This window comes from Vibrio sp. FF266 (genome assembly GCF_041439695.1).
Classification (GTDB): Bacteria; Pseudomonadota; Gammaproteobacteria; order Enterobacterales; family Vibrionaceae; genus Vibrio; species Vibrio tasmaniensis_A.
Genome location: NZ_JBGOOO010000013.1, coordinates 1 through 57,671 on the forward strand (window position 1 = coordinate 1; position 57,671 = coordinate 57,671).

At 43.1% G+C, this 57,671-nt stretch carries 52 protein-coding genes (1 of these 52 running past the window's edge); 19 read left to right on the forward strand and 33 right to left on the reverse strand.

Going from position 1 to position 57,671, the window contains the following annotated elements:
• Positions 1 to 206 precede the first annotated feature (206 nt).
• The gene (locus ACED59_RS11765) at positions 207 to 1,082 is read left to right on the forward strand and encodes a DUF6602 domain-containing protein (protein ID WP_017097816.1); all 876 of its coding nucleotides are present in this window, start codon (positions 207 to 209) and stop codon (positions 1,080 to 1,082) included.
• A 432-nt stretch (positions 1,083 to 1,514) separates the two neighbouring features.
• Here ACED59_RS11765 and ACED59_RS11770 read toward each other — a convergent pair whose 3' ends face one another.
• Positions 1,515 to 2,669, reverse strand: coding sequence for an IS110-like element ISVisp2 family transposase (locus ACED59_RS11770; protein ID WP_371705095.1), 1,155 nt, complete (start codon positions 2,667 to 2,669; stop codon positions 1,515 to 1,517).
• A 148-nt stretch (positions 2,670 to 2,817) separates the two neighbouring features.
• On the opposite strand from ACED59_RS11770, the gene ACED59_RS11775 reads away from it, so the two are divergent.
• The 10 genes from ACED59_RS11775 to ACED59_RS11820 all read left to right on the forward strand — a co-directional run bounded on the left by ACED59_RS11775 (position 2,818) and on the right by ACED59_RS11820 (position 9,713).
• Positions 2,818 to 3,252, forward strand: a complete 435-nt coding sequence (locus ACED59_RS11775) for a GNAT family N-acetyltransferase (RefSeq protein ID WP_017097818.1) — start codon at positions 2,818 to 2,820, stop codon at positions 3,250 to 3,252.
• A 762-nt stretch (positions 3,253 to 4,014) separates the two neighbouring features.
• Positions 4,015 to 4,824, forward strand: a complete 810-nt coding sequence (locus ACED59_RS11780; RefSeq protein ID WP_017097819.1) for a class I SAM-dependent methyltransferase — start codon at positions 4,015 to 4,017, stop codon at positions 4,822 to 4,824.
• A gap of 103 nt (positions 4,825 to 4,927) precedes the next feature.
• Positions 4,928 to 5,266, forward strand: a complete 339-nt coding sequence (locus ACED59_RS11785) for a hypothetical protein (RefSeq protein WP_083994552.1) — start codon at positions 4,928 to 4,930, stop codon at positions 5,264 to 5,266.
• A 155-nt stretch (positions 5,267 to 5,421) separates the two neighbouring features.
• Positions 5,422 to 6,057 carry an HAD family hydrolase gene (locus ACED59_RS11790; RefSeq protein ID WP_371705096.1) on the forward strand — a complete coding sequence of 212 codons (636 nt, stop codon included), beginning with the start codon at positions 5,422 to 5,424 and terminating at the stop codon, positions 6,055 to 6,057.
• Between the two features lie 240 nt (positions 6,058 to 6,297).
• On the forward strand, positions 6,298 to 6,795 hold the full coding sequence (locus ACED59_RS11795) for a DUF2867 domain-containing protein (protein WP_029223930.1): 498 nt from the start codon (positions 6,298 to 6,300) through the stop codon (positions 6,793 to 6,795).
• A gap of 200 nt (positions 6,796 to 6,995) precedes the next feature.
• Positions 6,996 to 7,532 (forward strand): GNAT family N-acetyltransferase, encoded by a 537-nt coding sequence (locus ACED59_RS11800; RefSeq protein WP_029222935.1) that lies wholly within the window; start codon positions 6,996 to 6,998, stop codon positions 7,530 to 7,532.
• A 194-nt stretch (positions 7,533 to 7,726) separates the two neighbouring features.
• Positions 7,727 to 8,179 (forward strand): hypothetical protein, encoded by a 453-nt coding sequence (locus ACED59_RS11805; RefSeq protein WP_017097821.1) that lies wholly within the window; start codon positions 7,727 to 7,729, stop codon positions 8,177 to 8,179.
• Between the two features lie 110 nt (positions 8,180 to 8,289).
• Positions 8,290 to 8,622, forward strand: a complete 333-nt coding sequence (locus tag ACED59_RS11810) for a hypothetical protein (protein ID WP_009846781.1) — start codon at positions 8,290 to 8,292, stop codon at positions 8,620 to 8,622.
• Between the two features lie 60 nt (positions 8,623 to 8,682).
• Positions 8,683 to 8,964 carry a hypothetical protein gene (locus ACED59_RS11815; protein WP_009846780.1) on the forward strand — a complete coding sequence of 94 codons (282 nt, stop codon included), beginning with the start codon at positions 8,683 to 8,685 and terminating at the stop codon, positions 8,962 to 8,964.
• 452 nt (positions 8,965 to 9,416) lie between these two features.
• On the forward strand, positions 9,417 to 9,713 hold the full coding sequence (locus ACED59_RS11820) for a hypothetical protein (protein WP_017097823.1): 297 nt from the start codon (positions 9,417 to 9,419) through the stop codon (positions 9,711 to 9,713).
• A 148-nt stretch (positions 9,714 to 9,861) separates the two neighbouring features.
• On the opposite strand, the gene ACED59_RS11825 is transcribed toward ACED59_RS11820, so the two are convergent.
• From ACED59_RS11825 to ACED59_RS11840, 4 genes are all read right to left on the reverse strand, one after another.
• The gene (locus tag ACED59_RS11825; RefSeq protein ID WP_017097824.1) at positions 9,862 to 11,370 is read right to left on the reverse strand and encodes an efflux transporter outer membrane subunit; all 1,509 of its coding nucleotides are present in this window, start codon (positions 11,368 to 11,370) and stop codon (positions 9,862 to 9,864) included.
• Between the two features lie 2 nt (positions 11,371 to 11,372).
• Positions 11,373 to 14,492, reverse strand: a complete 3,120-nt coding sequence (locus ACED59_RS11830) for an efflux RND transporter permease subunit (protein ID WP_198928815.1) — start codon at positions 14,490 to 14,492, stop codon at positions 11,373 to 11,375.
• 10 nt (positions 14,493 to 14,502) lie between these two features.
• Positions 14,503 to 15,636, reverse strand: a complete 1,134-nt coding sequence (locus tag ACED59_RS11835) for an efflux RND transporter periplasmic adaptor subunit (RefSeq protein ID WP_371705097.1) — start codon at positions 15,634 to 15,636, stop codon at positions 14,503 to 14,505.
• A 100-nt stretch (positions 15,637 to 15,736) separates the two neighbouring features.
• On the reverse strand, positions 15,737 to 16,615 hold the full coding sequence (locus tag ACED59_RS11840) for a LysR family transcriptional regulator (RefSeq protein WP_017097827.1): 879 nt from the start codon (positions 16,613 to 16,615) through the stop codon (positions 15,737 to 15,739).
• A gap of 233 nt (positions 16,616 to 16,848) precedes the next feature.
• On the opposite strand from ACED59_RS11840, the gene ACED59_RS11845 reads away from it, so the two are divergent.
• Entirely contained in the window at positions 16,849 to 18,531 is a 1,683-nt protein-coding gene (locus ACED59_RS11845) for a methyl-accepting chemotaxis protein (protein ID WP_029223931.1), read from the forward strand.
• 146 nt (positions 18,532 to 18,677) lie between these two features.
• On the opposite strand, the gene ACED59_RS11850 is transcribed toward ACED59_RS11845, so the two are convergent.
• The 17 genes from ACED59_RS11850 to ACED59_RS11930 all read right to left on the reverse strand — a co-directional run bounded on the left by ACED59_RS11850 (position 18,678) and on the right by ACED59_RS11930 (position 38,539).
• The gene (locus ACED59_RS11850) at positions 18,678 to 19,337 is read right to left on the reverse strand and encodes a sugar transferase (protein ID WP_017097829.1); all 660 of its coding nucleotides are present in this window, start codon (positions 19,335 to 19,337) and stop codon (positions 18,678 to 18,680) included.
• Positions 19,338 to 19,346: 9 nt separating this feature from the next.
• A complete protein-coding gene (locus tag ACED59_RS11855) occupies positions 19,347 to 20,534 on the reverse strand; it encodes a glycosyltransferase family 2 protein (RefSeq protein ID WP_017097830.1) in 1,188 nt (395 codons plus the stop codon).
• Positions 20,531 to 21,631, reverse strand: coding sequence for a glycosyltransferase (locus ACED59_RS11860; RefSeq protein ID WP_017097831.1), 1,101 nt, complete (start codon positions 21,629 to 21,631; stop codon positions 20,531 to 20,533). Before ACED59_RS11860 ends, ACED59_RS11855 begins: the two co-directional genes overlap by 4 nt.
• A 371-nt stretch (positions 21,632 to 22,002) precedes the next feature.
• The gene (locus ACED59_RS11865; protein ID WP_017097832.1) at positions 22,003 to 23,427 is read right to left on the reverse strand and encodes a chain-length determining protein; all 1,425 of its coding nucleotides are present in this window, start codon (positions 23,425 to 23,427) and stop codon (positions 22,003 to 22,005) included.
• On the reverse strand, positions 23,424 to 24,542 hold the full coding sequence (locus ACED59_RS11870; protein ID WP_017097833.1) for a glycosyltransferase: 1,119 nt from the start codon (positions 24,540 to 24,542) through the stop codon (positions 23,424 to 23,426). Before ACED59_RS11870 ends, ACED59_RS11865 begins: the two co-directional genes overlap by 4 nt.
• The gene (locus ACED59_RS11875; protein WP_012603969.1) at positions 24,535 to 25,320 is read right to left on the reverse strand and encodes a DapH/DapD/GlmU-related protein; all 786 of its coding nucleotides are present in this window, start codon (positions 25,318 to 25,320) and stop codon (positions 24,535 to 24,537) included. The genes ACED59_RS11870 and ACED59_RS11875 overlap by 8 nt, the downstream gene beginning before the upstream one ends.
• Before the next feature lie 92 nt (positions 25,321 to 25,412).
• Positions 25,413 to 26,789 carry an O-antigen ligase family protein gene (locus tag ACED59_RS11880; RefSeq protein WP_012603968.1) on the reverse strand — a complete coding sequence of 459 codons (1,377 nt, stop codon included), beginning with the start codon at positions 26,787 to 26,789 and terminating at the stop codon, positions 25,413 to 25,415.
• Positions 26,790 to 27,048: 259 nt separating this feature from the next.
• Positions 27,049 to 28,155 carry a glycosyltransferase family 4 protein gene (locus tag ACED59_RS11885; protein ID WP_371705098.1) on the reverse strand — a complete coding sequence of 369 codons (1,107 nt, stop codon included), beginning with the start codon at positions 28,153 to 28,155 and terminating at the stop codon, positions 27,049 to 27,051.
• Positions 28,136 to 29,647: a sigma-54-dependent transcriptional regulator gene (locus ACED59_RS11890; RefSeq protein WP_371705100.1), complete on the reverse strand. Its 1,512-nt coding sequence runs from the start codon at positions 29,645 to 29,647 to the stop codon at positions 28,136 to 28,138. The genes ACED59_RS11885 and ACED59_RS11890 overlap by 20 nt, the downstream gene beginning before the upstream one ends.
• A gap of 221 nt (positions 29,648 to 29,868) precedes the next feature.
• A complete protein-coding gene (locus ACED59_RS11895; RefSeq protein WP_009846763.1) occupies positions 29,869 to 30,273 on the reverse strand; it encodes an Hpt domain-containing protein in 405 nt (134 codons plus the stop codon).
• Positions 30,274 to 30,679: 406 nt separating this feature from the next.
• Complete coding sequence (locus ACED59_RS11900; protein ID WP_017097835.1) at positions 30,680 to 31,912, reverse strand: glycine betaine/L-proline ABC transporter ATP-binding protein; 1,233 nt, start codon at positions 31,910 to 31,912, stop codon at positions 30,680 to 30,682.
• Positions 31,905 to 32,804, reverse strand: a complete 900-nt coding sequence (locus ACED59_RS11905) for a proline/glycine betaine ABC transporter permease (protein WP_004733798.1) — start codon at positions 32,802 to 32,804, stop codon at positions 31,905 to 31,907. The genes ACED59_RS11900 and ACED59_RS11905 overlap by 8 nt, the downstream gene beginning before the upstream one ends.
• A gap of 147 nt (positions 32,805 to 32,951) precedes the next feature.
• Complete coding sequence (locus tag ACED59_RS11910) at positions 32,952 to 33,944, reverse strand: ABC transporter substrate-binding protein (RefSeq protein ID WP_017097836.1); 993 nt, start codon at positions 33,942 to 33,944, stop codon at positions 32,952 to 32,954.
• Between the two features lie 581 nt (positions 33,945 to 34,525).
• Positions 34,526 to 35,215 (reverse strand): tyrosine-protein kinase family protein, encoded by a 690-nt coding sequence (locus ACED59_RS11915; RefSeq protein ID WP_017097837.1) that lies wholly within the window; start codon positions 35,213 to 35,215, stop codon positions 34,526 to 34,528.
• Entirely contained in the window at positions 35,215 to 37,314 is a 2,100-nt protein-coding gene (locus tag ACED59_RS11920; protein ID WP_017097838.1) for an SLBB domain-containing protein, read from the reverse strand. The genes ACED59_RS11915 and ACED59_RS11920 overlap by 1 nt, the downstream gene beginning before the upstream one ends.
• Positions 37,311 to 38,147 carry an OmpA family protein gene (locus ACED59_RS11925; RefSeq protein WP_017097839.1) on the reverse strand — a complete coding sequence of 279 codons (837 nt, stop codon included), beginning with the start codon at positions 38,145 to 38,147 and terminating at the stop codon, positions 37,311 to 37,313. The genes ACED59_RS11920 and ACED59_RS11925 overlap by 4 nt, the downstream gene beginning before the upstream one ends.
• Positions 38,148 to 38,209: 62 nt before the next feature.
• Entirely contained in the window at positions 38,210 to 38,539 is a 330-nt protein-coding gene (locus ACED59_RS11930) for an STAS domain-containing protein (protein WP_004733793.1), read from the reverse strand.
• Between the two features lie 311 nt (positions 38,540 to 38,850).
• Here ACED59_RS11930 and ACED59_RS11935 point away from each other — a divergent pair, with 311 nt between their 5' ends.
• Positions 38,851 to 39,693, forward strand: a complete 843-nt coding sequence (locus tag ACED59_RS11935; protein WP_009846756.1) for a DNA ligase — start codon at positions 38,851 to 38,853, stop codon at positions 39,691 to 39,693.
• A 159-nt stretch (positions 39,694 to 39,852) separates the two neighbouring features.
• On the opposite strand, the gene ACED59_RS11940 is transcribed toward ACED59_RS11935, so the two are convergent.
• On the reverse strand, positions 39,853 to 41,223 hold the full coding sequence (locus ACED59_RS11940; protein WP_012603959.1) for an MATE family efflux transporter: 1,371 nt from the start codon (positions 41,221 to 41,223) through the stop codon (positions 39,853 to 39,855).
• A gap of 426 nt (positions 41,224 to 41,649) precedes the next feature.
• On the opposite strand from ACED59_RS11940, the gene ACED59_RS11945 reads away from it, so the two are divergent.
• The gene (locus tag ACED59_RS11945; protein ID WP_009846754.1) at positions 41,650 to 42,261 is read left to right on the forward strand and encodes a riboflavin synthase; all 612 of its coding nucleotides are present in this window, start codon (positions 41,650 to 41,652) and stop codon (positions 42,259 to 42,261) included.
• Positions 42,262 to 42,436: 175 nt separating this feature from the next.
• On the opposite strand, the gene ACED59_RS11950 is transcribed toward ACED59_RS11945, so the two are convergent.
• Both ACED59_RS11950 and ACED59_RS11955 read right to left on the reverse strand, forming a co-directional pair.
• A complete protein-coding gene (locus tag ACED59_RS11950) occupies positions 42,437 to 42,640 on the reverse strand; it encodes a CPXCG motif-containing cysteine-rich protein (RefSeq protein WP_012603956.1) in 204 nt (67 codons plus the stop codon).
• Positions 42,641 to 42,754: 114 nt separating this feature from the next.
• Complete coding sequence (locus tag ACED59_RS11955; RefSeq protein WP_012603955.1) at positions 42,755 to 43,621, reverse strand: fructosamine kinase family protein; 867 nt, start codon at positions 43,619 to 43,621, stop codon at positions 42,755 to 42,757.
• A 454-nt stretch (positions 43,622 to 44,075) separates the two neighbouring features.
• Here ACED59_RS11955 and ACED59_RS11960 point away from each other — a divergent pair, with 454 nt between their 5' ends.
• Positions 44,076 to 44,420, forward strand: coding sequence for a DUF3802 family protein (locus tag ACED59_RS11960; protein ID WP_009846752.1), 345 nt, complete (start codon positions 44,076 to 44,078; stop codon positions 44,418 to 44,420).
• 91 nt (positions 44,421 to 44,511) lie between these two features.
• On the opposite strand, the gene ACED59_RS11965 is transcribed toward ACED59_RS11960, so the two are convergent.
• Positions 44,512 to 44,997 (reverse strand): C40 family peptidase, encoded by a 486-nt coding sequence (locus ACED59_RS11965; RefSeq protein ID WP_017097841.1) that lies wholly within the window; start codon positions 44,995 to 44,997, stop codon positions 44,512 to 44,514.
• Positions 44,998 to 45,101: 104 nt separating this feature from the next.
• On the opposite strand from ACED59_RS11965, the gene ACED59_RS11970 reads away from it, so the two are divergent.
• Positions 45,102 to 47,147, forward strand: a complete 2,046-nt coding sequence (locus tag ACED59_RS11970; protein ID WP_017097842.1) for a methyl-accepting chemotaxis protein — start codon at positions 45,102 to 45,104, stop codon at positions 47,145 to 47,147.
• 242 nt (positions 47,148 to 47,389) lie between these two features.
• Here the strand turns inward: ACED59_RS11970 and ACED59_RS11975 are convergent, their stop codons facing one another.
• Entirely contained in the window at positions 47,390 to 48,193 is an 804-nt protein-coding gene (locus ACED59_RS11975; RefSeq protein WP_371704781.1) for a sterol desaturase family protein, read from the reverse strand.
• 68 nt (positions 48,194 to 48,261) lie between these two features.
• On the opposite strand from ACED59_RS11975, the gene ACED59_RS11980 reads away from it, so the two are divergent.
• Entirely contained in the window at positions 48,262 to 49,008 is a 747-nt protein-coding gene (locus ACED59_RS11980) for a tRNA-uridine aminocarboxypropyltransferase (RefSeq protein WP_017097844.1), read from the forward strand.
• A gap of 163 nt (positions 49,009 to 49,171) precedes the next feature.
• Positions 49,172 to 50,080: an N-acetylglucosamine kinase gene (gene nagK, locus ACED59_RS11985; protein ID WP_012603950.1), complete on the forward strand. Its 909-nt coding sequence runs from the start codon at positions 49,172 to 49,174 to the stop codon at positions 50,078 to 50,080.
• A 166-nt stretch (positions 50,081 to 50,246) separates the two neighbouring features.
• Here the strand turns inward: nagK and ACED59_RS11990 are convergent, their stop codons facing one another.
• Entirely contained in the window at positions 50,247 to 50,513 is a 267-nt protein-coding gene (locus ACED59_RS11990) for a DUF2960 family protein (protein ID WP_004733780.1), read from the reverse strand.
• Between the two features lie 171 nt (positions 50,514 to 50,684).
• Here ACED59_RS11990 and ACED59_RS11995 point away from each other — a divergent pair, with 171 nt between their 5' ends.
• Complete coding sequence (locus ACED59_RS11995) at positions 50,685 to 52,835, forward strand: GGDEF domain-containing protein (RefSeq protein ID WP_017097845.1); 2,151 nt, start codon at positions 50,685 to 50,687, stop codon at positions 52,833 to 52,835.
• 122 nt (positions 52,836 to 52,957) lie between these two features.
• On the opposite strand, the gene ACED59_RS12000 is transcribed toward ACED59_RS11995, so the two are convergent.
• The 5 genes from ACED59_RS12000 to ACED59_RS12020 form a co-directional block, all read right to left on the reverse strand.
• On the reverse strand, positions 52,958 to 54,775 hold the full coding sequence (locus ACED59_RS12000; RefSeq protein ID WP_017097846.1) for a bifunctional molybdopterin-guanine dinucleotide biosynthesis adaptor protein MobB/molybdopterin molybdotransferase MoeA: 1,818 nt from the start codon (positions 54,773 to 54,775) through the stop codon (positions 52,958 to 52,960).
• Positions 54,775 to 55,359: a molybdenum cofactor guanylyltransferase MobA gene (mobA, locus tag ACED59_RS12005; protein WP_009846744.1), complete on the reverse strand. Its 585-nt coding sequence runs from the start codon at positions 55,357 to 55,359 to the stop codon at positions 54,775 to 54,777. Before mobA ends, ACED59_RS12000 begins: the two co-directional genes overlap by 1 nt.
• The gene (locus ACED59_RS12010) at positions 55,337 to 56,056 is read right to left on the reverse strand and encodes an energy-coupling factor ABC transporter ATP-binding protein (RefSeq protein WP_009846743.1); all 720 of its coding nucleotides are present in this window, start codon (positions 56,054 to 56,056) and stop codon (positions 55,337 to 55,339) included. The genes mobA and ACED59_RS12010 overlap by 23 nt, the downstream gene beginning before the upstream one ends.
• A gap of 10 nt (positions 56,057 to 56,066) precedes the next feature.
• Positions 56,067 to 56,765, reverse strand: a complete 699-nt coding sequence (locus tag ACED59_RS12015) for an ABC transporter permease (protein ID WP_009846742.1) — start codon at positions 56,763 to 56,765, stop codon at positions 56,067 to 56,069.
• Between the two features lie 277 nt (positions 56,766 to 57,042).
• Positions 57,043 to 57,671 carry the 3' portion of a substrate-binding domain-containing protein gene (locus tag ACED59_RS12020; protein ID WP_009846741.1) on the reverse strand. The gene runs 178 nt beyond the window's last position, so the window shows 629 of its 807 coding nt (coding positions 179-807); its start codon lies beyond the right edge, outside the window; it ends in the stop codon at positions 57,043 to 57,045.

Genomic DNA, 57,671 nt, shown 5'->3' on the forward strand with positions numbered 1-57,671 from the left:
CAAGAGTATGGCTTGCACTCGCTTTACTCTGCCGCGCAGCGGCTTCGTTCAACAAACAATTTAAGAGTGATTCCTCACGCTTGGCGTTTTTGGTTTTGGTGTAGTTTAGTGTTTACGGCGTCCAAGTGCAGTGCTGTGGTAGCGTGGCTCACACCTTAATTGGGCGTTAACTGTCATTGGCAACATATTGGAAAGTTGAAGAAAGTATGAAAACACTTCGTATTGGCGATATTTACGAAAAAGAAGCTCAAGACTTGCTGAACAGCAAAAGGTCAGTATCTATTGTTCATGCAACAGGAGATATAGACGCGAGTGGGGACGAACTTGAAATTCCAATCCGTAAGTTTCTCCGAAAGCGATTACCCGAAAAGTACTATGTTGGGCATGGGCATATTGTAGACAAGAACTTAAATATCAGTGCACAGTTTGACGTAATTATAGCTGATTCTAGTGCTACACCGATTTTATATGACACTGAAAATGGTACTGAGTACTTTCCATACGAATCTGTTTACGCTATCGGTGAAATAAAATCCACGTATAACAAAAACAGCAAGCAAATAGTTAATTTTTCCAACTCAATTGATACGCTAAAAAGCCAAATGGTTCGCGAGGCTGTCAATAAGCACTATATTGGACATGGAGTTCAATTAGGAGAAGAGTTTGGAATTTCAGGTGTCAAAGATATCAGAAATAACTTGTTTAACTTCATGGTTTTTGGAGGTTCAGGTAACTGCACGACTGCAGATGTGAGAGCACAGTTAGCCCAAAATAATCGTAATAGCAATCCAAACGTAATGTGCTTTCTGGATGGTGCCATCGTTACTCAGCTAGAAACTGACAATCAGGGTAACCCGATTAGCTCATATGTATTTGAACCTTGGGATGAGCAAATCATCAAAACTAAACTGGCTAGATTGAAATACACTCATGACAAAAAGTCAGGTATGGCTTTAGCTGTGTTGTTACTTAGTTTATCCAACCATCTATCTAAGACTCTCCTAAAATCGCCTAACATGACTGACTACTTAACAACGATGCTTGCGGAATCTAGTGCGGAGGGAGAGGTAGTCGGTATCTAATGACAGTTAACAAACTGTTTAAGAGTGATTCGCAACGCGTGGCATTTTCACTATGCGTTGCGTTTAGTGTTTAAGGTGGTATGCGGCGGCTTAGGTATTGCGTTGCTCACACCTTAACAGGGCGTTGATATGACCCCCACTGTCAATTAAAAACGTAGAAGTTTCTCTCCTGTATTATCAGAGCCTTTCTTGTTGCTTAGGGGATAGTGTTACCGCATAGATGAAGCAAGTAATGTCGTCGGTTCTCATGCTGATATACGTGGATTGCTCATCGTTTGATGAGTAGAGCCTACCTTACTTGTTCCGTCGTGGCACCTGTCTTCAGTCTATGCTCGTGGTTCAATATAGCCGAAGCTATATTGCCGTCCTAACGCCGTCGGTGTTTGTGCCACTCCCGATGCTTTATCCAATGCGATAACACTAATTCTGTCTTCATGCCGGTAATCGAGCGATTCGAGTTTTAGGATCCACATCGCTGATGACAACTTCACGAGTAATCGCCCAGATGTAAGCGATCATCTCTCTAGCGATGGCGACCACAACGACATTTCGGTGTTTACCTTTTTGTAGCAGTCGTTGGTAACGACGACATAACCTTTGCTGGGCCTGCCAAGCGATATCGACGATCTCTTTAGGCAGTCCTTCTTGCCTTAGTTGGAGCTCTACAGAGATGTTCGCTTTGTGCTTATAGGTATGTGCGCCTTCGACCAGCAACCGTCTGGCCCGACTGTTGCCACACTTTGTTAAGCTGCCACGACGAGTTTTACCGCCACTAGAGTTTTCAGTTGGAACGAGTCCGAGGTAAGCCATAAGCTTTCTTGGATGATCAAATCGTCGTAAGTCACCCAGTTCGGCTATTGTGCCGAGTGCTACGAGTAACCTGACGCCACGCATAGCTTGAATGGCTTTCACCACAGGATAGTATCGCCAGTTTTTGACTTGATGGAGTAGTTCATTATCGAGTCGTTGAAGCCGTTGCATTCGCTCATTGATGGTAATGATCATCTCTTGTAAAACGATTTGCTGACTATGATGAGGAAGAATGAGGTCGGTTAGCCACCGTAGATGTTTTTTAGACCAGTTATCATTCACCGTCGCTTGGATATTATTGCGAAGAAGAAAGCCTTTTAGTTGGAACTTCGCGTCTTTGAGATCTTTCATTGCGGTTTCTCTGGCTCGCGAGAGGTCTCGAATGGCTTCATCTTCTGCTTCCGGTACATAGATGGGTGTGAGCTCTTCGGCTTTTAACAGCTTGGCGAGCTTTGCAGCGTCTCGTTTGTCGGTTTTAACTCTATCGCCTGGCTTTTTAGGTATAAGTGATGGAGCGACGACATAGCAGCAGTGTCCAAGGCTTGTCATTAAGCGATAAGTCCAGTAACCACATGGCCCTGCTTGATAGACAAAGTGCAGAGTGGCTTTTGGATACTTGGATTGCAGCTGTTTGGCCAATTTAATCAACGCGGACTTATTAGATTTAATACGACCAAGGTGTTGTGGATTTGCCCCACGATGTTCTTGTAATACAGTGACTTGAATAAATGACTTATGCGTATCTAAGCCAATAAAAATTATGCTATCTTTATTCATGCTAGCCTCCAAATTTAGTTGTTTGACGCACTAATTATGGCTCTGGCTTTAAGCTAACCCACGATATTGGAGGCTAGCACCTTTCGTGGGGGTCATTATGTCTATGCGGTTTGGGAAAAATTGTACTTAATCTCAGGGAGGAGTTTGAGTGAAAGGCTTTAGAATTAGCACCAATAATGATGAACTTGATCTTAATGTCATTCATCAATTTGTTTCAACAAGCTATTGGGCTCAAGGTATCCCTAAGAGCACATTGGAAAAAGCTGTACTAAATTCATTCTGTTTTGGGGTGTTTGAAAGTTCAGGCTCTCAAGTCGGCTTTGCCCGCTTGATTACTGATAAGGCAACATTTGCGTACTTAGCCGATGTATTCATTCTTGAATCTCACCGAGGGATAGGGTTGAGTAAATGGCTAGTCAAAACAGTCGTTGAACATCCTGATCTGCAAGGCTTAAGACGAATGGTTCTAGCCACGAGAGATGCTCATGGCTTGTATTCACAGTACGGTTTTAAGCCTATTGAGAACCCAGAAATACTTATGCAAATCTGGCATCCGAACATTTATAACAAATCAACCGCATAATAAACTGTTTAAGGGTGATTCGCAACGCGTGGCATTTTTACTGTGTGTTGGTTTTAGTGATTAAGGTGTTTGCAGTAGCTTCGGTATTGCGTTATTCACGCTTTAACTTTTCGTTATAAGCTATTGCATTTGTTAAGTATTTCAAAGTATGCGTAAAAGGTTCTAAGTATTATTCTTTCTTTAGTTATGTAAAGCGGGTTACTTATAGGCTCATCATCTCGCAGTAAATCGGTTGCACTTATATCGAGTGTATTTTTTGTTCTAGGTCTTTTATCAACGAACATTGATGGGTTAGGTTTAGCGCCCATATTTGTTGTGTTGATATCCTTCTTTATGCTTATTATTCATGGTTTTCTGCACTTTAGCGGTCGTAAAAATAGCGATGTATTTAATGCTTATGAAGAGTCAGCTAAAACTAAGGCAGCAGCACTAGAGTCTGGGCTGAACAATAAAAATAAGTAATACGGTCAAGCTAGTTCGCTTATAACAAGCGATAGCAAATTTATATCCCAGTTAGCTATTTTCGCTACTCGCTTCAACGCATGAGTTGCATATTTGCTATTGTAGTCAGTAGCTTATAGCGAGTTACTGACTTCTGAAGTATAACTTTACCATCTGGATCTACGGCATGAAGACTAAAGCGGTTTTTAGTTAGGGCGATACCTTTAAGTATCGTTCTAATAACAAATTTAAGTCGACTGTGTAGTGGTTGCGTTGTCAGCTACTTAACGCAGCGCTAACTGGCAAAGGGGATGTTGACCAATGAAAGAATTGATAGCCCAATATACGGGAGCAAACGAAGATGAAAGGCTAACTCGGCAATATATCGCTCAGTTAGAGTTTGATACTACGATACATAAACTCACACCTTATTTACTTAAAGGGAAATCAGTATGTGAGTTAGGAGCAGCAACGGGGCGCTATTCCTTACATTTTGCGAAATTAGGTTGTGATGTTACAGCAGTAGAACTTGCGCCTGACCAAGTGAAGATTTTAAATACTAAAGCAAAATCTGAAGGTATTGAGTTAAAAGTGTTTGAGGGTAATGCTTGTGATGTGTCATTTATCGAAAGTAGTTCTCAAGACGTTTGTCTAATTCTTGGACCCTTGTACCACCTAAAAACTCTGCATGAAAGAGAACTTGCGGTTAATGAAGCACTAAGGATTTTAAAGCCAAATGGTGTACTAGCCATAGCCTATATTTCACGTTTCTTTGTCGCTGGTATGTTTGCCCAACAATTTCCAGAGCTAGTCACTCCGGAGGTGCTTTTAGAGTTAAATAAACATGGCACTGTATCAAACGCTAAAGCCGATAGTTTTTTTAAGGTCGGGTATTTCGCAACGCCTAGTGAAATTGAAAATCTTGTAAACAAAAACGGGTTTAATGTAATTGGACACGCAGCAACAGATGGATTTGGACGTTACATATCTAACGGTGTTAATAACTTTACGCCATCTCAATATCAGACATGGTTAGATTATCATTTGGCAAATTGCGACGAAGCAAGCCTTTTGGGATCAAGTAATCATGGTTTAGTGATCGCTAGAAAAGCCAGTTCACAAAGCAGTTAAGTCGGATTCATAAACGTGTGCCGATTTTGTTTCGCTTCATTATGGCACACGTTCACTCACCGTTTATTGGGACGTTAGCCGTTCTATTGGTATCAGAGGGAATATGTTTAAATTCGTAAGGTTGATAGTGCTATCAAATTTATTAGCACTGCTAATTGTGGTTACTTTCGAGTATTTCACAGGCTATTTGAAACTAGCATTTTCTAGTGATTATGCGTTCTATTCAATGCTAATTCTTCTTGCTCTGGGTTCACTTTTGTCTTTTTCCGGTCATAAGGTCGGATATAGTGACCCTAGTAACATGGCTGGCGTTTCTGCTAGTTCGTTAATTGAAAACGAGTCTGCTAAATCAACCATTGTGACAAAATTAGAGAGTACGTCTGTTGGGCACAGCTTATTGCTCGCTAGTTTGTTGCCACTACTTTATTGCCTACTATCGTAGCCATCACCTAATAGATTGTTTAACTGGATTCCAAAACGCTCAGCACTTTTGTAATGGTCGGCTTTTGTGGGTAAGGTAGTCATATTAGTTTGGTTGCATTTTTCACTAGTTAACAAGGCTTATACGTGCTTGAAAAATCTAACACGGAGAGTGAATTGAAAGATTACGAAGTTTATCTGTTCGATATGGACGGAACATTAGTAAATTCAGAGCCTTTAAAGGGCAAAGCGTTAGCATTAGCTTGTTTAGATTATGGCGCACACGTAGACCACAACATTTACAAAGATGTTATGGGGGAAAGTTGGCAGGTTGTAACGGGTCACTTTTTTGAAAATGCAAATATTGCTCCTGACTTAGAAGAGTTTAATTACCACTTTCGAGCTCATTACGAACAGATGCTCAATGATGATCTTGAGCTAAATGTTGGGGCTAAGGCTTATATAGAACAGTTAAAACTAGCAGGGAAAAAGTGTGGAGTTGTTAGTTCAGCAGCAACATGGATGGTTGATAATATTTTAACCTCGTTGCAGTTAGAGAATGCTTTTGACCTTGTTATCACACAGGAGCACGTAACTAAGCATAAACCGGATCCTGAAGCCTATACTTTAGCTCTTGGTAGATTAGCGGCTTCACCTGGCCAAACAATTGTGTTTGAAGATTCCACAGCGGGTATTCGTGCTGGTAAATCTAGTGGCTGTGACGTCATTGCTGTTAAGCATAGCTTTAATGGTAAAAATGATCTAAGCGGTGCAGTTAAAGTAATCAGTACATATGAGGAATTGCCCGTATAAAAAACGAGTATGGGATTAGTAATTAAGACCGGGTAACTGACTTCTCAGTATTGCCTTGCCATGTTGCTCTGCGGCATGAAGGCTAAAGTGTTTTTTAGTTAGAGTGATACCGCTGAAGTAAGAATCATCAGACATGTTACCTCCGGTGTAATCCCACTTAAGTGTGGCAGTTCCTCAGGAGGGGGAGCCCATATTATTCGCTATGGCGCATTGTCGACTTTTCATCATCAAGGAGAGTTTATGTCTATACCCAAGAAGTCACTATTGAGCAAGTATTCCAAAAATTCATATTTCTGTGATAGCTTTTCAAAAAAAATAAAATACAACAACCAAACTGCTATTGAAGTATTTCTTGAAATAGCAGCTCAAACACCGACTTGGATTGCATTTCTGATGTCTACGAGAAACTGGGTTGTATCGAAACTCGGTTTGAAAAATTTGGGTGGTCTACAAGATGTATCCCGAGATAAATTAGGTTCAGAATATGTTGTAGGCGAACGAGTCGGTATTTTTACACTGGTCAGTTCAACTGAGAATGAAGTTGTATTAGAAGACTGTGATAAACATCTTAATGTCCGAGTTTCTTTTCTTATTGAGCCTGAAGGAGAAACCGCAATTGTTCACGCAAATACCGTGGTTCATGTGAACAATGTGTTTGGCAAGACCTATATGTTCTTCGTTACGCCATTTCATAAAATAATAGTACCAAGCTCCCTGAAAGGGTTAGAACAGGCATAACAAATAGGGATTGAGTATGAATACGATACTTTAATTGGGCAGGTGAAAGCTATAAATCAAGAAATATAGCGAGTAATTTAAGCAGACAGTTAACACTTGGCCGTTGCAGTTCGGCTTTGCTTTAGTGATTTAGATGGTAGATTTGAGTGTGTTTCGTTACGTTATTGGGCGTTAGCTTACAACGATGAAAAGGAACTTCGATGTTTAAAATTGAGACAAAGCGGCTGATTATTAGGGATATGAATCCTAGCGATGAAAATGCTTTCGTGGCGATGTCTCAAGATGCTAAATATCAGCGTTTCTATGATGAAAGTGACTGTGACCCTATTAAATATAAAGAGTTAACCAACTTGTTTATAGCCCAGGCGTCTGAAGAACCAAGGAAATCATATCAACTCGCAGTTGAATATAAGAGCACAGGGCAGTTCATTGGTACTGTTTGTTTGCGTTTAGAAGACAATCAGCAAGCTTCAATGGGGTGTGCGTTTTCAAGATCGCATCAAGGTCATAAGTTAAGCAATGAAGCGGCTCTCGCTTTGGCTGATTTTGGTTTTTCAACATTGGGCGTACACCGCATTTATGCGGAGACAATCAGTAAGAATTTACCTGCCATTAAGCTCTGTAAGTCTTTAGGTATGCGTCAAGAAGCGCACTTTAGAGAGCATCGTTTTTTCAAAGGGCGGTGGTGGGATACCATAGTTTTAGCTGTCCTGCGATCCGAATGGGTCAAAGCATAGCCAAGTGGCTAATGTAGATTCGATGTGCTTTATAACAAGGCTTAAACCTGAACAAGGTTATTCTGCTTTGATACTTTGGTTAGGTAGTATCAAGGTAATGCTACTTGGTTTTGGGGAATCTACTTTCATTACTCGCCACGATTATTTAGAAAGGCCGCAGTAAGATAGCTGTTGGCTAGGTAATTGGTTGTTCGTTGTCTATAGGAGATATAACTGTGTTTTATAGTAAGGAATACAACAAGGGGTTGTTGCTCATCCTTGTTTCGATAAGTGCTTTCATTGTCATTATGTCTGATAATAACTCCGGAACATTCATCGCTCACGCCATCAACGGGTTAATTGCTTTGCTCTTTTTCTCCATGACAATTGAGGTCAAAGGCAATGCATTGAGCTGGTATTTCGGTTTTGGTTTTTGGCGTAAGAATGTAGAAGTGTCAGACATAACGGAGACATCGTTTTATCAAAGCAAGTGGTATCAAGGTATTGGCATCCGCATGTTGAGCGATGGTTGGTTATATAATGTATCGATAGGTTCAGCGCTGAAGTTAAACCTAAGCAATGGAAAGCATGTTTACATTGGTTGTAAGGATACAGACGGTTTAAATGCGGCCTTGAAAGCTGCTAACGAACAGATAACTCAAAAGTGATTTACGAGGCTTGGCACTTTTCGTTTAAAGTTTGACTAATGTTTAAGGTCGTATGGTTTTGGGGCAGTAGCGTTGCTCGGACCATAAACGTGAGGTTGACAGGGAGAGTTATGAATCAACAAGAAGCCTTTATAGGTTTTGCGGTTTATGGGCTTATCAGTAGCTCAATTGGCTTTTTTACGTTTTTTATTATCAAAGGTGCGAAGTACAAACAAACATTGTGGACTTTGCAGTCTGTTGTTTTTGGTATCTTCTCGATTGGTTTTATCTATAGCTCAGGTGGTAATGGGTCAGAATTATTGGTCTGGGTTCCGCTGGTTATCTTGACGTCTATTTACAATATCCACTCATTGAAATTTTGTGTTTCTTGTGGAAAAACTAACGTAAGAAAAAGAGGATTATCATCCATAAAATCATGTAGTGGATGTGGTAATGCTTTATAGTAAAACTACGATATACCAGACGTTTGTTCATTTTTAGTTTCAGCCTTAAAAGGAAGTTGTATGAATTTAGATAAAGCTAAAAAACGCATCGCAAAGCAGGTTAAAAAAGGCGACAACGGATACCCAAAAATCACGCTAGCGTATTACGGAACGACAAAAGATCTCGCAACGGAAGTTTCGGTTCAATTTATGTTGGGTGAGAGCGATGGTGTTCAAGAGGAGCGTTTCTCTTGCGAAACAGAAATTCGAGATAATGAGTTAATCCAGACAACGTTACTCAAGATAATCGAGCGAGCGAATGTTAACTCAGTGATTGAAGTTGAAGGCGTGACGGTTCTTTAGTTTGCTTTGAGTCTAAGCGTTTGTTTATTAATGTCGGTTTGGAACCTAATTCAGTCAGCGAACTTAGGTTATAACGAAATTGTCTATATACGTGCTTAAAGGAATAGGGAAATGCAAGAAAATGACACTGTATTACGATGTGGAAACTGTAATAAGAAAACGTCACACATCAGGTTAAGCGCGTCCGAAGTGAAGTTAAAACAGCAGGAGAAAAACACCCTCAAGTCACGAATTCTAAATATTGCATTCGGCGTGTTATTGGGTTCACATAAATCAAAATCAAAAATTAGCTACTTCAAGTGCTCGGTTTGTCATGCTGAGTATGATGATAGCGAAAGCGCTCCCCATGGTTGGGGCTAGTTGGCCTTGTTACTATGAACTCACTTCTCAACGTTTATCGTGAAGATTTGCAGATTATTGGTATGATGTTTCTATAGTCTTCGAGAGGTTTTATGATGTTGAAAATGACAAGTAGTGTACTTGCGGTGTGTTTATTCGGTCTTAGCGTGGGAGCTAACGCTTCGACACTCGAAGAGTGTGCCAAACTCCTTCCTGACGGTCACACTTATAAAGTAGAGATCATTTTAGACGTAGATAAGACTGATAAGGAGCCAACGGTTACTGGTAGTTTTGGGGTGACGGGTGGAGCCGATGCGCCTGAGACTTTCGATATTGGTGATTTTGTCGAGTGCGCAGGCCCTTTGATCAAAACCGTAGACACAGATAGCAACGATGAATCTAAGTCCTAGTCACTTGTTATCTTGTTGGTCAGCTCATTAGCCAGTTAACGAATTCATAAAAATACCGCCGTAATCAACGGCGGTATTTTTTATTACGTTTATTACATCATTCACCACAGAACAAAGAACATTCAGCAGAGAACATAGAGCAGAAAGACTAGTTAACGTGAGCTAATTCGACACTCTGCGTTTCGTTCGCCACTTTCCAATCTCCACCCAAGGCTTTATACACCGCAATCGTGGTGTTGGCGGTTTGAAGCTTGGCGGCTACTTGGCGATCTTGCATCGCTTTTTGTTGTCTTTGTGCGTCTAACACCGACAAGTAATCGACTAGCCCCGCTTTGTATAGCGACTTTGCCTTGCTCACCGCGTTATCAACGGCAAGGGTAGCTTCATCGATGCGCGTTTGGTTCTCTTGGCTACGGCCATAGGCAAACAAGCTTGAATCGACTTCTGCAAAGGCGCTGTCGACAGAGTGTTGGTAGTTAAGCGCTGCAGAACGGAACCTTGCTTCGTTCATTTCTACCATGGCTTCGCCTCGGCCACCATCGAATACATTCCAACTGATACCGGCAGATGCAGCCCAACCGAATGAGTCGCTACTGAACAGATCATCAAAGCTTCCAGCCGTCACACCTGGCGTACCCGTTAGGAAGAACTTTGGATAGCGATTAACAATGCTTGCACCAAGTTCTTCGTTAATGGCTGCCATTTCGCGTTCTGCGATTCGGATATCTGGGCGTCGTTCTAATAAGTCAGAAGGTAAGCCTGTCGGAATTACATCGTTCATTCGCGGAAGGGTGAATTCACCGACTAAACGTTGGTTTACGCTCGTGAGTGATTCGCCTAACAACACCGCCATACGTTGTTTGTGAACTTGCTCTGCTATTTCAAGTTGAGGAACAATAGATTCAGTCGCCGCAAGCATGGCTTTGGCTTGAGCAAGATCTAACTCAGACCCGTAGCCGCTGCGAACCACTTTGGTGACCAATTCTAAAGTCTGCTTTTGGTCGGCTATGTTCTCTAGTGCGATCATTTTTCGCTCTTGCGCGCCACGATATTGCAGGTAATTGTGAATGACATCGGCAGTGATCAAGGTGTTCAGGCCTGATTGGAATATCTCGGCTTGTTCAACTCGAATCGTCGCTGCGTTGGATTGTTTGTCGATACGTCCAAACAAGTCCATTTCCCACGCGATGCTCGCACCTAAGAATCCACCATCGTGTTGAGCTTCCAGCAACGACATGCCCGTTGCTGACTCAACCGCATCAGAGGCACCAAATACCGGGCCGAGTAGGGAGTCGTTCTCACTCAGTTGGTAGTTGTAATAACCACCACCGACGTTAATGGTCGGAACCTTGAATGATTCGACCACGCTTTTGTATGAGTTCGCCATGTTGATTCGCTCGGCTGCCAGTTTAAGTGGGATGTTCTGGCTTTGAACATCGGCCACTAACTGATTGAGCGTGGGATCATTGAACTGTGTCCACCAATGATTATGCTGTTCGTTTTGGCTCACACCGTCTTGGTTCACATCAGCTTGGCTATATAAGAACGTCTCTGCCATGGTCGTTTGCGGTTCTTCGTAATCTGGGCCAACCGCGCAACCTGTCAGCAACAAAGCGAGCGCTATGGGAGCTACTTTAAACTTAGTTAATGGATGCATGTTTATTGCTCCTTGTTGAATGAAGTTGTATTGCCGCTGTTTGAAGGCTGAGGTGTTGCATCAAGCACAATCACAGCGTCTTTGATTGCTTCTGCTACTGACTTTTTTTCTTCAGTTCGATAGAAAAGCTTGTACAGCGCAGGCATCACAAACAGAGACAACACGGTTGCTGCAGCTAAGCCTCCGATAATGGTTGCCGCCATCTGGTCAAACAGTAGGTCGCTTAACAACGGGATCATACCAAGTGCTGTAGTCAGTGCCCCCATTGAAATCGCCATTGTACGGTTCACGGTTGCTTCTTTGATGGCGTCAGATAGTGAGCGCCCGTTCTTACGTTCAAGTTCTATTTGGTCCATCAATACAATGCCGTTTTTGATGATCATACCTGTTAAGGTTACGGCGCCAATCAATGCCATAAATCCGAATGGTTTATCCAATAGCAATAAGCTGAATGTGGCACCCGTCGCTGCAAGCGGTAGGGTAGTGAAGATGATTACTGGTTGTTTGAAGCCGTTAAACATCGCCACCAAGATGATGATCATTAACAAGATTGCTTTAGGTAGCTGTTTAAGAATATCGCTGACGGCTTTATGCTCGTCGTAATATTCGCCGCCCCATTCTAAGTGATAACCATCAGGAAGGTGAATGGACTCAATTTGCTCTTTAACGGAGTTTCTTACTGCTGCAGGTGTGGTGTAACGACCAACACCTGCTTGTGCTGTGATGGTTTTTACTCGGTCACGACGCCAAATCATGGTTTCTTCACTGCTTAATTCAAACCCATCGATCACTTGGCCTAGTGGAACGCTGTGAATACCTAATAAAGAACGAACCGGAAGCGTTTCTAGCGATTGAATCGAGCTCTCTGTACCACGTAGTTGAATAGTGACCAACTCATCGTTTAAGTTCATACGACCCAAGGGCATACCTTCTGAAGCTCGCTTCATCGCGAACGCAATATCCGCACGGTTTATACCTGCAGAGCGCATCTTTTCTTGGTTGATGACAGGCTCAAATACTTTACTTTTCTGTCGCCAGTCGTCACGAACGTATTTGGTGTCTGGGTGTTCTGCGAAGATTGCTTTTGCTTGCTCTGATAAGCCATGTAAGACCTCGGCATTAGGGCCTGAGAAACGTGCTTCAACGCTGAATTTATCCGCCGTCGCCAATTTTAAGCTTCTAAAGCGAGGGTCTGCGTTCGGAAACTCTTCCATTAACCATTTATCACCGCGTGCAATCAATGGGCTTAGTGACGGAAAATCGGTCGCGTTAATCAAAATCTGACCATAGGCCGGATCGAACGGTTCTGGCTCTATAGTCACTGAGAAGCGAGGAGCACCTGCGCCAACATAGGTTGAAATACTTTCGACTTCGGGCTGTTCCAACAACCATTGTTCGATTCGCTTCATGTCTTCTGAGGTTTGTTCAACCTTGGCACCGTTCGGTAGCCAGTAATCTAGGAACAGGATCGGTCGGTCGGCTTGTGGAATAAAGTTAACGGCAATGTTCGGGATAGCTAATGCCGTCACTAATATCAACGGAACCAAAGCGCTCAATGCTTTAAGCGGATTATCGACAGTCCAGTTGACACTCTTACGGTATAAGCTGACTTTGGTGTTATCAGCTTGCTTGGTTGGCTTGATGAAGAACCAACACATCAAGGCCGTGAAGGTCATCGCAACTAGCCAAGACAGTAACAATGACGACGCGATGATAAGGAATACCGAGCTTGCGAACTCAGCAGCATCGGTTTTTGAAAAAATTACAGGGCTCGCACCCATGATAGCGATAACTGTCGCACCAAAGAGTGGTGTTGCTGTCTCTTTAACAGAGTCAATCGCGGCTTTAGTGCGGTCGATGCCTTTGTTGATTTTCACAATCATCATGTCGGTGATGACAATGGCGTTATCTACCAACATTCCGAGGGCAAGAATGAACGTACCTAGCGAAACTCGGTGTAAGTCAATCGAAGTCATGTTCATGTAGATAAGCGTCAACAAGATAGTCAGCAGGAGGCTCGAACCGACGATGGTTGCGCTTTTTAATCCCATGAATACCGACAAGACGATAAAGACAATCGCGACACTTTCTAATAAGTTGCTTACGAAGTTGTCGATCGATTTCTGAACTTCTTCAGGTTGGTTAGCAACTGTCGCAATATCAACACCTAGTGGTAAGGTTGTTTGAAAATCGTTGACGATCTGATTGATTTCATCGCCAAGTGATACCACGTTAACACCGGTGACTGGGCTCATCGCTAATGTGACTGCAGGTACACCGTTGTAGCGGTTTTCTGTCATCATTGGCTCTTGGTAACCCATTGTGATGTCAGCGATATCGCCTAAGCGAATTAAACTGGTTCCCAATTCACTTACGCCGCCTTTGATCATCAGATTTTTGATGTCGTCTAACGAACTGAACTCACTCGACTGTTGAACTCGGATTCGCTCAGTACCTACTGAAAACTTACCCGCATCAAACGTCATGTTTTGCGTATTCAACTGCGACCAAACTTGTGTGATAGATAGGCCGTATTGCGCCAACCTTTCATCTGGGATATCGATATGAACAACGCGTGGTTGAACACCATGCAGTTCAATCTTCTTAATACCATCGACGGTTTTAATTCTGCGTTGGAGCTCTTCTGCGTAACGTCTTAATTCTGCAGGCGATGCATCCTTACTGTGGATAGAGAAAAGCATGCCGTAGACTTCAGAGAATTCGTCTTGTACGACACTGATCTGTGCAGTTGAAGGTAGCAATAACTTCATATCAGACACTTTACGGCGTAATAAGTCCCACTCTTGAGGAAGTGCTTTTGAATTGAGAGACTCTTTTAGGTCGACAAATACCATCGACATGCCGGGGCGCGATAAAGATCGAAGCCTATTAAGTGTCGCCATTTCTTGGAGTTTGGTTTCGACGGTGTCGGTGACTTGTTGTTCCACTTCTTCCGCAGAAGCGCCAGGGTAGAGCGTTACAACGACGGCCGTCTTTATGGTGAAGCTTGGGTCTTCAAGTTTTCCAAGCTCAAAATAAGAAAACAGGCCTGCGATGACACTCAGTGCAGTGAAAAACAGGATGAAGGTGCGTTGTTTGATTGCAAAATCAGCTAGATTCATCATGGTTCACCTACAGGCTTTTAACTTGAATATTGGAGAAGTATTGTCCTTCCACCACGTATTGCGCGCCACTCACGACCACGAAGTCGCCATCGTTGAGCGTCGATTCAACACACACAGTATTTTCGGACATAGAAATCACATCCACAGTCACGCCATGAGCTTGTTCATTTTTAACAGTGAATACTTGCTCGATACCCGTTTGGTTGACTAACGCAGAATAGGGCAAACAGAAATTACTGCTCGCTTCTCCAAGTTGAGTCGTCAATGTGACCGCTTTTCCAGGTAATACCGATTTGTCAGTGGAGTCGACATGGTAAGTAACCGCATAGGTCTGCTTGATTGGGTGAGGTGACGTCGAAATTTCAGCGGCATAACCAACTAGTTTAGTCTCTGAACCATACCAATCTATGACAGAAGTTTGATTTGGTTTGAACTCATGAATCAAATTTTCAGGTACTTGAATTTTAACTTCAAGTTTATCTGGATTGTGGATTGTGAACACCGAGATGCCCGGCATTACTTGTTCGTACTGGTCAAAATTTGATGCCGCAACCACACCATCGAAAGGGGCGAGCAATTGGGTATAACGAATCGAATCTTTCGCACGGCGTATATTCTGTTCTACGACTTTAACCGCCGCTTCACTTCGCTCGTACCCGCTGATTGCACGGTCTAGGTTAACATCGGCAATCGCATTATCAGCGATGGCTTGTTTTACTCGTACAAGTTCGGATGTCGCCAATTTGTGTGCAGATTTAGCTTCAAGGGCTCGTGCTTGTAACTCTTCTAACGCGACTTGATAGTCATGAGGGTCTAACTGCGCAAGGGGTTGGCCTTTCTTTACTGAATCACCAACAGAGACCATCATATTTTGAATAGTGCCAGGCACACGAAACGCAACGCCAGCCGTTTCCGATGATTGTATCTTGCCAGTAAAAGACTTTTCAGCCGTATGTGAAAGAGGTTCAAGTTGAATCACTTGAATTGGTCGAGCTTGTTTTTGAGGCGCAGTCGCCTCTGAGTCATTACAGCCAAACAGGGCGGTTAAGCTTAGTGCAATGACTGTATATTTGAATATAGGTGTCTGTTGAAAAGTAGACGAACGTTGAAAAATAGATGAATGTTGAAAGATAGGCTTCATGGATTGCTCCTCTTGAATTTATGAAGCGATTCTATCTTTCTATTTCGTTAGGATAATCTAGCCTGCTCGTGAAACACTGTCACAATATTCATTACAATAGTTAGAGTTTCGGAAGTTCTTGTAATAGAAAATCAATCAAAAGCTGTGCTGAATGGCTTAACGCTTTACGCTGAGGGTAGAGCAACCATGCTTCTTCTTTTTGAAGATTGTCGTCGGGGAATAGGTTAATCAAGCTACCGTCTTTGAGCTGATGTCGCACCAAAAGTTCTGGTAACAACGCGATACCTCTATGTCGAATAACACCGCCTTTAACAAAGCCAATGCTGTCACTGACGACCGAAGGTTCTACTTTGATGGTGTGATCTTTGATGTCCCATTCTTTATCGATGTCCCCACTTGGCCACCTGAAGCAAACAAATGGGTAATTAGTGAGCTCTCTTAGGCTTGAAGGCTTGCCTTGTTTCTCAATAAATTCAGGGCTTGCGACAAAAATACGTTGAAGAACCATCACTTTACGGGCAACCACGTTTGCATCGCTCAACGTACCACCATGCATAGCGAGGTCTAACCCTTGACGGTACATGTCGACAAAGCCGTTACTAATGTTGCGAATATCAAGCTCAACCTTAGGATACATATCTTGGAATTTAAACAGAGTCGACTGCATGATATCGCTGGTTTCAGGCAATAGACCAATCTTAATTTGTCCGTGTGCAACCTCTGACAGGTTGGAAGCGACATGGTTTGCTTTGTCGAGCGCACTTAATGCATTGAGTAGTTCTTTGTAATAGAGCTCGCCAGATTTGGTTAAGGAGAGGCTTCGTGTGGTTCTAAAGAACAGTTGAATGCCGAGAGACTTCTCAAGGTCGTTAATTCTGCGGCTAACGTTAGCTCGCGGAAGGTCAAGAGCATTAGCGGCGGCAGTAAAACTACCCAGTTCGACAACGGTGGTGAACAACTTAAGATCTTCGATTTTCATAGGGTTGGTTTCGAATTTGGGTATTGGATGACAACAGTTATCGTATATCAAATAGTACATAAAATCGAAAAAACAGCGAATAATTAATAACCTATTGGTGTGTATGAGACATATGTACTCAGGTGACTTAATGAAAAACGAAATCACCTCATCGATACAATCAATAAGTACGGCGTTTATTTAAAAGTATGCATGATGTAATATCTTCGCGAATATAATGTTTGAGACTACTTATGTATAATTTATCTATGAAAATGAAGATGCTTTTGTCTGCAATTGTACCAGCGATGTTGGTTGCGATTGTGACTCTAGTAATTGTTATTAACTCCCAACTATCGGCTCTTGAATATGAAATTCAAGACTACCAAACGGTCTTAACCGATGAACGTAAGAACAATATTGAAGATGCAGCTACTATCGCTCAATCTGTAGTTGAAGATGTAGTTCGACGCTTTGGTACAGGTGAAGAAGCGCAAGAAGCGGTTAGATTCGCGTTAAAAGAAGCACGTTTTTCTAATGGCAGCGGATACTTCTTTGTGTTCGACGAAAATGATCACTACATTGTTCACAGTCTAAAGCCTCAACTTGAAGGTAAAGATGGCGGCGGTTTAAAAGATCCGAATGGCATCAAAATCACTGTTCGCCTACATGAACAGGCGACGAGAGGTGGTGGTTTCATTGAATACATTTACGACAAACCTGGATCGTCTGTCCCTCAACCAAAAATTGCTTACGCTGCTCCTATTTCGGGAACGGGTTGGTTCTTAGGTACGGGTCTGTATATTGATGACATTGCTAAGGCTACAGAGGTTTACCGTCAAGAAGCCAGTGAGCGTATGGAAACGCAAATTTCAACAATTGTCATTACTGCGCTTGCATTAGTAGCCCTAACTTGTCTGATCATGTCTTATGTTGCTTCACGCATGATTGCCCCAATCAAAGACATGCTTAATACCTTTATCGACATTGCGAATGGTGAAGGTGATCTTACCCATCGAATTAATGTGTCGGGTACAGATGAAATTGGACAATTAGGTAAAGCATTTAACCAGTTTGTCGGCAAGCTCCACAATATTATTACTGATGTTTCGAAAGCTACAAATAATGTTACGACGGCCACTGACCAAATAAGTAGCCAAACGGTTCACCTAAGTAATCAACTTCAAGAGCACAACCACGAGACAGAGCAGGTAGTGACAGCTGTTACTGAGATGAGTAGTACAGCAAACGAAGTGGCACAAAGTGCTCATCAAGTGGCTAGTGCAACGAATGAAGCTAACAATGACGCTCATAATGCTCAAAACCTTGTGCAAAAGTCGACACAATCTATTGGCTCTTTAGAACAGAATGTAGTGACCACAAGTCAACACATGAATTCACTCCACGACCAGTCTAAAAAGATAGATGGTGTGTTACAGGTTATTGGCGAGATTGCAGAACAAACTAACTTACTAGCACTAAACGCAGCAATCGAAGCCGCGCGAGCAGGTGAGCAAGGTCGAGGCTTTGCTGTAGTAGCAGACGAAGTACGTAACCTTGCAAGTAGAACTCAAGGTAGTACGTTAGAGATTAAGACCATGCTTGATGAGCTTCATAAGTTGGTTGAACAAGCGGTTTCGTCTATGGGTGAAAGTAGTAATACTTGTCAGGATGTTGTGACTTCATCAAATGATATTTCAGCGGGTTTAAATGATGTTAGCACCGCTGTAGCCTCAATCAATGCAATGACCGACCATATAGCAACTGCGGCAACAGAGCAAAGCTCAGTAACGGAAGAAATAAACCGTAACTTGGTGACTATACGCGACATTGTAAGTTCACTGCTGATATCGAGTGAAACATCAAGTACCGCTGTGGATGAACTTAAACAGGCTGGTGGGCAATTAAGCCAACTTGTTGGTCAATTTAAGCTTTAGATACTAAATAAGCATAAACACTCCAATATAAATTAAAAGTGGCGACCAATTGTTAAGCAATTTGGTCGCCACTTTCTATCAAGCGTCAGAGTTACATACCCTTAAGTAGACTATAAAAAACATCCATCACCGCAAACACATCCCACCTATTGTCCACGTCCATCGACCATTACTATGATTGTTTTAGAAATGATACTGAGATCAGCCACAATCCAAGATTTCATAGAGCACAGACTCAGTGCATAACTGTGGTCAAAGCCCACTTTACGACGTACATCATCAATACAGGTATCATAACCTTGATTTACTTGTGCTAGTCCCGTAATACCGGGCATTACGCCGTATGTGCGGTCAGCAAAGTAGGGGATTTCGTTCTCTAGTTTGGTGTAAAAAGTAGGGCGTTCAGGACGTGGGCCAATTAGAGACATCTCACCTTTCAATACATTGATCAGTTGTGGCAACTCATCAAGACGCGTCTTTCTTAAAAATCGGCCAACGGGTGTGATTCGTGGGTCATTCGCCGTAGCCCAAACGGCACCAGAACGCGTTTCTGCATCTTCGTACATACTACGGAATTTCATGATCTCAAAGATTTCCATTTTCTCCGGTGTCGATTTACCAACACGCAGTTGACGGTAGAAAATCGGGCCACGAGAAGTGAGTACAATAGCCATCGCAATCAATGGAAATACTGGCGCTAGCAAAATCAAAGCAATCAGTGAACTCACGAAATCGAAAGTACGTTTAGCACGAGAGATTTTGTATTGGTATAAGTTTTGGGTAGATAGCTGTTCAATATTCATCATAATAAGTCCTTAATGATTCGCTCGTGTCCAAGGTGAGTTTTCTAGCCCGATTAGGTAACGAATGCCACCAATGAAGTTGGCATAGTGTCCAACTATCAAATAAGAGATTAATGAAATAGGTTTATTTACGAGACGCTTTGGCAAGATGCAGCCAAGTACGCCAATGGTATACACGGCAACTTGAGCCCATAACAACACTTCAAATACCAAGTAGTTGTTAAGTAAGATTGAGCACACCAAGCACACAATCATTAAATATGGAGTGAGTAGACGAAGTCCTTTTCCAGAGAAGAACGCAAACGCGATGCCTTTGAACTTCGGGCTGAACAAGCCAAACAATCGAATCGCTTGTTGCATGTTACCCGCTGAAATACGAAGTCTCCTTTTGAAATCTGTTTCTAAATTTGATTCTTCTAGTTCCAGTGCGACCATTTGTGTTTCGTATTCTGCGATGTAACCTTGTTTAACGATTCGCATCGGTAGGATGAAATCATCATTAATAGTGTTGAGTGGAAGCAGTTCGAACAGGTGTGTTCTAAACAAGTAGAAAGCGCCATGAGAACCTAAGCTCGAACCTAATGAAGCTTCTGACTCTTTAACGGCAGTTTGATACTGCCAATAGGTATTTTCACCTTCGTTACGTGTTGGGCAAAGCTGATACGTTGCGTTTACCACTCCAACCTTGTCACTTTCAAAGTGAGCGGCGGCAATAAGCAGCGCATCCAATGAAATAAGGGCTGATACATCACTCATCGCTGTAATGTCACTGGTTATGCATGTCACTTCCTCATTTATAACCGTGACTTTACCTCGGTTTAATTGATGGTCATGTATCTCAAAATGAACATCACTGCACATCGCTTCTTGAATCGTCATTTGAGCGATTTTTACCGTGTCATCAGTACAACCATCACAAGCAATAATCACTTGTAACTTCTTTTTTGGGTAATCGAGTGAAGCAAGATTACGAACTTTATCTGCGATCCATTGTTCCTCGTTAAATGCCGGTACAAGAATGGTGATGGTGGGTAACGTACAATCTTGCTTCTCATCTTTGTAACAACGATGACTCTCTTCAATTTGACGTGCTGGGTGGCTTTTCGCATACCAGCGTAGTAGTAAAGGATAGGCTGCGTGATGATAGACAATTAACGCACCTGAAAACAGACAAAGTCCTGCAAGTAACCAATCGATCATGCGTATGCTCCTTCTGAGATGTCGTTGTAAGACGAAACCATTTTGATGATATCGAAGTTGTCGAGAACGTAACGACGAGGTGACAAAAAGCGTTCATTTTGTTTTTCTAATAGCGCACTGGCTAATCCGGCAATGCTGCCACTTTTGACGAGGGAACTGCTGATGGGACATAAGGTTTCGTCAACCGCACCGACATTCATCGCGACGGTTGGAATGTTACATGCTTGGGCTTCGAGTGTAGAAAGAGGAAGCCCTTCGTGGCGTGAAGGTAGGCAGAAGGTATCCAGCGCTCCGTAAAAGGTAGTCATGTCATCCACTAGGCCGAGAAAGATCACACGGTCGCTGAGATTCAAGCGGTCAGTGAGTTGTTCCAGTTGATTGCGTTTTGAACCATCACCAGCCAGTGCGACAACGGTGTTTGATGGCAGTAGAGCAAGTGCCTTAATCAGCTGATCTTGACCTTTCACGTGCTCTAAACGCCCTGCACAACCAATGATGTATTTGTCGGTTGGTAGGTTGTGCTTTGCTCTCGCGTCTGCTTTTGACATCGGTTTAAACTTCTCACAATCTACGCCGTTTTTAATCGTGATGATGTTTTTGTATGAAAACGCACAACGTAACTGATTGTAAACGCGTGTTGCATCGGCCACTAACGTTGGTTGAGCCGCTTTCAATGCAAGGGCTTGTAAGCGACGACGTTTGTTATTTTTCAAATGCCAAGCATCATGCTCGGTATGAATTCGAGTAGGAACCCCAGTTACACGGGCAGCGTAACCCGCGTAGAGCAGTGGGCCTATGTGATGCGTGTGAACAACATCAGGTCGAATACCGTTAAATGCTTTCATCAATTTGATGATGATACTGAGTTGTACGCCTGGTGCTTTGTCCAAAAAGACGATTTGATTTTGATACTGCTTTAATTTACGCCAGTTGTTGATCGAGTCTTGTTTTGTTCCTTCTAGACTGACAATCAACACTTGGTCTGTTGGTTTAGCAAGGCGCAGCAAATCTAACGTTAGGGTTTCTAATCCGCCGGGAGCGAGGTGCTGAACAACGTGTATGATCTTTTTACCATGCTTCGTTAAATGCGTATTCATAATTTGGACCCTGCCTTTATAAATCTTGTTTCGCCTTTCTGACATTTGTCTTGAAGTTACTTCTTTAAAACGTTTAGCTTTACAATGAGATTGCAGGAGTTGTGCCAATTAAATAGTTTTTACATTTCAGTGGCTTATAGCGAATGGTTCGAGGGCGGTTTTCGTTTCTCAAAATGGGAATCAAAACAAAATACGATTGATTGGCAGTTTGAATAATAGGGCTCGGGGAAACCTCAAGCGGCGTTAGAACTTGGGTCTTCAGACAAACAAAACGCCAAGCGAATGTTGGCGTTTAGTGCTAGGAAGCAAAAAAGACAAGAAGAAGCTAAGAAGCTACGAGGCTAGCAAGTTTAAAATACCTTTGAGGCTGACTAGCCCATTTTAGGTATCACCGTTATCACAGGGACACCTAAGATCTCTTCGATTTCGTCTTTACGTTTGATTGAAGAGTCAAACAGCTCGAACAATACCGCCAGACCAATGCCCAATCCGATGCCCGCAACAAATCCAGCCAGAATAAAGATAAAAGTCGGCATGTTAGATTTCATGCTAGGCGTGAAAGGCAAATCGATAATCTTCACACGTTTGTTTTGCTCGAATACACCAAGCGAACCCGTTAGCTGAGCCATTTCATAACGCTCTGTCAGTTCATCATATAGTTGACGCTTGATTTCAACTTGACGTTTAAGGCGGTACATCTCTTTGGCATTTTCACCGAAGTTATTCGCCTTGTGTTCTAATTCGAAAATCATAGTACGAAGGCTTTTGGTCTCTTCAGTTAAAGACTCAAAGCGAGCACGAACCAGTTGTAGGCTGTGTAATTGAGTGACCAGAAGAGGTTGGGTATCAGAAAGCTTGTTTAGTGTCGTGCTACTTGCGATGTCCCAAAGCTGGTCGCTGTTCATCGTTGGCTGGGTTACCTCGAGCAAACTTTTTCGCTCATTTTCAAGCCTGTCTAATTCACGGACTTTAGCTTGTACGGCACTGTGTTTATTTGTGTATTTGGCTTGCAGCAGAGTCAGCTCACTGCGAATGTCGATGATCTGGTCTTCGATTCGACCTATCACGGGATTTGTTTTAGAAAGTTGTTGGTCGATTGACCCTAAACTTTTTTCAACACCCGATAATTCCGCCTCTTTTTCCGCCAGTGTTTGTTTGAGTGACGCTAAGCGATTCAAGCTTTGGCTTTGCACTTCTGGCGTCGATTGGACGTTTTCGTTCATGTATGCGGCTAGCGCTTCTTCTGCCTCTTCAAGTTCCGCACTACGTTTGTCTATATGGATTTTCAAAAAATTACTTGAGTCCTCAATTGACGAACGTTCCGGCGCGAGCAGCTGTTCAATAAAATGTTCACTCACCGCTCGAAGCGTTTGTTCCATTCCATTTGGAGTGTTCGACGTTAAACTAATTTTAAGAAAATCTTTTCCAAGCTGTGTCACTGATAAACGCTGAGACAGATCAGTGATAATTTCTTGTTTCTCAATTTCAGACATATTTGGTGTGGTCAGTTCAAGCTCTTCCGCTACAGAGTAAAGAACATGTCGACTGTGAAGCAATGTTCTCAATGCGTTAAGTCGATCTTTTAGCATGGTAGAAACGGCGATGTCTTCCAAGAATGGATTCATCTTGGCCGTTTCTTGAATCAACATACTGGTATGCGCGTCATATTTAGTTGGAGCCAACTTACTCACACCAAAGCCTACAAATGGCAAAATAAGCATTGGCAGAACGATAACGTAGCGTTGGCGCCACATCGCATTTAGGATGACTAGTAAGCGCAACTTAAGATTATTCATAATAGCTCCAACATCCAATGTACGAAGTTACCACGGTTCTGCCAGCTCTCTTGTTCGACGACAGAGATAGGTGAGTTGCTTAGCTGGCGTGCATGATCAAGCGCCCAAATCATTTGGTTCGCGCTGCCAACCGTGGTTACGTGCTCTTGATATGGAACCAAAGCAGGGAACGGTGTTGTGATAATTGGTGTGCCAGCCGCAAGGTATTCCATTAGTTTGAGTGGGCTACACGCTCGGATCTGCTCGTTATCAACAAACGGCAACAAGCTAACATCCCAGTGTTGAGAATAACTTGGTAGCGTGTTGTGTGGACGAGGGCCAAGGTAATGTACGTTACTCAACTTAGGCAGCATGAGCGTATCAAGCTCGTTTGGACCAATGAAAACAAAATCCCATTCCGGCATCGCATTCGCAACATGATCAATCATTTCATAATCAAGCCACTTAGAAAGGCTGCCATAAAAACCAGCAATAGGGCGGTGGTTGCTTGGTAAATCTTTTGCTCTTGGTGCGGGTGTAGAAAATAGCCCGACATCGACACCATGTGGTAAGAGCTGAGCTTTCTTGCTAGGGAATTTGTCTATCAATTTTTCACTAGCAGCGAAGATCAAATCTGATTTTTCAATGAGTTCTAATTCATGCTTTGCGACTGTCTTGTGGTCTACGCCCGCAAGTGCACTAAAGTCGTCCCCACAGTAATAAACAACCGCTGACTCGCCTAAGTGTCCGCACAAATCAACAGCGGTCGGAAGAGAAGTCCATAGGATAGGCGTGTTAAGATTAAGCTCTGCAATCATTGGTTTTAGTTGATGCAACATCATTTGCTGAGCCAACTTTCTACAAAATTGAGAAGCAGGCGCAGGGATTGTCTTTAAGTTAACGATAGTAATGTTGTCGTTTCCCTCAGAGTCGAGCATGTTTTGAGTAACGGCTTTGGTTTTGCCAAACAATTTGTTGAACGCTCGGGTGGCATCTTTAGCGGACAGCTTCGGTTGTCTTAGGCCAATAGAGTTGACCCATAAGACTTTGTGTTGCTTAGCAAGGTGACGCACTAAATGTTGAGTTGATGACGGTAGGCCGCCAAAGTCTTCACCAAATACGATTAAATCACGCATGGTCACCTCCATGAGTCTCTAATGAATCGAATACATCGGATTCAGTCACTTCAACGGATTTAATCTGTCCGACTACTCGAGCTGGGTTACCACCTGCGATTGCGAAGGCCGGGATATTCTTTGTTACTACGCTGCCTGCGGCTATAACGGCACCTTCGCCGATAGTTACGCCGCCTTTAACCGTCACATTCGTGCCTAGCCAAACATCGGGTTCAAGAATGATGTCGCCGATTTGCTGAGGGTCATCACCTTCACCTTGCGCTCGACGTTTTGCATCTAGCGGGTGACCAGAGTATCCAAATAGAAACGCGCCGCCAGCGATTCGTACGTTGTCAGAGATAACCACTTTACCGCCAACAGCGATAGTCGACTGCCAACCGATGTCGACGTTGTTGCCAATCGACAATAGTGGGTGTTCCAAGCCTTCAAGTGGCTGAGTACAACCAGAGAATGTCGTGTGGCCAGAGATACGGCAGTTGTCGCCAATCGTAATTTGTACCGGACCGCTGACGAAAGGCAGACCACCATACAAATACAGGCGCTTGCCACATTGAGCCACACGACCTTTGAAAGCCGGTGTCCAGTAGAAGAATCTCGTCAAGCCAGAAACCAAATTCACCACTAGCTTGTGCGCTTGATAGAGGCAACGATTAAGTATTTGAGGGGTAGGTAGCTCTGCGCTTCTGATGTCTTTCAAAATGAAAAACACATTTCTAATTCGAGAATTAGGATGAAACTTAAGCCAATGTTTGAATTGATGTATAGATACTGACGTCATAATGAAACTCCTCTATCTTGTTATATAGAAGTACTTTCATATACTGTGCCATTTAATAAATATAATGTTTTCAATGGGTTAAAGTGTGGGTTTTAGGTTTTCTCATTTTGACAGGCAGTTTGAGATACGTTAGAGACGCAAACTGTGAGCGCTGCGAGGATATAAATCGGCCAGTTGAAGCCTTGAGTCAAAAATGTACCCGACACGATTGTTCCAATCAGGCCTGCATAGATCGCATACGCGACCGCATTTAGTTCAGGTGCGATTTCTGTGGTTGAGTTTTTTAATCTGGTGAGTGTGGATCGGGAGGTTTTGATCAAAGAAACGATAAGGCAGACAAAAATGATCAGACCAATAAAGCCTGTTTCTGCTAACACACCAAACCAGGTACTGTGAACGGCGTGATTCAGTCCGTCCCAGTGCGAACTATAAAAGAAGTAGTTCGAGAAGAAGTTGTTCAACCCTACGCCGGTCAGTGGGTTCTCAACTGCCATTTTTACTGCCGCTTCCCAAGCATAGATTCGCCCCATTGCAGATTCATCGATGCCTTGTTCAGCTGCACCACCAGAAGACCTGTCTGAGATCCCAGCAACCAAGTAGAGCACGACGGCCGCGACAGTTCCTACGGAGATTAAGAGGACTTTAGAGCGCACTAGCTTCCACGCAAAAATACCAATCACCGCAATACAACCCAGTAATCCGCCACGGCTTTGAGTGGCAATAATGGCGGCAAGCAGTAACAGACAAACTAAGGCACTGATTAAACGCTTGGATCGTGAGATGCCAGTCGTGGTGGCTTGGCTTATTGTAAAGGCGAGTGGGAACATCAGTACCAGTGCTAGGTCGTTCGGGTCACCTAACATAGAGCCAAAATCGCGGCCAATAGTCACGCGTGAGCCCTCGACAAGCCCAATACCATTTACTGAGTTGTACACGGCAATAAAACTGACTAAAGCGCCTGCGTAGATAATCGTCATCGCGGTTTTTGCAAGATTTTCCGTGGTGTTTACTAACCAAGTAATCGCCAGCGTCATGACGATTATTTTCCAATAAACACCTTTGAATTCTGCAAATGCTATGGGCCTGTTAGACGCGAAGATAATACCAATGAAAACCAATACCCAAAATATGGCGAGCCAATTTAAACAAGGGTGCCAGAAGATTTTTAGCTCTTTACTGATTAGTGCATGCCAGAGTAAAGCTGACAGGGCACCTAATGAAAGCATCAGCGGTATTTTTAACGAATAGAGTTGAGGTATGGCTTCGTGAATTCGGAAAAATGAAAAGACAACGAACAGTAGAACTAGCCAGAATGTCTTGTTTAACACGAATAACCCAGCTAATGGCACAAGAGCGAGCGCTACAATAACAGCAGGGTGAGGCACAAAGTACCAAACAATACCAAGCCCAACACACAAGGTGCTGATAGTGATGATGACTGGCAATCTATTGGCTTCAGGGGTGAGCATTGTAATCTCTATTGCTGAGTAAACTATTCATGGCAGCTCTCTATCGTTATACATTTGAAAGTCGTATCTAATGCGTGATGTTAAAGGTTGCAAAGCGAGTGCCAGTTATGCATCTCAGTTAACTAACTGATTTAATGATGGATTATTGAGTAATACTATAATCTTAAGTTGAGATTTGTCATTTTGAGAATCAGTATAAAACTGACTAGAACGGCTAAATTATCAAGCTAAAATAACCAGTTATCTACTAAGGCTAGGATTAACGATCGAGTTGGTAGATTTCCAACAACTTCGGGACAACAGCTTGTGGCGAATATTGGTTTTTGACGGTTTTTATCGCGTTACTTCTGAGAAAGTCACGTTGTTCAATCGACAATGATATCCACAAAGATAAAAACTGTTCTAGTTCAGCTTCTGAATTGGCGAGGTAGCCGTTAACTTGGTGCTCGATGAGTTTAGGCAAGTTACCAACTGAGGTGGCGAGGACAGGAATGCCGCGAATCATGGCTTCTAATGCCGCCATAGGTAAGCCTTCAAAGCGGGAAGGGATGATTAACAAATCGATTTGGCTCCAGACGTCGTCCATATTGGTCTGATGCCCATGAAAGGTAACATTATCAGGCTGCGATTTAACTAACGCTTCCATTTCTGGCCCGTCACCAAAAAGCTCAAACCGAACATCAGGAAACGGCTTGGCTAATGCGACAAATCGATCTGGCGCTTTTTCGTGGCTTAATCGTCCCACAAAGCCAACATGGAATGGGCTTGATGAAGGGGACTTTGTTAATCCGGTAGGGACTTTAACAAAGTTATTCAATTGATGGGTTTTACTCGGCACTTTCGCTTTAATCTTCTCACTGACCACGAGCGACTGATCAGAAACAAAGCTGCTGTAACGGTCGAGCCAGTCATAAAGCCATACTTTGCCTGTTGGGGTTTCACCGGCATGATAAGTGGTGATTTGTTTGGTGTTGTTAAAACGAGGTGGGAGCTTTATTAGTTTGCTGACCAAACTGGCTTTGTAACCATGAGCATGGATAAGCCTTGGCTCATAATGATGAGCTGCACGTTTAAGCTGTGTCGCGCTATTGCCGCTTGAACCTGCAGAGTATGAGGCTAAATCGGAGAGGTAACTATAAGGGATGTTCAGCGCATTCAACTTTTCAACGATGATCGCTTCAGGATTAAACTTAGTCAAAAGAACGATTCGAATAGCCTCTGAATACTGGGCGCTTTCAGATATCAGCCCTTGTGCTAACTCTAAAACATGCGTTTCTATGCCTCCAAAAGTTTGGCTGTCGATCAACAGCCAAATCTCGTGAAGGTTTACGTTGAGTACACCTTGGCTAGGCTTGATTGTACTCATCTTCCGATTCCCAAGCCTGTTTCTTACGATAAACAGTAGAAGGGCTAAGTTCTAACAGCACGGCAGCGTTTAACACATTCCCATCGCAATGATTGATGGCATGTTGAATAGCTTCGCGCTCTATTTGCCACATTGGACGAATAGCACCTTCGCTTGTTGTAAATGCGGGCGTCATCGGATCGTTGTTAGCGGGGACAACTGAGGATTGCTCCAACTCTTCCGGTGTAATAGGTGGCAACTTAGTTTCTGATGCTTCCACAACAGCAGCTTGGGGCGCAGCTACTCGAATAGGTGTCACTGATTTCGTGGCTGTAGCTACGTCTACTTTATTAATCGGAGGCGGTAACATGTCTTTAGTCACGCTCGTTTCATTGTTCAACACCACGATGTTACGGATGATGTTTTGCAACTGACGTACGTTGCCTGGCCACGCATAACGTTTAAGTAGATTCTGCGTTTCTTTGTCTATTGATTTGAACTTCTTCTTGTCTTGCTTCGCGTACAGCTTCAAGAAGTGATTAGACAGGGTGACAATGTCACTTCCTCGTTCACGAAGCGGTGGCATCTCGATAGGCACAACGTGAACACGATAGTAAAGGTCTTCTCTAAAGCGTCCTTCTTCTACCTCAACCAGTGGATCGCGGTTGGTCGCACAGATAATTCTGACATCCACTTTAATCTCGCGGTTGCCACCGAGTGGGGTAAACGTACCAGTTTGCAAAAATCGTAGGAGCTTCTTCTGCATCTCCAGTTCCATTTCACAAAGCTCATCGAGAAATAGGGTGCCACCATGCGCTTGCATTGCGGCACCTTTACGGTCGGTTGTCGCACCGGTAAATGCACCTTTAACGTGACCGAAGATTTCACTTTCCATTAGGTCTCGAGGGATAGCACCACAGTTAATAGCCACGAAGGGCTTACCGTTACGCTGGCTCTCTTGGTGGATCGCTTCAGCACACACTTCTTTACCCGTACCACTTTCACCGTTAATAAACACGCTGGCGGTGGTTGGTGCTACCGAATCGATAATCTTGTAAACCGCTTGCATGGGAAGGCAAGAGCCGATGAAATTATGAAAGCGGTCACGATCGAACTTGCTTTGCATGTTATCGACAAGGTTTTCGAGTTTCGCTCTTTTTAGATGTAAGCGAACAGAAGTCTTGAGTCGATCGGCTTGAATGGGTTTCTCTAAGAAGTCTTCCGCACCGCGCTGGATAAGGTCAACAGCAATGTTTACTGAGCCATGTGCCGTCGCGATAATGACGGCGGTTGGTATTTCGTTCGTACTAATCCAATCTAAGACTTCTTCCCCTGGCATGTCGGGCAACTTAAGGTCAAGAATAACAAGCTGTGGAGAGTGCCTTTCAATGAAGGTCTTAGCTTCCGCGCCGGTTTCGACGTGGAAGATATCGTAGGGCTCGTCCTTTACGTACTGCTTGTAGAGTACGGCGAGTGAGGTGGAGTCTTCAACTAACAATACCTTAGGGCGCATTGTGTATTCCTTTTGAAACTTTATCCTAACCAATCAATAACATAGTGATATAAAACCATCAATACGAGTCTTGTGTATTTGTTATCTACCGCATGCAATCTTTTAAGGCGCGGTGTGTAGAATTTCCCGCATTGCTACTCATACTAGTTCGCATCTTTATGGGGACTATATTAATAACGACTATGTTGAGTTTTTATCTGATGCTATATGAACATCCAAAGTTAACTGAAGCCTGCCTGTTTCCTGTCAAGCAAGGCTTTGATTGAACGCTCTGCGAGTTCTAGTAATTCGTCAACTTGCAGAAATGCCGCATCGTGACTCTGTTCTAGACACTGCTTCTCTAAAGCGCGAGCTAACTCACCCAAAGGGCGATTACCTAATGAGAGTGCGGTGCTGCCAAGAGTATGAACCTCAAACTCAAGTGTTTGAGCGTCGTGCTGAGCGACAGCCTCTTTTATGGCGACCAAGCGTGTTTGTGATTCTTCGACATAATGGTCGATCAAGATCGGGATAATATCCGCACTTGTATCTCGAATCATTTGCTCTAGAACGCTTTCATCAACAAGCTCGCTAACTTCTTGTGAGTTTAGATGTGCAGCTGTGTCTGACGCTAAAGTGGAATTCATCAAACTAAGTCCTTTTGTTGAGCGTAATATCCGTGAGTACTATTAAGTTCTAGTCATTTTCTAGAATAATTTCAACTGCTTGCCTTATAAACAAAGCAATTAATTGCCTTCTCGCCCGAATTGCCACTATGTTTGTGACAAACCTAACGAACTGATTTAAATTTGTTTTCTCTTATGAAATATAAACTTAGGCACCTATTAGCCTGGGTACTTATACGCTTAAAGGGAAGAGTGCAGGACAAAGCGAGGCCGATACACATAAAAAAGACCACTGCAGTTATTAACAACAGTGGTCTTAGAGCAGGTTAAGTCGTTTAGGCTAATCTAAATAGCTATATAACCAAAATAGCTATAACCCAAATAGCGATAATTTAAACAGCCGTGCTTTAAATATCGAAAAGTAGAACTACGAAGCTTTATCAATCTTTGGCTTTGGGTCGGCTTCTACTTCTTCCTCGCTACTTTCGGAGAAGATATCAGCAACAGCGCTTCTCTCTAGTTCACCTTTTAGGTTACCGTCCTCATCAACAACCGGAAGAGAATAGTCACAAGACATTGTGTCTGGTAGCACTTCTTCAATCACCGCATCAGGCAAAATGGCTGGAACTTCTTCGTATATCTCTTCACTGAAGTCATGCACCGATGAATCTTCAACTGCATCCTGTAGGCTCTCTTGTGTGACTAGACCTTGATAGCCTTCATCCGTTACGTGATAAGCGTAGTCATTTTTCAGCATCTTCATTTGTGCCAAGGCACCTTCAATCGTTTCAGATGTGATTCGATAGAGAGGGGGCTGCATAACGGTTTCAACGGTCAATGCACGAGCACGGTTTACGTCTTTAACGAATGCCTCTACATAGTCATCGGCTGGATTCAGCAGAATCTCATGTGGCGTACCTTGTTGTACCAACTCGCCATCTTTCAAAATTGCGATTCGATCGCCGAGACGAAGTGCTTCATCCAAATCGTGGGTGATGAAAACAATCGTCTTATGAAGCTTCTCTTGCAGTTCAATGAGTTGATCTTGCATTTCACTTCGAATCAAAGGATCGAGCGCTGAAAACGCTTCATCCATTAATAAGATTTCAGCATTAGTACACAGAGCTCGAGAAAGACCAACACGTTGTTGTTGACCGCCAGAAAGCTGGGCAGGGTACTGCTTGCCGTAACCTTTCAACCCCACCGTTTCTAACCACTCATTGGCTTTCGCTAAACGGTCTTCTTTTTTGATACCTTGTACTTCCAACCCGTACGCAACGTTTTCTACCACGGTGCGATGAGGCATTAAGCCAAAGCGTTGGAATACCATCGACATTTTATGACGACGGAACTCTTCTAATTGCTTGGTATTGAGGCTCATCACATCGATGCCTTCAACCATGATTTTACCTTGAGTCGGATCTATCAAACGGTTGAAGTGGCGAATCAGCGTCGATTTACCCGAGCCAGAAAGCCCCATGATAACGAAGATTTCGCCACGGTTAATCTCAAGGTTAATCTCTTTCAAACCAACGGTATGACCCGTGTCAGCAAGAATCTGGTCTTTGTGTTCGCCGTTCTGAACTCGGTTCATAACAGACATCGGTTTCGGTCCAAACACTTTGTATAGGCCACTAATCTCAATCAATGGTTTAGTCATGCTTGAGTCCTCCTAAATGCGCATTGGTTCTTCTTGCGTACGCCTGCGAAGCGCGGTCAAAAAGGATTGCTAGGGCAACAATGGCGAAACCATTCATCAAGCCTAATGTGAAGTATTGGTTGGTAATAGATTTAAGAACCGGTTGTCCTAGGCCTTTAACACCAATCATTGATGCGATAACAACCATAGACAGTGCCATCATGATGGTTTGGTTGATACCCGCCATGATCGTTGGCATCGCTAACGGTAGTTGAACACCCCATAAGCGTTGCTTTTTGCTCGCACCAAAAGCGGTAGCCGCTTCCAATACTTCTTTGTCGACTAAGCGTATGCCTAGATTGGTTAAACGAATCACAGGTGGAATCGCGTAGATAACCACGGCGATTAGCCCTGGAATCTTACCGATGCCGAGTAGCATCACTACTGGGATCAAGTAAACGAATGCCGGCATGGTTTGCATGATATCAAGCATCGGCGTAACGATAGATTGCGCTCGATTCGAGCGAGCCATCGCAATGCCAATCGGAATGCCTAAGAATATCGAAACCAAGGTACACACAGTGATGATACTGAGCGTACGCATGGTGTCTTCCCACATACCAAAGTAACCAATAAGGAGCAGGGAAACGACACAACCTAAAGCCAGTTTCCAAGAACGACTCGCGGCGTAGACAAGGCTTGTACAAACAGCGAGGACTATAATCCAAGGGGTTGAGATAAGAAGTTTTTCAAACCAAACTAGGAATGAAAGAAGAGGGTCAAATAGAGATTCAATCATTTCACCGTATTCACGAGAGAATTCACGGTATGCGCCATCCAGCGTCTTTTTTATGGTTCGTAAATCAGCGCGTTCCATCTCTGGAAAGGTTGATAACCAATTGGTGTCAGCCATTTTATATCCTTATAGTTCGGAGCCACTTGTTCATACGATGAGGTAATCGCCTATGAAAAGGGCTCCGAATCATGAATAACATCAAGTATAGCGACGTTATTTCCGTATTATTGTTGAAGCGTAATTACTTGTTGTTAAACCAAGCTTTTACAGTTCGGCTTCAACTTTCTTAGCCACTTCTTGAGAAACCCATGGGTGCCATACTTCTGGGAATTCACTCAAGAAATGCAGACTTGCTTCTTCACCATCGGCTTGGTTGTCTTCCATCCAAGCAAGCAGCGAGTTCATTTTGTCGTTTGTGAAACCACGTTTAGTGAAGTAGTCATAAGCTTCAGGTGCACGTGACGCAAAACTCTCAGTGGTGATAGTGTGAACGGGTGAAGGCGGGTACATGGTCGCTTTTGGCGATTCACAGTCTTCTTTGGTGGTACAGTTAAGGAACTCTTCCTCATTAACGCCGCTGCCAAAGTCGACTTTAACCATGTCGTATTTTCCTAGAACAGCGGTTGGTGCCCAGTAGTAACCAAACCAAGCTTCTTCGCGCTCATAAGCTTTTGCGATAGAGCCAGATAAGCCGGCACTCGAGCCTGGATCAACAATCGTGAAACCACTGTCTTCCAGCTCAAGAGCGTTAAACAAGTTTCCGGCACTGATCTGACAGTTCCAGCCTGCTGGGCAACTGTAAAATGCTGATGTATCTGGGTCTTCAGGGTGCTTAAATAAGCTAGCGTTTTTACGTACACCTTCGATGGTTGCCATCTCTGGGTATTGTTTAACTAAGTAAGCTGGAACCCAAAAGCCTTCTTCACCGCCATTCACAAGTGCTTTACCTGCATAGCGAAGACGTTTTTCTTGGACACCCTTGTCCAATGCGTCTTTTAAGCTGTTGCTCCAAAGTTCAGGTGCAACATCAGGCTGGCCTTTTTCAATCATGGATGTGCCTGTTGGCATGGTGTCGCCAGGGATAAGTTCGGCATCACACCCATAACCATGTTCTAGGATGAATTGGTCGATATTGGCGATCAGTGTTGCAGAGTTCCAGTTCATATCTGCGATTGTTACGCTGCCACATTCTCCAGCGTTAGCATTACCGCTGGCTGCTGCTACTAACAAAAATACGGAGCTTAACTTGTATTTCATATTGAGTTTCCTTTCTCTTTAATAATACAACTAAGGTAACCAAGGTAAATTGATTATCTAAATTGCTCGATGGTGATCCTTTCCGTGTATTTGAACCATTTGAGCAGAAGGAGGGATGGGTGAAGTTTGAATAGATAAATGTGCAAAGTCAGTGAAGTGTGATTTGCCAATTCATCCACTGTGTTTCAACAGCCATCGGATAACTTTGTCAAACTATTACAAATTCGTCAAAAACCACCTCTATTTATAATCTTAGGGAATAATCGTACGAATTCCATCTTTGATGCGATTTACATGGCACTTTAACCGTCTGTGTCACATTACCGATAAAGTTAGGCATGGGCGGTTGATTCTTGAAGGGTTTTAAAGGTGGTAAGACCACGCTCGAAGTGTGTGAAATGCGTTGAGTGGTTTTTAAAATCGTATTTTTAACAATAATTTCGCCAAAAACACCCAACTTGGTTTTGGGGTGTTTGGGCGTAAAGTCCAATAGGCACGGTGGCTGTCAGGATTTACTGATAGCCATACAGTTGCACAAGAAAGCTATAGTTGTACAAAAAAGCTATCGTGGCGCAGAAAAGTTACATCGGTAGGTTTAAAAACTCATTTTGGTAAAGCTTATTGGCCAAGCTATCGCGAAGTTTAGTTGGAAGGAATTTCATGCGATTGATTTGTCTTACCAACTCTTGTGCAAAGCTAGGTGTTTGTTTCATGTTCATCACACAACCCATAAGATTGATACTCTGCGCATCAAGCAGCTTTTTCGCTTGTTCTAGGTGGTGAGTTGACGTTTCACCATAGGCGACAACCATCAATGTGCTGTCACAGGCACTCGCAACAGACTGTGCGGGGATATTCCCTTTGTTAATATTGAGAAGCGGTGAGGTATCAATGATGACTCGATCGTATTTCTCTAACCATTTGTTCACCACTTTTTGTAATGTAGTCGGATCTTTATAAGCCAATTGCGTTGATGCGATTTGTGGAGCAGGGACACCGATAAACGTACGATGAGACTCGACATGTTCAATTAACTGTCCCTGTTGATTGTCTTCCAACATGTTCAAATCTTTAAAAGCAGGATTGTATAAGTTGAGGTCAACATAAAGCGTAGAATGACCAGCAAGGAGAAAACGTTCTGCTAATGCAGTTGCAATAGAGGTTACCCCGTCACCTGAATGACAGGCAGTCACGCAAATCGATTTCTGTCCGTTAAGTTCAGAAGCTAGATACAGTTGTTCTACTTCTGCTTGGATTGCTGAAATAGTCATTATAAAGCTCCTATTAAGACGATCATTGTTGTTAGACGTAGTATGTCTTCTAGACCTACACGAGCTTTTTCCATAAAGCTCTCTCGGCGATCTGGGATGTAGATAGTGTCACCAGCGCGCAGTACTGGTAGGTTATAAATGTTGGCTGTTTTGCTGAATTCAACAAGGTCGAAGGTACGAGCTTGACCTTGGCAACAAGACATATTCACAATGGTAATTTTCTCTACGTAAGCGTTATCAGTAGGGCCCGCCGCCTCTGCCAATATATCTAAAATGGTCATGTTGTCGTTGAACACATAACGTCCTGGGTTGTTAATCGCGCCAAGTACACGAACGGTTTCTTCTTTCGGTGTATCTAACCAGTTTTTACCTTTCTCTGGGATATAAATAGTGTCACCTGTGGTTACATTTGGCAGTAACGATTCGTCACCGGTTTCGAAGTACAACGATAAATTGAGTTTGCTTACTTTAGAGTAGGTTTTATCACGGTGAGTCACACGCACGTTGTGTATATCGGCATCCTTAGTAGGCCCGTCAGCTGCAGACAAAATGTCAAGAAAGTGCATGTCTTTGGTGAAGCGGTAACGACCCGGTGCATTCACTTGTCCAAAAATGTAGATCGAAGCATCAGAGCTTTGACGTACCCATTGAGATTTATTGTCTGACGGATCTTGTGGCAAGTCGTGGACACGGACGATAGAGCCTGCACGAATTTGTGGCATCAGATCTCGTGGCGCACCATTTCTGATGAAATCATCAAGATTAAACACAACCAACTTTCTACCCGTCACGACTTCAATTTTCGATGTGTCAGCGCGTAGCGTGGGGCCGCCGACGTGTGCCAATAATCCCATGAAGTTCATTTCATCTGACCATTCTATACGACCAGGTCGATTCACCTCACCAATCACGTTAACTGCTCTGTCTGGTGCAATCTTTAACCAAGATTTCTCGTTCATGTCGGTTTTCTCAGGAACAAAGATCGCGTCACCGGCTTTAATATTCGGTGGGTTAGAGTTAGGCAAGCCTTCAGTGTAAGCCGCTAAATCGAATTTAAGTACTCGACCATCCGCTTTGATTACGCGTATTTGACGCGACTCTGCAAATCGAGTTGGGCCGCCAGCATTGGCAAGGATATCCATGAAGGTCGCGTCTCTCTTTCCTTCAAAAGCGCCAGGGGCAGCGACTTCACCCATAACGTAAACCATGTTTGCGCCGGATTTGATCTCTTCCTCTTGCTTCGGCACAAAAATCGTTGCACCTGGGCGTAAGATTGGAAGTAGGCTTTCGTCACCAGAATCCAAATAACGCTTAAGGTTGAACAGCGTAGGCGTATTATTTGAAATTACTCGGATTTGTTCAACACTGGCATAGCGAGTTACCCCGCCTGAACGCATTAATACGTCGACAAGGTCGGTATTCTCTTTGTAAGTGAACGAACCCGGCGCGTTAACCTCACCAAACACTTTAATCGAATTGCGAGAGTCAGCACTGTCACCTGAGTTAGCGAGCTTTGCTGCGTCAAACTCTTGCTCGATGTTACCGACTAATGGGGAAGCTGGAACGAATAATGAATCCAGTGATTGCAGAGTAGGTAGTGTTGATTCATCACCTGAATCAAGGAATCGTTTGTAGTTAAACTCTTTCTTGTCCGCACCTCGCTTAAGTATCAATTTGTCCAGTTGTGCGCCGGGACGTAATCCACCTGCTGCGTAGAGTGCCATTTGGATACTTGAGCCTAACGCCAGTGTGTATTCACCGGGTTGTTCTACATAACCTTGCACGTAGATGATAATTAGCTGCTCTTTTACATATACCGAAGCGTTTGAAAGATCTTTATAAGCGGTAGCCAGTGACTCTAAAACGACTTTGTTAAGTTGTTCACTGTTATAACCCGCAACAAATACGGCGCCCACTTCAGGGAGGGTAATGCGGCCACGTTTATCCACTTGGAACCCTTTGTTCAACGTACTTTCACCGGGTACGTTAACTTGGATAAGGTCACCGACTTGAACCGCGTCTGAAAACTCTTCGTTAGCATTTACGACACTCGTAAAGCTTAACGATAGGGTGATGATAAAAGCGATCAATGATTTCATAATCCACCTCCCATTTTCTCGGCATTTTTAGGGGAGATAACTTCAATACTCACTCGGCGGTTAGTTAAACGCGTACCGTCTGATTCGCCTTCAAAAAGAGGAACCGTTTCACCAACAGATACCGCTTTGATTCTCTGAACACCTAAGCCAAAAATCGTTAGGTAGCGTTCGACTTGTTTAGCACGTCCAAGTGCCAAGTCATCGTTATATTCTTCAGTACCCGTGGCATCAGCATGGCCGGTAACAACAAGGTCTAGAGATTTATGTTCTTTCAGTAGCGTCGTTGCCTCGGCAAGTCGTCCCATGTATTTGGGATTGACTTCAGTAGAGTTTTCCGCGAATTGGTTGTCAACATTAAGCAGGTCGTACAACTGTTCGATAACCGACAATTGCATTCTAAATTGGTTTTCATTTTTTGGTGGTTCACACCGTGCTTGTGACGTCACATAGTCCAGTTGGACTTCAAGTTCGTTTAAACGTTTTCTTTGAATGACTAGGTCGTTTGCCGCATCTAGAAGCAGGCCACCTTGTAGTTCGCGAGCGATACGATTTTGCTTCTCTATCGCTTGCACAACAGCAGCGGGGAAGCACCAACGGGCGCCTTCTTGAATCAAGGCATCAAGATGTAATTTAGCCAGTTGCCAATCAAAACGTAATCCGTGTTCAGGACCAAGAGGCTCGTCTGGCATGACAGGAGAAAAGTCGGAATTTTGGTAATTAATAGAGTCATAACTTTCAGCCAAGCCGCCAGTGCCTTGTTCAGGGTAGCTAGTACAGCCACCTAGAACTAAAGCAGACAGAGAAAGGGCTATGTAGCTTTTCAGTATTTTCATGCCAACGTCCTATGTTTTTACTTTTTATTATTATGTTTTGTTACTTCTAGCTTAGTGGATCTTCATGAATTTGTAGGATTTTTTGAATTTACTGGGATAGCGTGGCCAATACGTAACAAGTTCATAATTTCAAGAGGTTGACCAGTCACATTTTCAAGTCGCATGTTGCGTTCGCGTTCAGTTAGGCGTTTGAACATGTAAACAATTGCGCCAACACCAGATGAATCTAAAAACTCAACTTGGCTGAAATCAACTTCGATTTCAGGGTGGCCATCATTTGAGATTACATCGTCAATATCGGTTTGAGCATCACGGCTACCTGCTGCATCTAAATCACCGAAGATAGAAAGAGTCAGTGTCGTTGTATTTAAATCAATCTTACGTAGTTCCATAGCGATATCTCCTTTTGAGTATGTATGGACAATTGCACTGAATGTGCCAACTTTTATATTTATATTTTTCAACAACTTAAATCGACTGCTAATATCTATCTCATATTGAGAAAGTTGGTTTCTCAATATGAGAACTAAAAATGGGTTAACATTTGAGACCCATAAGTCATTAATTATATGAATGAAATTGAAAGTTAAATAAGGTTGATGTGTGGGTCGCATCTTCTAGCAAAGGTTGTCTAGCTACGTGTCAGAACGCTTAGGATTAAAGGCGTTTGTTGACCACTACAGATATCAATACGGAGCAGATGATGAGATTAACTAAATTGGCGATAGCCACTCTATGGGCGTGTTCGCTTTCTTCTCATTCATCCTATTTACCGCCTGATCATCTGGTGCTCGCAAACACATACCAACAAGGCATTGATGTTTCTGAATACTGGAAGAGTGAAAAGCTTGATGGGATTCGTGCTCTTTGGGACGGACAACACCTTTATACTCGAAATGGGAATCGCATTTACTCACCGAAGTGGTTTACAAAAAACTTACCGAAGGTACACCTTGAAGGGGAGCTCTGGGCAGGAAGAGGAAAGTTCCACTTAGTCCAATCTACCGTCCTCGATCACACACCTAGTGATGTTGCGTGGCGCCAAATAGACTTGATGCTGTTTGATATGCCAGGGGCTACTGGCGATTATCAAAAGCGCTATTACAACATATTGCATTGGGTAAGTATGATTGGAGAACCTCATGTCAGCTACATCGAACATGTACCTATTCAAAATGAAGAAGCTCTGTTTTATCAATTAGACAATGTCGATGAACGTAATGGCGAAGGTTTGATGCTCAGAAAGATCACCAGTCGTTATCAAGCAGGTCGAAGCAATGACCTGTTAAAACTAAAAAGGCATCACGATGCCGAAGCCACAGTTATTGGCTACAAAGGCGGGACAGGGAAGTATAAAGGGATGATGGGTTCGATTTTGGTTCACACGGAAGAAGGGGTTGAGTTTTATATCGGAAGCGGGTTCAGTGATCAAATGAGACTTGCGCCGCCTGAGATCGGCAGCCGTATTACCTTTCGCTACAATGGCTTTACTCAAAATGGAAAACCCAAGTTTGCGCGCTTCGTTAGAGAGAAAAGTGAATATTAAGGCACATACTGCCGACTGATGCGAAATATCGCCCCGTAGACAGTCTCCGCACAAAAATATCTACACATAAAACAGTATTGATTAGACGAAAAAGAACCCTGAATATCAGAGCTCTTTTTGGTATTCAATATCAGGGATACCGGTTGAGTGAGTTATAACTCAGCGAGAGCTAAATTCTAACTGCACATCGTCGTCTTGTTTGTGCATCCAGTGCAGACGCATACCTAGCATAATAGCTGCTGACGTTAGACCGACAATGAACCCAACCCAGAAACCGTGCGCGCCCATAGGCTCAACAATCCAATCTTTCATTCCTAAAATGTAGCCAATAGGAAGACCAAGCAACCAGTAAGCAACGAAAGTAATGTTGAAGATCGAACGCATGTCTTTGTATCCACGCAAAGCCCCTGCAGCGATAACTTGGATTGCGTCAGTACATTGATAAACTGCAGCGAACAATAGTAATTGCATTGCAACAGTAATTACCGCCGTATTCTCTGTGTACAGTAACGAAACTTGCTCTCTGAATAGTACCGTCAATGTAGCTGTCATTAGGGCTGTGACTAAACCAACAATGATTCCCACGTGTGTCGCGATTTTCGCTCCTTCAGTGTTGTTTTCACCCAACTTATGACCAACACGAATACTCACGGCGGCACCGATACTCATTGGTATCATAAATATCAGTGACGAGAAGTTAATTGCAACCTGGTGTGCGGCGACAACCAAAGACCCAAGAGGGGCAACCAACAGAGAAACAACAGCGAATAGCGTCACCTCAAAGAAGATAGCAGCAGCAACTGGAAAGCCCAGTTTAAACAAACGAATTTGTGCTTTGAGCTGAGGTTTGTGGAACGTACCGAAGATATTGATTTTAGCCAAACGCTTTGATGTTAAAACGTAAGCGAACAGCAGAGCAAACATCACCCAATATACGATAGCCGTTGCAACTCCACAGCCAACACCACCTAGAGCGGGAGCGCCAAGCTTTCCGTATACGAACATCCAGTTAAGCGGGATGTTTAATAGCAAGCCAATAAAACCAATCACCATTGCAGGCTTAGTTAAAGACATACCATCTGTAAAGCTTCTCAATGTTTGGAACAACAAAAATGCAGGGACAGCAAACATCACCGCATTCATATAACCGATGGTTTTTTCTGCCATGAGTTGTTCTATGTCCATCCACTCCAATATCAGTTGTGTCTGAAAAAGTACGCCAATGATTGGAAGGGAGATGACAAGCGCTAAAAACGCACCTTGTTGAATCTCAAATGGAATTTTTACTTGTCTACCAGAACCATGAAGTTGTGCAACGACAGGAACCAACGCCATCAACAGACCCACACCAAATAAGATTGATGGTAACCAGATACTTGCTGCAATCGAAACCGCCGCCATATCGATAGCACTTACACCACCGGCCATTACGGTATCGACAAAACCCATTCCAGTTTGTGCAACAGATGCGATCAATACTGGGGTCGCAAGTTTGATTAGATTCGAGGATTCTTCTTTGTAACGATGCACAAACAACTCCAAATAAGAGGGAAAATTAGAATAATAGTGTAGGAAAGGACATTCTGAAGGAATCAGAGACAATGATCTTAAGCTTCCACTGGACGAATCATAAAGAAATGTCACAATAACTGCTATGAAAAACTGTTATTAGGGCGTGTTGATCTTTCGAGCTGATTTTTGCAGCGAGTTGCTGGGTGTTTATACAAGGCAGAGGCTTCGATGTGTAGCTAGCCTACATGAGAAGCCGATAACGTAGTAAAAATGACCAGCGAACGCTGCCCGAAGGGTTCGGCTAAAAGCGTTTTACTCTTTGTTGGGGGAGATTTGCTTAGGATGCTAGGCTACTTCCCCCTCGCCGCGATTAAAACGCTTTTATCTCGAACAAAATTTAACCGAGAAAGGTCAACACGCCCTAGAATGCTAAATAGGAATCTTATGTTTACAGGTATCGTTCAAGGCATGGCAACACTGGTTGCTATAAACAAAAAAGAGTTGTTTCAGACTCATACCATTGAGCTAAGCAACGAAATGGTTGAGGGATTAGCGATTGGTGCCTCAGTAGCTCATAACGGTTGTTGCTTAACGGTAACGGAAATTTCAGGAAACCACATTGCTTTTGATTTGATGCAAGCCACATTGCGATTGACGAACTTAGGCCAACTGACTGTTGGTGATAAAGTGAATGTTGAGCGAGCCGCAAAATTTGGTGATGAAATTGGCGGGCATAGTATGTCTGGCCACATTACGTTGATGGCGAACTTAGTGGATGTGATCAAGACTGAAAACAACCGCACGCTTTGGTTTGAGTTGCCACAAGAATCAATGAAGTATGTATTGAGCAAGGGTTATATTGGCGTTGATGGTTGTTCATTGACGATAGGTGAAGTGGAAGAGAACCGTTTCTCTGTACACTTGATTCCTGAAACGCTAAATCGCACTTTGTTTGGCAGCCGCGAAGTAGGCGACCAAGTAAATATTGAGTTTGATCCTCAAACACAAGCGATTGTTGATACTGTTGAGCGCGTGCTAGCAAACCAGAAGTCGTAGTAGCGGTTCATCAATAACACTTGCCCTAAAAGCGTTGACTAAGTAAAAATCGAAGATGTTAAAAAAGAGCACATTAAGTGCTCTTTTTCTATTTTTGTGTTTTTCTGGGCTAGCTTCAAAATCGAGGTGTAGCTTTAAATCGAGGTGTAGAGCCAACTCGACAAGAGAGTAGGTGTTAGAAAACTTGTTCGTCGTCTGCATCAATCGAGAGATGGATTCTGTCTCTCAATTCATCAACCTGCATGTCCAGATGAATTGCATTGCAACATGCAGGGCAATCGTCGTAAAAATCTTGGCTCCCATTAGAAGCATCCAGCGTTATGCTAATTGCATGACCACAATGGGGGCAAGAAACATGTTTCTCTGTGTATTTATGCATGGCGAATTCTCCTCACTGTAACTGCACCAATCGTAGTAGCTTGTATGGGTCGTAACAAATAGCGATATCGAACGTTGCACTTATATCGATCGCAGTAGCTAGCTGTGATTGGTGTTAAACGGCCTGTATCTTCTGAATACACGCCTCAGTTTGTGCTAAATACTCGCCGCCAAATTGATTGCAGTGGTTGAGAAGATGGTACAAATTATAAATGTCTTTCCGATCAGTATAGCCAACGTCGAGTGGATTGACGCTCTGGTAACCTTCATAAAACTCTTTTGAAAACCCTTCAAACAGTTCAGTTAGCGCTAAATCACATTCATGATCGCCCCAATAACAAGCGGGATCGTAACAGATTGGCCCAAAGGCTGAGTTAGCAACATTGCCGTTCCAAAGGTCTCCATGAAGCAAAGAAGGGCGAGGGTTGTGGCCTGCAAGACGCATATTCACGACATCAACAATGTCATCGATATCGCCGAATTCGATGCCTTTTTCTTTTAACAATTGCAGTTGGAAGCCAATGCGTTGCTCAGAGAAAAAACGCCCCCATTTCTTATGCCAAGGGTTGGGTTGAAGGGTGCTACCAATATAATTGTCTTGGTCACAACCAAACTCTTTCTGTTCACCCCATTGATGCAATTGAGCAAGTTGAACGCCAAAGTCATAGCTATTATTGCTTGTTTCAAGCGGCTTGGTCGGCAAGTAATTAAGGATAATGAACGAGCATTCTTTGGTTTTACCAATCAGTACCAACTCAGGAACATAAACGGTAGAGGTCTCTCTTAACAAGCGTAAATTCTCAGCTTCAATTTCAAACTTAGGTAAAAATTCTCGCTGGTTCACTTTTACAAAGTAACGTTCGTTACCATCGCTAATCATATAGCAATCGTTAATGTCGCCACCAGAAACCTTGGTACGTTCAGTTATCTGGAAGTTAAATAGAAGAGTATCTGAAAGTTGTTGAGAAATGGCCTGCCACATAGGAAATCCTCAAAGACTGAAGGTTAGAAATACAGTTTGTTTAATAGCAATAGTTTAGGATAAATCTGAGCAATTTATAGACGCACTCGTCAATGTTCTTGGCTCTTCTTCAACTAATGTAGAATCAATTGGCTGATTTGTGAACTCGAACTGATTCAAGCCCTTTGAAATCAAAACAGAAATTGAGAATGATATAAGGAAATAGTTTGGAACTAATCTCACGGCATGATGATTTTCATACAATAGAATCGCAGAAATAGGTTGAGATTATTTTTCACTATATTTTAGGTGTGTTTGGTGAAGTTAGGGTGTTTTGATTGAAATTTAAGCTTAAATGCTAACTCGGATCACTTTAATACAGTTTTTAGTAATAAAGAGATGACAAACAGACTCATATACATAGTATTAGGCAGGTACATATTAATCTGCTCTTGAGCTTAAACGGAGATTTATTGTGGTTGTAGAAACCGATGGCTATTTGGCTTTGATCGAACACTTATCATTTAACCTAGATGTCTTTACTAATAGTAATGGCGATACAGGTAATGAAAGTGTCGAAGACATCATCACTGACATGATATCAACAAATATCATGGCTATTTTCGAGCAAAACCCTGAGTTACATTCAAGCGTTCGTTTTCAACTATTGAAAGAAGCGGATTCAGTGGTGGCTGATTTAGGTGAAGTGTTAGCTGGTGTATGGTCAAAAAAAGCGACTAACGAACAAATTGTATTCTTAGATGAATACATCGCATTAGTGAAGAATCTGTTTGATACTGCGGTCGCTCAATACGACTAATTAGCTTCTAGTACATTTACTAGGCTAAACAGCGATAGGCGTTTAAATAGTACCTTCAAAGCAACTGTGTTATCAGTTAATCTTTTAATCACTATAAACGCCTAAAATGCCAAAACTTAGAGGCCCAATAAGGGTTATCCAATCTCGATATAATGACACCTTTCGATGTCGAAGCATGTAGGAATTGATTGTTTCCTAAATATACACCGACGTGTCGTACCGTCATCGATGTTTTGAAAAACACCAAGTCACCACTTATTGCCTGTCCATACGCTATTTCCTTTCCCTTTTTAACTTGATCTTTTGTGGTTCTCGGTAAGGCTTGCTGGGTCGCAGTTTGCACTGCGATTTGAACGAAAGCAGAGCAATCTACGCCTCTAAATGAAGTCCCACCGAAATGATATGGCACACCTTTCCACTGTTCATACACACTCATATACGCATTGGTCGTTGATTGCTCTAACTTTGACAGAGGCTTGTGTGCGGTTTGACTAAGCTGAGAAGGGGATGGCGTCGAGCTACAAGCAGCCAATGTTGCTAAAGTTATTGTAACTACAGCCATTTTTCTGAATTTCATATGTAACTCTTCTGACAAAAAACTGAAATATAAACGTCATCAAGGACTTCTAGTATACGAACTAACTTAAGGATATCTTTTTTCGTAGTCAAACTGGATTTCACATGCCCGACACAAATTTATCAATAAAACCTTCACGTTATACATTCTCGCTCATTCAAACTGTCACCGCTGTATTTATTTCCATTCTTTTACTCGTCATCTTTTTATCTTTGGTCAGTCTCCGAGGCGTCGATCGGGTCGGGGGCCATTTTGAAGCACTTTCGGAACAAGCATTACCTCTTGCATTAAACAACGCCGAATTAACACAAAGCGTGTTGGAGCAGGTAAAACTTCTTACTTATAGCACCCAATCAACCGACCTAAATACGCTTAGCACAACAGGCAACTCGATCGACGTGTTAGTTGCCGAAAGTAACCAAACGCTAGAAGAACTCCTCTTCATATCCCAATCTTTTCCTGACGCGATTTCCGTTGAACAAAAACAAAACTTAATCGAGAACATGGCGACCTTACAATTGATGACTAGCCAAGTGTTGTCGTCACAAATCGAAATTCAGAATAAGCAAAACCTCATCGATGGCCAAGTCACTGAGTTTCGCTATGGTGTGAGTTCTATCGGACCTGAAATGAACCGTATCGGTTCTTTCCTTGTTCAGAACAACCCAGAGGCTTCCGATGCGGCTAACCGATTCACAGCGAGTGCTTCTGCAATGGCGAACACCTTCCTAATGTTGATGATGCAATCAGACTTAGAAAAAGCGCAAGACGAATACAGAGAGCTTCGAAATCGAATTGCAGGCATTAACCTAGCGTATGATGACTTTTCTGAATGGCATCCAGACATCGTAGAGTTCGCAAGCTTAACAGCGCCTTATGAGATGGTTAAATCTGGCTTTGCAGATAACGGTGTATTAAGACAAATCCTGCAAAAGCTAGAACTTGTTGAGCAACAAGAAGCCGACTTAGCAAAAGTCATCTATCTGGCTAACACCGTGATAGGGACCTTAAATCAACTATCGAACACCGCTTCCATTTTAATTGATGAAAGCGAGTTTGTTGTCAATCAGACAATTGCGACGATAGACAAAGTACTATTTATTAGCGGATTAGTGATAACGGCCATCATTTCTATTTCATGGTTCGTATTGCGTCACTGGGTGAACAAAGGACTCAGGAACATTAATCAACAAATGAGCTTACTCGCGGAACACGATTTTTCAAAACAGAGTCAATTAGTTGGCCCATTGGAATTGCAAGTTATCGCATCAAAACTTAATTCTGTTGTCGACTCAACCGCTGATTCGGTGCGCTTGGTAACACGAAACTGTGAAACGCTTTATCAAACCGCGGAAGTCAGTCACGATGCCGCAGAGCAAACTAACTCAAGCTTACACGAGCAAAATGAATCACTTCAAAACATGATTACCACCATTACAGAGCTTGAAGCATCTATTGGTGAAATTGCACGTATTTCTAACGCCTCGAATGATGACGCCCAGCTTGCTGAAAGTGAGTCAGTAACAGGGAGTCAAGTTGTTGGACTTAACCAGCAGCGACTGCATGCACTAGAACACTCTCTAAGCATGAATGAAGAATCGATGGCCGACTTAGACGGGCGTGTTAAACAGATTCGCGAAATGGTCGACATGATCAGCGGCATTGCTGACAACACTAACTTACTCGCATTGAATGCAGCAATAGAAGCAGCGCGAGCAGGAGATCAAGGCCGAGGCTTTGCAGTGGTCGCCGATGAAGTAAGAAAACTAGCCAGCGATACTTCCCAGCAAACCACTAATATTCGAAATATGATGAATGAATTGGTAGCAGCCGCTGATCGCTCACGCGCTTCTGTAACAGAATCGAGAAACGAAATGGCGAATGCACTGGAAACCAGTGGAGATGTGAAACAAGCGTTTGAAAAAATCGAGGTAGCGGTTAGCCAGATTAAAGGACGTGTTGAACAAATCATGGTGGCGACTGAGCAACAGGCACGTGCAACGGTGGATGTGACACATTCGATCACTCGTGTTTCTGAACAAGGCGAAAATACTAAGTTACAGCTTGAATCCATGATCGAGAGTTCAGAGCAAGTCGGAGAGATAGCAGGGCACCAACAAGCTATGCTTCATAAATACGTACTGAAATAAACGAGCGTACTGAAATAAACAAGCGTCCTCAAATAAACGAGCTTGCTGAGTTAAGCCTGACAGCATAATAGTTGAAGCACTAAGTACGCTTAAATTCCTATTGATACAGAAACGCCCTTAAGTTTTCACAAGAATCTAAGGGCGTTTTGCTTTGGTATTAAGCTTGGTTTGTTATGGAGACGGGTTTGTTATAGAGACAGGTTTGACCTCAGTTAAAACTTGAGACTCAACTGAATTCGAACCTAGTCTTTCGTTGTCGGGAATCGTGCAAATGGCTGACGTAGCATTAAGTCTAACCGTTGCTCTTTACCATCTTGAATCTCTGGAACGCCAATCTGAACGTTATCATGGCCAAGCTTAGGTTGAGCGCGATAGGTTTTGAACCAAATGTCCCACACCGATAAGAAAAAACCAAAGTTTGAGTGCGTTTCCTTAACAATTATCGAGTGATGAACGCGGTGCATGTCTGGTGTCACAATCGCTTTTCTCAATCGCTTATCAATCCACAGTGGCAGACGCGCATTGCTGTGGTTAAACATCGCACTGGCGTTAAGAACAATTTCAAAAATGACAACAGCGATGACAGGTACACCAAGCGCGATCACTAAACTCACTTTAATCAGCATTGAAAGAATCATCTCAATTGGATGAAAACGAGATCCGGTTGTGACATCAATATCTAGATCCGCATGATGAACTCGGTGTAACTTCCATAGCCATGAAACACGGTGAAACACCAAGTGCTGCAAGTAAATAGCGCAATCTAACAGTAAGACACAGAACAGAATGGTGAGTTCTTTAGGAAGTGACAGGGTATTGAACAGACCCCATTGGTTTTCTTGTGCGATAACCGCCGCTTGAAATGCTGCGATTGGAATTAGAGTGGCTAATAGAAAGCTGTTCAAAGCAACCAACGCAAAGTTATTACCCCAACGAAACCATTTGCTTTGAGTCAGTGTTTTCCGTGGAAAGCGGTACTCCCAAAGCGCACACAATCCAAAAACGACAATAAAACAAACAAGGCGGAGCAGGGATGGGTCTTGCATGGGTATTCCTTCTATCATTCTAAGGACACTGTAAGTACAATCGTGCCACTTTTCTAGATTTATCGTTATTGTCCATGAGAATCCACGCTTTTCACCGTTTATATCAACATCGTTTATCCATTGCTACTAAGCCGTTTAATGCGCGCGGGTGTAAAGTAGTGCGATGTGAGTTCTGTAAAATAAAACAAGACAGCTGTATCTGTGAACATCAACCAGACGTAAGTACGAACGTCGCGACCATGTTGATCTTGTCAGATAACGAAATATTGAAACCAAGTAATACAGGTCGATTGATTCTCGATACAGTAAAAGACAGTTACGCTTACCTATGGCATCGCACAGAGCCCAACCAGGAAATGCTAGATGTCTTAAAAGATGATAACTATCAACCTGTTGTAGTGTTCCCCGAAGATTATACAGACGACAAATCGCGCGTGGTTCAAAACCTGCCACAAATGCGTGACCCAAACAAAACACTATTGCTGATCTTTATTGATGGTAGCTGGCGCGAGGCCCGTCGAATTTTTCGTCGCTCAGAATATCTGCAAGATTTACCTGTGTTATCGATTGAGCCTGAGTCAGTTTCTCAATACATGATGCGAAAGTCAGACAACGAACAACATCTTTCGACAGCAGAAGTGGCGAGCTTGGTTTTGAAACAGGCTGGTGAAGAGCAGGGTGCCAAGACTTTACAGCTATGGTTTGAGACATTTCGGGAAAGTTACATGTTAAGTAAGACACGTTATAAGTCAGATCCAACCAAACCGAGCCTGAATGCTTTCATAGATCATACTAAAAGTGAGAAGTCACTCTAACCTTTAACCGCTTTGTGCTGACTTGTTGTTCAAACAAACTCAAACACGGGATAAGTTTGTCATCTATCACGGTTTGTAGGGGGAGTGTTATGGATAATGCTCTTTAGTTGTTTATTTACAAAAATTTATTTGCCCGAATTTAGGGAAAAATTGGAGAGATTTCATGTATTACGGCTTCGATGTTGGCGGCACAAAGATTGAGTTTGGTGCATTCAATGAAAAACTTGAGCGAGTAGCGACAGAACGCGTACCAACGCCCACTGAAGATTATCAACTGCTACTTGATACAATTGCCGGTTTGGTAAAGAAGTACGACAACGAATTTTCTTGCGAAGGTAAAATTGGTCTTGGTCTTCCTGGAATGGAAGATGCTGACGACGGCACCATGCTGGTTGTTAACGTACCAGCTTCAACGGGGAAACCACTACGCAAAGACCTAGAAGCGCTTATTGGTCGTAGTGTAAAAATTGAAAATGATGCAAACTGTTTTGCGCTTTCAGAAGCGTGGGATGATGAACTTAAAGACGAACCATCTGTAGCAGGCCTAATTCTAGGTACTGGCTTCGGTGGCGGTTTAGTTTACGAAGGTAAAGTGTTCTCTGGTCGTAACCACGTTGCTGGTGAATTAGGTCACATGCGCCTTCCTCTAGATGCATGGTTCCACCTTGGCGACAACGCACCGCTACTGGGTTGTGGTTGTGGCAAGAAAGGTTGTTTAGACAGTTACTTATCGGGTCGCGGCTTCGAACTGATTTATGAGCACTACTTCGGTGAGAAGAAGAAAGCGATCGAGATCATTCAAGCATACAACGAAGGCGAATCAAAAGCCGCTGAGCACGTAGATCGCTTTATGGAGCTATTGGCTATCTGTTTTGCAAACCTGTTTACGGGTCTTGACCCACACGTAGTTGCACTGGGTGGCGGTCTTTCAAACTTCGAACTTATCTACGAAGAGATGCCAAAGCGTATCCCTAAGTACCTACTGTCTGTAGCGAAGTGTCCGAAAATCATCAAAGCGAAACACGGTGATTCAGGCGGTGTTCGTGGCGCTGCATTCCTTAACATTAAGTAATCGCAACTTAACGTTAAGCTAGCTAAAGTTAGATAGTTAAAAAGAACAAATAAAAATGCCGCAATCTCGAAAGAGGTTGCGGCATTTTTTATTGTTCAGTGTTTTCGTTTCTGTAAGGCTAAACGAAAAGCTAGAAGCTACATATCAAGAAAAAGAGCCAGAGGGCTTACTTCTTCTTTTTACCAACACCAAGGTTGTCTTTTTGCTTCAATGTAAGCTTAGTAAAACCAAGCTTACGGAAATAGTTGTCTTGGTAGTTGCGAACCGCTTTAGTATCAGAAATAAACTCAAGCTGTTGCTCAGTTTTTAGATACTCAGTGATGTCGATGCCTTCCGCTGCGGCTACAGCTTCTTGGATCGTGCGGTGTTCTTGTTTCGAAAACAATAACTCTTTGTCTTCATCTTTATAAGTGTACAGAATGGTACGAGCCATGGTGCTCTCCAATATAATTATTACTTTGCGCGCACTCTACATAAAAACAGTACGCCACTCAAGATAATGATAGGAAATTACCACTTATTAGCCTCATGAATGGAAGGTGTAATAAGCATTTTGTGGTATACTATTCGTTATTTTTTAATCTGGCTGACTTAAACGGAACTTATGAGCAATACGCTTTACCCAAAGATCATGGGAATTATAACGCGAATCCAGAACTACCCTGGAATCAAAGGATTAAAAGAAGTCGAAGACAGAATTACGAGTCTATGCGAAGCTAATAATCAACCGATCCCGGATTCAATCGCGCTTTTCCTTAAAGGTTTCACAAGCTATCGCCACGATAACCTTTCTGACGCTGCTGAGCATTATAAAGCCTGCCTAAACGTCATTGCTCCTGAAGAAATTCAACTATATGTATTTGTCATCGGGTTACTTGCGTCTACCCATAACATTCGTGGTGATTATCAATCAGCGTATGCTTGTTACTCAGAGACACTAGAAAACTTACACCTAGTTGATGACAATTTTAAGTCACTTATATTCTGTAATCTAAGTGACTTGCACTTAAGCTTAGAAAAATACGAACAAGCGAAGCAATATGCTCGTAAAGCCATTATTTCATCTCAAAATGCGAATCGCCTGTTAGATTGTGCTGTCAGCCATTTAAACCTAGCCTATAGCTGTGCACATACAAATGAGTTTGAGCAAGCGGTTAGCGCCATTATGGAAGCGAAAAGAATAGGCACCTCGCTTTCTAGTCACAGGACGATAGCTCTTTGTCATAGTTACCTAGGGCAAACCATGCTCTTGTGGGGAGGCTTCGATGATAGTGATGTATTAGATGCATTTTATCAGGCAGAAGAGCACTTCAAAAAATCGAGAGATGAGCATAATCGAAAAGAAAATTTGGTTTACTGGTTTCAATTCTTAGAAGGCATTGGAGAGCGAGAACAAGCAAAAGTAGGGTGCGCTTTTCTCGAACAGAATTTTGATTTAAAGAGTAGTTATCGTTCTTATGCTATCTATGCCCAAACTAAGGCGAAGCTCTTTCGAGATGAAGAGGATTGGTCGGGTTTAGCGGCACTTCAAACTCAGCATGTGGTTCTTTTAGAAAAACACATGAGAAGTTATGAGCGCGAACAGAGCGAACGTATTCTGGAAGGGGTAGGTACCATTCAAAGTAAGAAACAAAATGATGTTCTTACTCAAATGCAAAAATATATGGGTGCGCTCACCGATATTGGTCAATTCATAGCAACCGCTGCAGATTTGGAAAGCGTACTGCCTGAGATACTCCGTAAGATAAATATGATTCTACCAACATCTGAGTTTGGGATTGCTATGTATGACGATAAATCAGACATACTCGACTACCGCTATTTCGTTGATACTCAAGGATTAATACCGAACCTAAAAGTAGTTTGCCAAGAGAACCAAACCATTGGTACTTATGTTATTCGCAAGCGAGCTACCGTTCATTTTAATAGCGCGACAGATGCGGCTCTAGAACCCTATATCGGTAAAACCACACTACAAGACGATAATTTCGTTACGTTTCGTGGCGAGCTTGATACTAACTCAATGATTCTAACGCCAATCATTCTTAATGAAAAATTAATCGGCTTTCTGTCAGTTCAGCATCATCTACCAAACCAATATCAGGAACACCATTGTCAGCTTATAGAACATTTAGCTAGCTTTATTGCCGTGTCGCTAGAAAATCAAAAGCAACGACAGCGTTTAGAAAGTGCTAATCAAACACTCGAAATCTTGAGTACTACTGACCCACTAACAGGTCTAGCTAATAGATATCAATTAGATAACATCACGCCAGTCTTAATACATAACGCTTACTACCAAAAACAATCTCTAGCGGTCCTTATGATCGATGTTGACGAGTATAAAGCTTATAACGATTTTCATGGGCATTTAGAGGGCGACGAAGCGCTTCGTATTATCAGTCGCTTACTTAAAAAAACATTCACAACCAAGAATGACTACCTTTTCAGATATGGCGGTGATGAGTTCATGGCGATTTGCTTCGGACAGAGTAGTAGTGATATTGAAAATAAGGTTGTCACTCTGCGAAAGATGCTAAATGAAGTCAAATTAGCAAACCCTAAAGCTCTCTATGCGGAACAATTAACACTCTCTATTGGTGGGGTTAACGTCGACTTAGCCAGTGACAATGTGGATCGAAACTTCAAAATGATTTGTGATATTGCAGACAAACAGCTCTATCAAATCAAAGAAAATGGCCGTAACAACTATAATTTGGTCGATTGCAGATTACTTAAAGTCGAGCTTGTTTAGTTCAACTCTGTATACAACCCCCCATAAAAAGAAAGCCCCTGATATCCAATATCAGGGGCTTCATCTATTTAGAGTATGTATTACTCTGAATTCGCTAGCTTAAAGCTAACAATCTTGTTTATTTACACACGACCTTGCAAAGGAATGATCGTCACCGTTTCACCGGCTTTTACAGTGTCTACCGCTGGTGAAATCTCGATTAGACAGTTTGCTTCGCTCATTGAACGTAGAATACCTGAACCTTGCTTACCGGTTGTTTTTACTTCAAGCACGCCTGATTCGTTCATTGAGAACACGCCACGGCTGAACTCAGTACGACCTTGACGAGAACGTAATTGCTCAGTCGCTATCGCGTTCGCTTTCACTGGTGTCCAGTTAGTTTGACCTTGTAGCTTGCGGATTGCAGGTTCTACAAAGTTAATGAACGACACCATCACGGCTACTGGGTTGCCAGGTAAACCGAAGAAAGGTTTGTCTTCAATTTTGCCGTAAGCAAGAGGGCGACCTGGACGCATGTTGATACGCCAGAAGTTAATCTCACCCAACTTATCTAACGCGAGTTTGATGTAGTCAGCATCACCAACAGACACGCCACCTGAAGTCAGAACCATGTCGGTCTCTAACGACGCAGCATGAAGTACATCCATCATCTTTTGTTCGTCATCTTCGATAATGCCGTAATCAACGATGTCGCAACCTAGTTTTTGAAGCATACCGATAATAGTAAAACGGTTCGAGTCATAGATAGAGTTCGGCTTCTGCTCAACACCCGGTGCCTGAACTTCATCACCCGTTGAGAACACACCCACCTTCACTTTACGCAGAACAGGGCAGGTACCGAAACCTAACGACGCCATCATACCCATTTCTGGTGCTTCGATGCGTGTGCCACGTGTAAAGACAGGTTGGCCAATTTCTAAATCTTCACCGGCCATACGGACATTTTGTCCAACTGAGATTTTAGCGTCAGGGAAGCTAACTTTATCGCCATCTTGCACGGCTTGCTCACGCATCACAACAACATCAACGCCATTTGGCATTGGTGCACCCGTCATGATCTTAACAGCTTCACCTTGTTGAACGGTTTTGTCGTAGCTGTGACCAGCCATAACTTCAGCAACGATGTTGTAGCTGTCCAATTCAAGATCTTCACTACGAATCGCGTAGCCATCCATTGCAGAATTAGTATTCTGTGGGACGTTGATTGGCGAGATCACATCTTCAGCCAACACACGACCGTAGCCTTGCAGTAATTCAACACTCTCTGTGAGATCAAGCGCGTCAATGCTATCAACAATCTTTTGTTGGCCCTGAGTTACGGTTAAACCTGCTGGAGAGAACGAATCACAACACACCGCGGGCGCTGCGTCTTTTGAAGATGAGCATGACGCTGCTTTGCCTTTTGTAGAGGAAAGGTCAAAGGACTGCGCGTAATCGATGATGAAATCACGAATCGCTTCTAAGTCGTTGATCGACATTTGAGGTAAGTCAGATTCAACGTGGCTATCAGCAGCAATAGCAATGATGTTGTCATCGTTTTGGTACAACCAAGGTTTACCCACTTCATCACGGTGGAGCTCGATTTTAGGGAAAGCAATGTTCTTACAGCCTTCAACCAAAATCAGATCAAGTGTGTTGGTATCAAAACGAGTCAACAGGTAATCAAAATCGGCTTCTGCTTCTGGAGTCTCAGTCATCATCACATGACGGTTACGCGAAGCTATCAGCATTTGATTTGCGCCCGCTTTGCGTAAACGGTAGCTGTCTTTGCCCGGCTTATCGACATCAAAATCGTGGTGAGCATGTTTTAGCACACCAACTTTTAAACCCGACTCTGTCAATAAAGGAAGCAGAGCTTCTAATACGGTTGTTTTGCCTGTGCCACTGTAAGCAGCAAACCCCAATAGAGGAAGGTTAGGGCGTTGTTTAGAATCTTTCATTATTGAAGCGTTCCGAATTGGGTGAGTTCTTCTGGCGTGTTGAGATTAACAAAGCAGTTAGGAGAATCGCTAAAATCAACGTATTCCGTGACACACTCTTTGTACAGCAAGATAATTTTACGATCACCACGTTCCAAAAACGCTTCTAACTTTGGTAGAACACGTTTGTGGAATAGGGTGAATACTGGTTGCTTAAATTCGCCATCATGCGCGACAAGAATGTCGCTGTCTTCTTTTACTGCTGCACAAAAACGTTCAACAAGGTCATCACTAATCTGTGGGCTGTCGCAAGGGACAAAGCCGACCCAATCTGTGCTCGCGTTTTTAAGGCCAGCATGAATGCCGCCCAATGGGCCTGGATAGTCAGGGAAAGAATCGGAAACAACCGGTGCAAATGCTTGGTAACTGTCTAAGTTACGGTTGGCATTGATGGTAATGCTGACATCTTGTTGTGACAGCTTGTTAATAACGTATTGAATGAGCGGAGAACCGTTGAGCTCAACGAGTCCTTTATCTTTTCCGCCCATGCGGCTGGCTTGTCCGCCAGCCAAAATAACCCAACTAGTTTGCGTTGGAAGCAGCATAAATATTCTCTTGTGCTTTGTTCTTTTTAATAACTTGCAGAAGCGGTGATTCAGTCAAAGTGTTGTCCTTGATCCACCACTGCTTCTTACATAAATCGGTTAACGCGTTAGTTTGGTGGCTAGTGATGACCAAACTCGCGCCTCTCTGAAGAAGATCTTCGGCCATAATCACCAATCTTTCAATAGATTCTTTGTCTAAAGAAGCACTTGGTTCATCCATAAGCAAGATTGAAGGCTTAAGAATCCAAGCACGGGCCATTGCCACGCGTTGGCGCTCACCACCAGACAACACAGAAATGTGCTCATCTGCCAAGGTTTCTAAACCTACCATTCTTAATGCATTAATTATTTGAGCTCGCTTATCTTTTTGACTCTCTTTATTAAAGCGAATGCCATAAGCGACATTTTGGTACACCGAGCCATCAAAAAGGTAAGGAGTTTGGTGGAGATAGATGATGTCTTTAAATTTTAACCGAGGAAACAGGCTATGTTGCCAGCTTTGTGTCGGAGACTGAATACGGCCAGAGCTCGGCTTGATCAATCCTGATAAGATTTTAAGTAGGGTCGTTTTGCCAACGCCATTGTCCCCTTTGAGATAAATGGCATCGTTGGGGCCGATCGACAATTCGGGGATGTGGAACAAAACACGCTCTTTGTAGCGCATTGAAATTTGCTGCGTTGTTATTTTTATACTCATGACAGCGTTCCTAAGTTCTTAAATAGCCTTTTCCTCTCACACTGGAAAGGAAAAAGTTAAGGGCTAATGCCAATGCTAATAACACCATACCGAGGGCGACGCCTTGAGCGAATGCGCCTTTGTGGCTTTCCATGGCGATAGCTGTTGGGATGTTTCTTGTCATCCCCATAATGTTGCCACCCACCATCATTGAACAACCTACTTCTGTGACGATACGAGAGAAGGCAGCAATGGTTGCAGCCAATAGAGGGAAACGAGTTTCCCAAATCAAGGTACACGCGACTCGTGTTGTTGATACGCCAAGAGTGCGCGCTGTTTCTACTGCTCGGCGGTCACTGGCCTGCAGAGCGCCATGCATCATCGCAACTAGGATAGGGAAACAGATCAGCATCTGACCTAGAATCATCGCCTTTTGCGTGAACAGTAATTGCCAGTCACCTAAAGGACCAGAACGAGAGAGCATCATGTACATCAACAAGCCAATTACCACGGTCGGTATCGCTTGTAAGGTGTTGATCACCGAAAGCAGCGCCCATTTACCGGGGAATTCGGTGTAAGCCAGTAAGAAAGCCATAAGGATTGCAGGAACAATCACTAATGAGATGGCGGACAAAGATACACTGAAGGATACCGCGACGATTTGCCACAATTCGTGGTCAAAACTCACCAGTAGATTCATTGCATCAATCGTTGTTTGCCATAAGGTCATGAAGTATCTCGTTTGAATCGATAATAGGCTTTTATCGGTAGTGTCTGATGTTAATCATAGCTGACACAAACTATTTGAGCCTGTATTGGTCAGCTATTGTTTCTAAGCGTGAATGCCTTTAAAGCAAGACGGTTTTTAAACGTGATTATTTAGGTGGTCTCGTTGACTGTTTAGTTAAGCGTAGCGCTAGTTGGTTAGGGTTAAACCTTCAACGCTACGCTTTACTCACAACCCACGACTCATTTCTTACAACAAGCTATTCTGCGCTTGCAACCAACTATTCTGCGTTTGCAACAAATAGCTGTTTGCCGTGCAGTTTAAAGTCGTTGATCAGTTTCTGGCCTTTAGGGTTAACCAACCAATCACTGAATACTTTCGCTGCTTGGTAATTGATGCTTGGGTAGCGTTCTGGGTTAACAAGAATCACTTGGTAAGGGTTAAATAGGTTCTTGTCGCCTTGGAACAACACTTTAAGGTCAAGTTTGTTTTGGTAAGCTAACCAAGTACCGCGGTCTGTCATGGTGTAGCCTTGCATTTCAGACGCCATGTTCAGAGTTGGGCCCATTCCTTGACCAACGCTGCGATAGCCGCCAAAGTTCGGCTCCATCTTAGTTTGCGCCCAAATACCCATCTCTTTCTTATGAGTACCAGAGTCGTCCCCACGAGAAACAAACGTCACGTTGTTGTTCGCGATTGCTTTGAACACATCAGCTACTGCTTTTTGAGATTCAATCTTCGCAGGGTCGCTTTGTGGGCCAACGATAACAAAATCGTTGTACATCAGCTTACGAGGTAAAACGCCGTAACCTTTTTCAACGAAGTTCGCTTCAGCTTTTGGTGCGTGAGTCATTACCAAATCAACATCACCGTTTTCACCCATGCGAAGTGATTTACCCGTACCCGCAG

Excerpts from the sequence above, each read along its gene's own strand:
- ACED59_RS11920 (WP_017097838.1), bottom strand. The coding sequence starts at position 37,314 with ATGAAATCATTGATCGCTTTTATCATCACCCTATCGTTAAGCTTTACG.
- ACED59_RS12000 (WP_017097846.1), bottom strand. The coding sequence starts at position 54,775 with ATGAAAGATTCTAAACAACGCCCTAACCTTCCTCTATTGGGGTTTGCT.
- ACED59_RS12015 (WP_009846742.1), bottom strand. The coding sequence starts at position 56,765 with ATGACCTTATGGCAAACAACGATTGATGCAATGAATCTACTGGTGAGT.
- ACED59_RS11870 (WP_017097833.1), bottom strand. The coding sequence starts at position 24,542 with ATGCGTGATTTAATCGTATTTGGTGAAGACTTTGGCGGCCTACCGTCA.
- ACED59_RS11855 (WP_017097830.1), bottom strand. The coding sequence starts at position 20,534 with ATGATCGATTGGTTACTTGCAGGACTTTGTCTGTTTTCAGGTGCGTTA.
- ACED59_RS11815 (WP_009846780.1), top strand. The coding sequence starts at position 8,683 with ATGAATTTAGATAAAGCTAAAAAACGCATCGCAAAGCAGGTTAAAAAA.
- ACED59_RS11895 (WP_009846763.1), bottom strand. The coding sequence starts at position 30,273 with ATGAATTCCACTTTAGCGTCAGACACAGCTGCACATCTAAACTCACAA.
- ACED59_RS11875 (WP_012603969.1), bottom strand. The coding sequence starts at position 25,320 with ATGACGTCAGTATCTATACATCAATTCAAACATTGGCTTAAGTTTCAT.
- ACED59_RS11995 (WP_017097845.1), top strand. The coding sequence starts at position 50,685 with ATGAGCAATACGCTTTACCCAAAGATCATGGGAATTATAACGCGAATC.
- ACED59_RS11910 (WP_017097836.1), bottom strand. The coding sequence starts at position 33,944 with ATGAAATACAAGTTAAGCTCCGTATTTTTGTTAGTAGCAGCAGCCAGC.
- ACED59_RS11765 (WP_017097816.1), top strand. The coding sequence starts at position 207 with ATGAAAACACTTCGTATTGGCGATATTTACGAAAAAGAAGCTCAAGAC.
- ACED59_RS11800 (WP_029222935.1), top strand. The coding sequence starts at position 6,996 with ATGTTTAAAATTGAGACAAAGCGGCTGATTATTAGGGATATGAATCCT.
- ACED59_RS11990 (WP_004733780.1), bottom strand. The coding sequence starts at position 50,513 with ATGGCTCGTACCATTCTGTACACTTATAAAGATGAAGACAAAGAGTTA.
- ACED59_RS11935 (WP_009846756.1), top strand. The coding sequence starts at position 38,851 with ATGAGATTAACTAAATTGGCGATAGCCACTCTATGGGCGTGTTCGCTT.
- ACED59_RS11860 (WP_017097831.1), bottom strand. The coding sequence starts at position 21,631 with ATGAATACGCATTTAACGAAGCATGGTAAAAAGATCATACACGTTGTT.
- ACED59_RS11820 (WP_017097823.1), top strand. The coding sequence starts at position 9,417 with ATGATGTTGAAAATGACAAGTAGTGTACTTGCGGTGTGTTTATTCGGT.
- ACED59_RS11955 (WP_012603955.1), bottom strand. The coding sequence starts at position 43,621 with ATGTGGCAGGCCATTTCTCAACAACTTTCAGATACTCTTCTATTTAAC.
- ACED59_RS11925 (WP_017097839.1), bottom strand. The coding sequence starts at position 38,147 with ATGAAAATACTGAAAAGCTACATAGCCCTTTCTCTGTCTGCTTTAGTT.
- ACED59_RS11905 (WP_004733798.1), bottom strand. The coding sequence starts at position 32,804 with ATGGCTGACACCAATTGGTTATCAACCTTTCCAGAGATGGAACGCGCT.
- ACED59_RS11900 (WP_017097835.1), bottom strand. The coding sequence starts at position 31,912 with ATGACTAAACCATTGATTGAGATTAGTGGCCTATACAAAGTGTTTGGA.
- ACED59_RS11945 (WP_009846754.1), top strand. The coding sequence starts at position 41,650 with ATGTTTACAGGTATCGTTCAAGGCATGGCAACACTGGTTGCTATAAAC.
- ACED59_RS11890 (WP_371705100.1), bottom strand. The coding sequence starts at position 29,647 with ATGCGCCCTAAGGTATTGTTAGTTGAAGACTCCACCTCACTCGCCGTA.
- ACED59_RS11970 (WP_017097842.1), top strand. The coding sequence starts at position 45,102 with ATGCCCGACACAAATTTATCAATAAAACCTTCACGTTATACATTCTCG.
- ACED59_RS11975 (WP_371704781.1), bottom strand. The coding sequence starts at position 48,193 with ATGCAAGACCCATCCCTGCTCCGCCTTGTTTGTTTTATTGTCGTTTTT.
- ACED59_RS11880 (WP_012603968.1), bottom strand. The coding sequence starts at position 26,789 with ATGCTCACCCCTGAAGCCAATAGATTGCCAGTCATCATCACTATCAGC.
- ACED59_RS11795 (WP_029223930.1), top strand. The coding sequence starts at position 6,298 with ATGTCTATACCCAAGAAGTCACTATTGAGCAAGTATTCCAAAAATTCA.
- ACED59_RS11835 (WP_371705097.1), bottom strand. The coding sequence starts at position 15,636 with ATGAAGCCTATCTTTCAACATTCATCTATTTTTCAACGTTCGTCTACT.
- ACED59_RS12010 (WP_009846743.1), bottom strand. The coding sequence starts at position 56,056 with ATGAGTATAAAAATAACAACGCAGCAAATTTCAATGCGCTACAAAGAG.
- ACED59_RS11865 (WP_017097832.1), bottom strand. The coding sequence starts at position 23,427 with ATGAATAATCTTAAGTTGCGCTTACTAGTCATCCTAAATGCGATGTGG.
- ACED59_RS11810 (WP_009846781.1), top strand. The coding sequence starts at position 8,290 with ATGAATCAACAAGAAGCCTTTATAGGTTTTGCGGTTTATGGGCTTATC.
- ACED59_RS11930 (WP_004733793.1), bottom strand. The coding sequence starts at position 38,539 with ATGGAACTACGTAAGATTGATTTAAATACAACGACACTGACTCTTTCT.
- ACED59_RS11850 (WP_017097829.1), bottom strand. The coding sequence starts at position 19,337 with ATGATGAATATTGAACAGCTATCTACCCAAAACTTATACCAATACAAA.
- ACED59_RS11830 (WP_198928815.1), bottom strand. The coding sequence starts at position 14,492 with ATGAATCTAGCTGATTTTGCAATCAAACAACGCACCTTCATCCTGTTT.
- nagK (WP_012603950.1), top strand. The coding sequence starts at position 49,172 with ATGTATTACGGCTTCGATGTTGGCGGCACAAAGATTGAGTTTGGTGCA.
- ACED59_RS11825 (WP_017097824.1), bottom strand. The coding sequence starts at position 11,370 with ATGCATCCATTAACTAAGTTTAAAGTAGCTCCCATAGCGCTCGCTTTG.
- ACED59_RS11885 (WP_371705098.1), bottom strand. The coding sequence starts at position 28,155 with ATGAGTACAATCAAGCCTAGCCAAGGTGTACTCAACGTAAACCTTCAC.
- ACED59_RS11965 (WP_017097841.1), bottom strand. The coding sequence starts at position 44,997 with ATGAAATTCAGAAAAATGGCTGTAGTTACAATAACTTTAGCAACATTG.
- ACED59_RS11950 (WP_012603956.1), bottom strand. The coding sequence starts at position 42,640 with ATGCATAAATACACAGAGAAACATGTTTCTTGCCCCCATTGTGGTCAT.
- ACED59_RS11785 (WP_083994552.1), top strand. The coding sequence starts at position 4,928 with ATGTTTAAATTCGTAAGGTTGATAGTGCTATCAAATTTATTAGCACTG.
- ACED59_RS11780 (WP_017097819.1), top strand. The coding sequence starts at position 4,015 with ATGAAAGAATTGATAGCCCAATATACGGGAGCAAACGAAGATGAAAGG.
- ACED59_RS11770 (WP_371705095.1), bottom strand. The coding sequence starts at position 2,669 with ATGAATAAAGATAGCATAATTTTTATTGGCTTAGATACGCATAAGTCA.
- ACED59_RS11845 (WP_029223931.1), top strand. The coding sequence starts at position 16,849 with ATGTATAATTTATCTATGAAAATGAAGATGCTTTTGTCTGCAATTGTA.
- mobA (WP_009846744.1), bottom strand. The coding sequence starts at position 55,359 with ATGCTGCTTCCAACGCAAACTAGTTGGGTTATTTTGGCTGGCGGACAA.
- ACED59_RS11915 (WP_017097837.1), bottom strand. The coding sequence starts at position 35,215 with ATGACTATTTCAGCAATCCAAGCAGAAGTAGAACAACTGTATCTAGCT.
- ACED59_RS11840 (WP_017097827.1), bottom strand. The coding sequence starts at position 16,615 with ATGAAAATCGAAGATCTTAAGTTGTTCACCACCGTTGTCGAACTGGGT.